General features: G+C 59.1%; 51 protein-coding genes and 1 tRNA gene (1 of these 52 running past the window's edge). 27 read left to right on the top strand and 25 right to left on the bottom strand.

Going from position 1 to position 57,671, the window contains the following annotated elements:
- The 3 genes in view from BV034_RS31245 to BV034_RS31235 are tightly spaced (at most 25 nt apart) and all read left to right on the top strand, a layout consistent with a single transcriptional unit that may run on beyond the window.
- Positions 1-402: the 3' portion of an MFS transporter gene (locus tag BV034_RS31245; RefSeq protein WP_050030863.1), read on the top strand. 882 nt of this gene lie to the left of the window's left edge; 402 of the gene's 1,284 nt are visible here — the last part of the coding sequence; its start codon lies beyond the left edge, outside the window; its stop codon occupies positions 400-402.
- 25 nt (positions 403-427) lie between these two features.
- The gene (locus tag BV034_RS31240; protein ID WP_050030862.1) at positions 428-1,552 is read left to right on the top strand and encodes a zinc-binding dehydrogenase; all 1,125 of its coding nucleotides are present in this window, start codon (positions 428-430) and stop codon (positions 1,550-1,552) included.
- Between the two features lie 24 nt (positions 1,553-1,576).
- Positions 1,577-2,995 carry an aldehyde dehydrogenase family protein gene (locus BV034_RS31235; RefSeq protein ID WP_050030861.1) on the top strand — a complete coding sequence of 473 codons (1,419 nt, stop codon included), beginning with the start codon at positions 1,577-1,579 and terminating at the stop codon, positions 2,993-2,995.
- Positions 2,996-3,148: 153 nt separating this feature from the next.
- On the opposite strand, the gene BV034_RS36605 is transcribed toward BV034_RS31235, so the two are convergent.
- Positions 3,149-5,047, bottom strand: a complete 1,899-nt coding sequence (locus BV034_RS36605; RefSeq protein WP_050030860.1) for an ice-binding family protein — start codon at positions 5,045-5,047, stop codon at positions 3,149-3,151.
- Between the two features lie 783 nt (positions 5,048-5,830).
- Between BV034_RS36605 and BV034_RS31225 the strand changes: the two genes are divergently transcribed.
- The gene (locus BV034_RS31225) at positions 5,831-6,136 is read left to right on the top strand and encodes a response regulator (protein ID WP_050030859.1); all 306 of its coding nucleotides are present in this window, start codon (positions 5,831-5,833) and stop codon (positions 6,134-6,136) included.
- A 467-nt stretch (positions 6,137-6,603) separates the two neighbouring features.
- Positions 6,604-8,190 (top strand): PAS domain S-box protein, encoded by a 1,587-nt coding sequence (locus BV034_RS31215; RefSeq protein WP_050030857.1) that lies wholly within the window; start codon positions 6,604-6,606, stop codon positions 8,188-8,190.
- A 46-nt stretch (positions 8,191-8,236) separates the two neighbouring features.
- Here BV034_RS31215 and BV034_RS31210 read toward each other — a convergent pair whose 3' ends face one another.
- From BV034_RS31210 to BV034_RS31190, 5 genes are all read right to left on the bottom strand, one after another.
- On the bottom strand, positions 8,237-9,430 hold the full coding sequence (locus BV034_RS31210; RefSeq protein WP_265593676.1) for a sensor histidine kinase: 1,194 nt from the start codon (positions 9,428-9,430) through the stop codon (positions 8,237-8,239).
- Between the two features lie 383 nt (positions 9,431-9,813).
- Positions 9,814-10,020 carry a hypothetical protein gene (locus BV034_RS31205; RefSeq protein ID WP_265593675.1) on the bottom strand — a complete coding sequence of 69 codons (207 nt, stop codon included), beginning with the start codon at positions 10,018-10,020 and terminating at the stop codon, positions 9,814-9,816.
- A gap of 806 nt (positions 10,021-10,826) precedes the next feature.
- Positions 10,827-10,899 (bottom strand) — tRNA-Arg (locus BV034_RS31200).
- 54 nt (positions 10,900-10,953) lie between these two features.
- A complete protein-coding gene (rsmH, locus tag BV034_RS31195; RefSeq protein WP_050030854.1) occupies positions 10,954-12,012 on the bottom strand; it encodes a 16S rRNA (cytosine(1402)-N(4))-methyltransferase RsmH in 1,059 nt (352 codons plus the stop codon).
- Between the two features lie 208 nt (positions 12,013-12,220).
- Positions 12,221-13,033, bottom strand: coding sequence for a DUF2334 domain-containing protein (locus tag BV034_RS31190; protein WP_050030853.1), 813 nt, complete (start codon positions 13,031-13,033; stop codon positions 12,221-12,223).
- 123 nt (positions 13,034-13,156) lie between these two features.
- On the opposite strand from BV034_RS31190, the gene BV034_RS31185 reads away from it, so the two are divergent.
- The 3 genes from BV034_RS31185 (at position 13,157) to BV034_RS31175 (ending at position 15,016) form a co-directional block, all read left to right on the top strand.
- Positions 13,157-13,558, top strand: a complete 402-nt coding sequence (locus BV034_RS31185; protein ID WP_050030852.1) for a hypothetical protein — start codon at positions 13,157-13,159, stop codon at positions 13,556-13,558.
- Positions 13,559-13,623: 65 nt separating this feature from the next.
- Positions 13,624-13,914, top strand: a complete 291-nt coding sequence (locus BV034_RS31180; protein ID WP_265593674.1) for a hypothetical protein — start codon at positions 13,624-13,626, stop codon at positions 13,912-13,914.
- An 85-nt stretch (positions 13,915-13,999) separates the two neighbouring features.
- Complete coding sequence (locus tag BV034_RS31175; RefSeq protein ID WP_050030850.1) at positions 14,000-15,016, top strand: hypothetical protein; 1,017 nt, start codon at positions 14,000-14,002, stop codon at positions 15,014-15,016.
- 8 nt (positions 15,017-15,024) lie between these two features.
- On the opposite strand, the gene BV034_RS31170 is transcribed toward BV034_RS31175, so the two are convergent.
- The gene (locus BV034_RS31170) at positions 15,025-16,719 is read right to left on the bottom strand and encodes a right-handed parallel beta-helix repeat-containing protein (protein WP_265593673.1); all 1,695 of its coding nucleotides are present in this window, start codon (positions 16,717-16,719) and stop codon (positions 15,025-15,027) included.
- The gene (locus tag BV034_RS31165; protein WP_265593672.1) at positions 16,712-17,239 is read right to left on the bottom strand and encodes a thermonuclease family protein; all 528 of its coding nucleotides are present in this window, start codon (positions 17,237-17,239) and stop codon (positions 16,712-16,714) included. The genes BV034_RS31170 and BV034_RS31165 overlap by 8 nt, the downstream gene beginning before the upstream one ends.
- Before the next feature lie 149 nt (positions 17,240-17,388).
- Between BV034_RS31165 and BV034_RS31160 the strand changes: the two genes are divergently transcribed.
- Positions 17,389-17,838 (top strand): hypothetical protein, encoded by a 450-nt coding sequence (locus BV034_RS31160; RefSeq protein ID WP_265593671.1) that lies wholly within the window; start codon positions 17,389-17,391, stop codon positions 17,836-17,838.
- A gap of 55 nt (positions 17,839-17,893) precedes the next feature.
- Positions 17,894-18,811: a hypothetical protein gene (locus BV034_RS31155; RefSeq protein ID WP_050030847.1), complete on the top strand. Its 918-nt coding sequence runs from the start codon at positions 17,894-17,896 to the stop codon at positions 18,809-18,811.
- 123 nt (positions 18,812-18,934) lie between these two features.
- On the opposite strand, the gene BV034_RS31150 is transcribed toward BV034_RS31155, so the two are convergent.
- Positions 18,935-20,380 (bottom strand): hypothetical protein, encoded by a 1,446-nt coding sequence (locus tag BV034_RS31150; RefSeq protein WP_050030846.1) that lies wholly within the window; start codon positions 20,378-20,380, stop codon positions 18,935-18,937.
- A 125-nt stretch (positions 20,381-20,505) separates the two neighbouring features.
- Here BV034_RS31150 and BV034_RS31145 point away from each other — a divergent pair, with 125 nt between their 5' ends.
- From BV034_RS31145 to BV034_RS31135, 3 genes are all read left to right on the top strand, one after another.
- The gene (locus tag BV034_RS31145; protein WP_050030845.1) at positions 20,506-21,369 is read left to right on the top strand and encodes a helix-turn-helix domain-containing protein; all 864 of its coding nucleotides are present in this window, start codon (positions 20,506-20,508) and stop codon (positions 21,367-21,369) included.
- Positions 21,370-21,515: 146 nt separating this feature from the next.
- On the top strand, positions 21,516-21,953 hold the full coding sequence (locus BV034_RS31140; RefSeq protein ID WP_050030844.1) for a hypothetical protein: 438 nt from the start codon (positions 21,516-21,518) through the stop codon (positions 21,951-21,953).
- 165 nt (positions 21,954-22,118) lie between these two features.
- Positions 22,119-22,721 carry an NUDIX hydrolase N-terminal domain-containing protein gene (locus BV034_RS31135; RefSeq protein ID WP_050030843.1) on the top strand — a complete coding sequence of 201 codons (603 nt, stop codon included), beginning with the start codon at positions 22,119-22,121 and terminating at the stop codon, positions 22,719-22,721.
- 74 nt (positions 22,722-22,795) lie between these two features.
- Here BV034_RS31135 and BV034_RS31130 read toward each other — a convergent pair whose 3' ends face one another.
- From BV034_RS31130 to BV034_RS31080, 11 genes are all read right to left on the bottom strand, one after another.
- The gene (locus BV034_RS31130) at positions 22,796-23,416 is read right to left on the bottom strand and encodes a class I SAM-dependent methyltransferase (protein WP_050030842.1); all 621 of its coding nucleotides are present in this window, start codon (positions 23,414-23,416) and stop codon (positions 22,796-22,798) included.
- Between the two features lie 43 nt (positions 23,417-23,459).
- Positions 23,460-24,509, bottom strand: coding sequence for an FAD-dependent oxidoreductase (locus BV034_RS31125; protein WP_050030841.1), 1,050 nt, complete (start codon positions 24,507-24,509; stop codon positions 23,460-23,462).
- Positions 24,510-24,518: 9 nt separating this feature from the next.
- Positions 24,519-25,790 carry an NAD(P)/FAD-dependent oxidoreductase gene (locus BV034_RS31120; protein ID WP_050030840.1) on the bottom strand — a complete coding sequence of 424 codons (1,272 nt, stop codon included), beginning with the start codon at positions 25,788-25,790 and terminating at the stop codon, positions 24,519-24,521.
- A gap of 145 nt (positions 25,791-25,935) precedes the next feature.
- The gene (locus BV034_RS31115) at positions 25,936-26,814 is read right to left on the bottom strand and encodes a glycerophosphodiester phosphodiesterase family protein (protein ID WP_050030839.1); all 879 of its coding nucleotides are present in this window, start codon (positions 26,812-26,814) and stop codon (positions 25,936-25,938) included.
- Between the two features lie 89 nt (positions 26,815-26,903).
- Entirely contained in the window at positions 26,904-27,476 is a 573-nt protein-coding gene (locus BV034_RS31110; protein ID WP_265593670.1) for a redoxin family protein, read from the bottom strand.
- 59 nt (positions 27,477-27,535) lie between these two features.
- On the bottom strand, positions 27,536-28,399 hold the full coding sequence (locus tag BV034_RS31105; protein ID WP_050030837.1) for a DKNYY domain-containing protein: 864 nt from the start codon (positions 28,397-28,399) through the stop codon (positions 27,536-27,538).
- Between the two features lie 18 nt (positions 28,400-28,417).
- Positions 28,418-29,479: a PIN domain-containing protein gene (locus BV034_RS31100; RefSeq protein ID WP_050030836.1), complete on the bottom strand. Its 1,062-nt coding sequence runs from the start codon at positions 29,477-29,479 to the stop codon at positions 28,418-28,420.
- Positions 29,480-29,666: 187 nt separating this feature from the next.
- Positions 29,667-30,743 (bottom strand): MlaD family protein, encoded by a 1,077-nt coding sequence (locus BV034_RS31095; protein WP_050030835.1) that lies wholly within the window; start codon positions 30,741-30,743, stop codon positions 29,667-29,669.
- A 73-nt stretch (positions 30,744-30,816) separates the two neighbouring features.
- Complete coding sequence (locus tag BV034_RS31090) at positions 30,817-31,587, bottom strand: ABC transporter ATP-binding protein (protein WP_050030834.1); 771 nt, start codon at positions 31,585-31,587, stop codon at positions 30,817-30,819.
- A gap of 28 nt (positions 31,588-31,615) precedes the next feature.
- Positions 31,616-32,410 (bottom strand): ABC transporter permease, encoded by a 795-nt coding sequence (locus BV034_RS31085; RefSeq protein ID WP_050030873.1) that lies wholly within the window; start codon positions 32,408-32,410, stop codon positions 31,616-31,618.
- A 118-nt stretch (positions 32,411-32,528) separates the two neighbouring features.
- The gene (locus tag BV034_RS31080) at positions 32,529-32,789 is read right to left on the bottom strand and encodes a hypothetical protein (protein WP_009965210.1); all 261 of its coding nucleotides are present in this window, start codon (positions 32,787-32,789) and stop codon (positions 32,529-32,531) included.
- A 292-nt stretch (positions 32,790-33,081) separates the two neighbouring features.
- On the opposite strand from BV034_RS31080, the gene carB reads away from it, so the two are divergent.
- Positions 33,082-36,351 (top strand): carbamoyl-phosphate synthase large subunit, encoded by a 3,270-nt coding sequence (carB, locus tag BV034_RS31075; protein ID WP_050030833.1) that lies wholly within the window; start codon positions 33,082-33,084, stop codon positions 36,349-36,351.
- Positions 36,352-37,580: 1,229 nt separating this feature from the next.
- Here carB and BV034_RS31070 read toward each other — a convergent pair.
- The 4 genes from BV034_RS31070 to BV034_RS31055 all read right to left on the bottom strand — a co-directional run bounded on the left by BV034_RS31070 (position 37,581) and on the right by BV034_RS31055 (position 41,984).
- The gene (locus tag BV034_RS31070) at positions 37,581-40,109 is read right to left on the bottom strand and encodes a helicase-related protein (protein WP_265593669.1); all 2,529 of its coding nucleotides are present in this window, start codon (positions 40,107-40,109) and stop codon (positions 37,581-37,583) included.
- 80 nt (positions 40,110-40,189) lie between these two features.
- Positions 40,190-40,591: a biopolymer transporter ExbD gene (locus BV034_RS31065; RefSeq protein ID WP_050030831.1), complete on the bottom strand. Its 402-nt coding sequence runs from the start codon at positions 40,589-40,591 to the stop codon at positions 40,190-40,192.
- 44 nt (positions 40,592-40,635) lie between these two features.
- Positions 40,636-41,331 carry a MotA/TolQ/ExbB proton channel family protein gene (locus BV034_RS31060; RefSeq protein ID WP_050030830.1) on the bottom strand — a complete coding sequence of 232 codons (696 nt, stop codon included), beginning with the start codon at positions 41,329-41,331 and terminating at the stop codon, positions 40,636-40,638.
- Between the two features lie 215 nt (positions 41,332-41,546).
- Positions 41,547-41,984, bottom strand: coding sequence for a hypothetical protein (locus tag BV034_RS31055; RefSeq protein WP_265593668.1), 438 nt, complete (start codon positions 41,982-41,984; stop codon positions 41,547-41,549).
- A 419-nt stretch (positions 41,985-42,403) separates the two neighbouring features.
- Here BV034_RS31055 and BV034_RS31050 point away from each other — a divergent pair, with 419 nt between their 5' ends.
- From BV034_RS31050 to BV034_RS31030, 5 genes are read left to right on the top strand one after another with little or no spacing between them, the layout of a single operon-like run.
- Positions 42,404-44,137: a methyltransferase domain-containing protein gene (locus BV034_RS31050; RefSeq protein ID WP_050030828.1), complete on the top strand. Its 1,734-nt coding sequence runs from the start codon at positions 42,404-42,406 to the stop codon at positions 44,135-44,137.
- A 55-nt stretch (positions 44,138-44,192) separates the two neighbouring features.
- Entirely contained in the window at positions 44,193-45,239 is a 1,047-nt protein-coding gene (locus BV034_RS31045) for a polysaccharide biosynthesis protein (protein WP_050030827.1), read from the top strand.
- Between the two features lie 33 nt (positions 45,240-45,272).
- The gene (locus BV034_RS31040; RefSeq protein ID WP_081888258.1) at positions 45,273-46,100 is read left to right on the top strand and encodes a sugar nucleotide-binding protein; all 828 of its coding nucleotides are present in this window, start codon (positions 45,273-45,275) and stop codon (positions 46,098-46,100) included.
- Positions 46,101-46,108: 8 nt separating this feature from the next.
- Positions 46,109-47,233 (top strand): UDP-N-acetylglucosamine 2-epimerase (non-hydrolyzing), encoded by a 1,125-nt coding sequence (wecB, locus tag BV034_RS31035; protein WP_050030872.1) that lies wholly within the window; start codon positions 46,109-46,111, stop codon positions 47,231-47,233.
- Between the two features lie 48 nt (positions 47,234-47,281).
- Positions 47,282-48,577 (top strand): glycosyltransferase, encoded by a 1,296-nt coding sequence (locus BV034_RS31030; protein ID WP_050030825.1) that lies wholly within the window; start codon positions 47,282-47,284, stop codon positions 48,575-48,577.
- Positions 48,578-48,664: 87 nt separating this feature from the next.
- On the opposite strand, the gene BV034_RS31025 is transcribed toward BV034_RS31030, so the two are convergent.
- A complete protein-coding gene (locus tag BV034_RS31025) occupies positions 48,665-49,480 on the bottom strand; it encodes a hypothetical protein (RefSeq protein WP_050030824.1) in 816 nt (271 codons plus the stop codon).
- Between the two features lie 292 nt (positions 49,481-49,772).
- Here BV034_RS31025 and BV034_RS31020 point away from each other — a divergent pair, with 292 nt between their 5' ends.
- The 8 genes from BV034_RS31020 (at position 49,773) to BV034_RS30980 (ending at position 57,288) form a co-directional block, all read left to right on the top strand.
- A complete protein-coding gene (locus BV034_RS31020) occupies positions 49,773-50,348 on the top strand; it encodes an aminodeoxychorismate/anthranilate synthase component II (RefSeq protein WP_050030823.1) in 576 nt (191 codons plus the stop codon).
- Positions 50,349-50,391: 43 nt separating this feature from the next.
- Entirely contained in the window at positions 50,392-51,831 is a 1,440-nt protein-coding gene (locus tag BV034_RS31015; protein WP_009965201.1) for an ATP-binding protein, read from the top strand.
- 548 nt (positions 51,832-52,379) lie between these two features.
- Entirely contained in the window at positions 52,380-53,021 is a 642-nt protein-coding gene (locus BV034_RS31010) for a hypothetical protein (protein ID WP_050030822.1), read from the top strand.
- 169 nt (positions 53,022-53,190) lie between these two features.
- Positions 53,191-54,039, top strand: coding sequence for a hypothetical protein (locus BV034_RS31005; protein ID WP_050030821.1), 849 nt, complete (start codon positions 53,191-53,193; stop codon positions 54,037-54,039).
- Between the two features lie 160 nt (positions 54,040-54,199).
- Complete coding sequence (locus BV034_RS31000) at positions 54,200-54,424, top strand: hypothetical protein (protein ID WP_050030820.1); 225 nt, start codon at positions 54,200-54,202, stop codon at positions 54,422-54,424.
- A 487-nt stretch (positions 54,425-54,911) separates the two neighbouring features.
- Positions 54,912-55,457 (top strand): hypothetical protein, encoded by a 546-nt coding sequence (locus BV034_RS30990; RefSeq protein WP_050030818.1) that lies wholly within the window; start codon positions 54,912-54,914, stop codon positions 55,455-55,457.
- Positions 55,458-55,534: 77 nt separating this feature from the next.
- Entirely contained in the window at positions 55,535-56,176 is a 642-nt protein-coding gene (locus tag BV034_RS30985; protein ID WP_050030817.1) for a hypothetical protein, read from the top strand.
- A gap of 377 nt (positions 56,177-56,553) precedes the next feature.
- Positions 56,554-57,288, top strand: a complete 735-nt coding sequence (locus BV034_RS30980; protein WP_265593667.1) for an HNH endonuclease — start codon at positions 56,554-56,556, stop codon at positions 57,286-57,288.
- Positions 57,289-57,671 lie beyond the last annotated feature (383 nt).

The following is a 57,671-nucleotide window of genomic DNA, read 5'->3' as shown; positions in this document are numbered from 1 at the left end:
TGGATCTCCGACCGGTTCTGCGGCTCCCGTCGCTCCGGCATCATCGCCACCTTCATGGGCCTGGCCGCCGTCACCGCCATGGGCATGTACCTGCTCCCCAAGGGGCACTGGCTGGGGCTGCCTATCCTGTTTCTGTGCGGTTTCTTTGCCTATGGACCCCAGGCAGCCTTCTGGGCTCTGGCTCCCGACCTGCTGGGCCGCGCCCGTGCCGGCACAGCCGTGGGAGTGATCAACTGTTTTGCCTACGCCATGGCCGGTCTGGGTGAGCCCTTCATCGGCTGGATGGTCCAGCACAACCCCTTTGCCACCATCCCCGGGGTCGAAAACACCACCCTCGTCTTCCCGATTGTCTCCGTCTTCGCGGTTTGCAGCGCGCTGCTGGCCCTGCTTATCCGCCGCTGACCTGTCTGACATCCTTTTGCAACCTATGAGTGCCACCCTTCATCCCACCCGTTCTCCGGCCCCGGCCGGCTCAAGAAAGTCTCGCCGCGCATCGAAGGCCCGCGTTCAGTTGTTTCATGGTCCCTCCCGCAGTTTCGAGCTTCACGAGCAGGCTCTGCCCAAGCATCTGGGCGAGGGGGAGGTGCTGGTGGAGATCTCGCTGGCCACCATCTGCGGCTCTGACCTCCATACCATCGACGGCCGCCGCTCCGCCCCGGTCCCCTGCGTCCTGGGTCACGAGGCGGTGGGGGTGGTGGTGGAAAGCAGTCGTCAGGGCATCGTGCCCGGTGCCCGGGTGACCTGGAGCCTGGCAGATAGCTGCGGCCATTGCCAGGCCTGTGCGTCGTGGCACCTGCCCCAGAAGTGCGATCACCTCTTCAAATATGGTCACGCCGCATTGAGTGATGGCACGGGCCTCAACGGCTGCTATGCGACCCACATCCTGCTGCGCCCCGGCACGGCCGTGTTGGAGGTGCCGGACACGCTGCCGGATGCCGTCGTCGCCCCGGCCAACTGTGCCCTGGCCACTGTGGTCAGCGCACTCGCTCAGTTGCCCTTTCCCTGTCGCTCCGCTTGGGTGCAGGGCGGTGGATTGCTCGGACTCTATGCCTGTGCATGGCTGCGTCACCAGGGTGTGCAGCAGGTCTATTGCTCAGACATCCAACCCCAACGGCTGGATCTCGTCGCCGACTTCGGCGGTATCCCAGTTCTCGGCGATGACGCAAACTGGGGCCGATCCCGAGAGCGCATGCAACAGGAATGCCCCGGTGGGGTGGACTTGGTCGTGGAGGTGACCGGCTCGGCATTCGTGGTCCCACCGGGGGTGCAGATGCTCCGCCCCGGCGGCATGTATGTGTGGGCGGGCATGGTCCACCCGGAGACGGTGCTCCAGCTTACCGGTGAGGCCGTCATTCGCAAATGCCTCACCATCCGTGGTATGCACAACTACTCCCCGCTGCACCTGGCGGAGGGGCTCAATTTCCTCGAATCGACCCTGCACCAGTTGCCCTACGACAAGCTGGTCAGCCCGGCCCAGCCGCTTGCCTCCCTGGAGGAGGCGGTCTCCCTCACGCGATCCCGGGGCTGGCAGCGTGTCGCTGTGAGACCCTGAACCTGATCCTACCAACAATCTCCCTTGAATCTCGAACTCCCCTCTTATCTGGCGGGCGTCGCCACGCAGTCGGACGACCGTCTTGAAGTCTTCAACCCCTGGGACGGCAGCCGGGTCGGCAGCGTGGCCCGGATCACGCGCAGCCAGCTCGATGAAGTCATTGCCACGCATCTGGCTCCACATGTGCCGCTCACCCGGTATGAACGCGCGACCATCCTGAACCGCACCCATGATCTGCTCAACGGCCGCCGCGAAGAGCTTGCGCAGATCATCACCCGGGAAGCGGGTCTCTGCCTGAAGGAAACTCGGTATGAGGTGGGCCGTGCGTGCGACGTCTTCTCATTCGCCGCCATGGAGGCACTTCGCGATGACGGGCAGACATTCTCTTGCGACATCTCGCCCACGGGCAAGGCGCGGAAGATCTTCACGCACCGTGAACCGTTGTCTTTGGTGGCCGCGATCACCCCCTTCAACCATCCTCTCAATCAAGTAGCGCACAAGCTGGCCCCAGCCATTGCAGCGGGAGCCCCCATCATCCTCAAACCTTCAGAGAAGACGCCGCTCACGGCCGCCCGTCTGGCTGAAGTGCTCTACGACGCAGGGTTGCCAGGGTGGATGCTCAGCGTCGTGCATGGCTCGCTGGAAGAGGTCACCACGCCGCTCATTCAAGATGAGCGCGTGGAGCTGGTCACCTTCACCGGCAGCGCGGCGGTGGGCAAAAAGATCGCCGCCACGGCCGGATACAAGAAGCTCTGCCTGGAATTGGGAGGGCATTCTCCGATGATCATCCTGGAGGATGCAGATCTTGATCTCGCTGCGAAGCTGGCCTGTGAAGGCAGCTTCCGCAACAGCGGCCAGCGCTGCACGGCCGTGCGCCGGCTGCTGGTGCATGAGAAGGTGATTCAGGAGTTTACGGACCGGTTCGTAAAGTTGGCCGCGACCTATGTTCACGGGGATCCAGCGGAGGAGTCAACCGTCGTGGGCACCGTCATCGACGAGCCTGCAGCCATCGCTTTGGAGCGGGCCGTGCAGGAGGCCGTGGGCAAGGGGGCAGCTGTGCTTCTCGGCGGGAGCCGCCAGGGTGCCCAGATGGCGCCGACCATCCTCGCGAATGTGCCAAGATCAGCCTACCTTGCTACCAATGAGTGTTTTGGTCCTCTGGCACCCATCTTTGCCATAAAGGACCTGGATGACGCCCTGGAGTTCTCCAACGCCACTCCGTACGGGCTCTCAAGCGCCATCGTTACGAACTCCATGGATGCGGTGATCAAAACGGTCAAGACGCTGAAAGTCGGCACGGTGAATGTGAACGAGATTCCGGGTTATCGCCTTGAACTCTCCCCGTTTGGCGGCGTGAAAGACAGCGGCCTGGGGATCAAGGAGGGGGTGATCGAGGCGATGAAGTTCATGACAACGGTGAAGACCTTTTCACTGCCGTGGTGAAGCGCTGCCATTGACCATTCCAACGCAGGAGCTAGCTAGCCTTTGATTCAGCGTCGATAATTCGTTTCTCCATGGACGCCCGTGATCTGGACTTGAAGCTCCAGCCCGCCTTTACCCACCCATAACAGCGAAGAGCCGGAAAAATACAGAACGTTACCAGCTTACGCGCAGTCCGACCAGTCCGCTGTGATTTTCGTAGTTCTCGCGACCCAAACTGGCCTGATAGGCAATGTAGGCGGCATAGCGTTTCCATGAGACATTGAGCGCTGCTGTCAGCAGAAGACTGTCGCGTCCCATCTCGGGCCCATACACGGTGAAGAGGCTGCCGCTGTCATTGGCGAAGCGGGCCTGAAAGGGGAGGCTGTCATCCTCAAACTCATGCTGCCATTGAATGCCCACCGAGGGAGTCACCAGTGCAGAACCCATTTTGGTGGTGTAGGCGATCCGGGGTCCAATGCGAGTGCGCAAGGAGCTTGCGTCCTGGGACTCAATGATGAGGGGCAAGAGCGAGCCGACTTCGTCGTAGCCATCAATGCTGACCAGGGTGTAGAGTACGGAGGCCATGGGAGTAATGGTCCAAGCGCCCAGCTTGATATCGTAACCCACGCCCAAATAAGCGTCAAACTGGGTTCCTTCGGTCTCACCGCGAGCGGTGCCCAGGAATGCGCTTCTCTCGATGTCATACGAGTTGTAGCCTCCGCCCACAATGCCCTCTGCGAAGAAACCACCTTCGTGGTACATGGCGTAGACCGCAGCTTTGCCACCATCGGCTTCCACGTTACTCGTGCCCGTAAGGTCGCCTTCTGTATGGGAATAGCCCACACTGACGCCTACGACGAACTGTTCACTGAGACGGTAGTCCACACCCATGGCCGTGCCCACCGTTGTACCGTCGTAGCTGTTGGCTCCACCGGCAGTGAGGTAGTCCCCGGTGCCCACGATGAAGAAGCCCCAACGCAGGTCCTCATCCACCTGCACTTCTTTAGGTTGTACGCCCTCGCCTCTTTTGCCGCCCCAAGTGTTCTTGCCTCCCGTGGGATTTTTTCCGCTCCACGGATTTTTCTCACTCGGCACAGACTCCGGACTGTAAACATCGGGAGCCCGGTTGGACCAGGCATAGGATTGGGCACGAAGGTCAGCGAATCGCTGCTGAACGCTGAACACCTCGGTGTCGAACTGGGAAAAGCCCTGGGTGTAGATGGAGGTAAGGCCTGGCAGGGAGGCGATGTCCACCACTTGGGCTGCCAGCAGAAGCGTCTTCCGCAGTTCAGCAGCCTTTTCTGCATCGCTCCCTCCAGAGGAATCCCCTTCACCTTCCCCCTCATCATCAGGGGTGGTATCAACCACCTCCGCACAGATCGCTTTGATGATTTCGTTCGTGTCCAGGGTCACCGCCCCGTTTCGTGCCAAAAGCCGACCAACGACGGACGCGCCCGTTGTGGCAGTTATTGACGTGAGGGCCAGGACATTTCCCTGGAAAGTGGAGTTGGTGCCCAGCGTGGCCGAGCTGCCCACCTGCCAGAAAATATGACACGCCTGCCCCCCGTTGATAATGACCACGGAGCTATTGGAAGCTGTGATCAGGGTGGATCCGGTCTGGAAAACCCACACCGCGTCAGGATTGCCCTGCGCATCCAGAGTGAGCGTACCTGTTAGCCCCAGAGAAAAACCGCCATCGTTATAAACGCCTGCAACGAGCGTCAACCCACCGAGTGTACCTGCGGTGATGGTGCCTGTAGGGGCCAGACCAGCGGCATTGTTATACGCAGTCACCAGATCAATTTTGGCCTGCTGCGTGACCGCGTCGTCGGCATGATTCGTTCCTGTAAGGGTGATGCTGCCACCGCCTGTGATGGAGGGGTTTGGATGGGTGCCGATGTCCCCGACGATGGTGGTGGGACCGGTATTACTGATCCCCGACCCCGCCAGCACCGCAAAACTGTCCGCCGTGCCGAGATCGACCGATTGTGCATGACTTGTCTGATGAAGACACACCGCCAGCAATGTGGAAATAACGTGCAGCATGACCTGCTTGCATTTGGTGGCGCTCATATGGGTGTGGATTTGGGTTCATGGTGAGACGCAACGGGCTTGAAAATATCGTGGCAATTGTGCCAGTTAAATTTGCGCCATATATTTATATGGCGCCACTCTTTCAGATTGCCCCCATGGACGCAATGAATAGTTTGCTCTATTTTTATGCTAAATAGTTTCCCTATTTTACAATCTTATTTTGCAAGCAGATAGGGGCGCCAGCTTGCGGCACACTCTGTGATTGAGGGCCAATTCCCTTGGAGACATCTCAATCTCAGCACTTCACGTGAGTGAAATTGCGACCTGGGCAAGTTCTCGAAGCCTTCACGAAGATCTCATCTATCACAGAAGAGCGCTCGGAGCTTCCATGCCTGCTGCAACTCAGGGGAGTCGGCGTCAGACGCCCTTGACCTAGACTCAAGCTCTGCAACTCGGAAAATTGATGCAACATCTGAAAGTCCAGAGTTGGGCTCGGCATAATCTGATCGTGGCCCGCTTTAGAAGTAAGTCACCCCTTGGAGTGGGGGAGTAGATCATCGAAGTAAAGGGAGGCAAAGTCGAAAGGTTCTCAATGAAGCCTCCCCGCTCCGGCAGACCGTGCTGGAATTGGCCTTGAAAACGCATCGGGGCACTCGCGACTGTGTGTGAGTCCATGGGTGACGGTGCTCAGCCGCTATCACCTGGAACACGTGGAGCCCGTCGTTTCAAATCCCGGCCACAAAGCAGCTGCTCTGAATTTGCTCCAATGTGGCATGGACATCGTTACAGCAGTAGAAGGGGGCCGCTCAGAGTGATGCCGAGATGCCGCTGAGTGAAAACACCACGGCAGATTTTCCAACGGGAAACGGGGAGCTCGTACTAGTGGTGGACGATGAGACCTCGGTTCGGGATATCACTCACCAGACCCTCGAAGCATTCGGCTACAAGGTTTTGCTCGCATGTGATGGTGCCGAGGCCACCGCGACCTATGCTCTGCGTCGCCATGAAATCGATGTCGTGCTCACTGATGTGATGATGCCTTTGATGGACCGACCAACCATGATTCATGGTCCTTGTACACATCAATCCAAAAGTCAAGGTACTTGCTGCCAGCGCACTCAACGCTAATGGCATGGTAGCATGTTCGTCGAATGCAGGGGCTCGTAATTTTCTACCCAAGCCGCAAATCGCGGGATCGTTGCTTCGAGCGCTCCGACGGATTGTCGATGGCACTCCCTCAGAATAGGAAGGCCGGATGGGAGATCAGGACCAAAGTGGCGAGGGCTGGCTTGTATCCCAGCCAGATGTGGAAGAGCGCAGCATTCCGCGAACCCTTTTGTGAGGGCGGGTTGTTGCCCGCACTCACGCAGTGTTGGATTATGTACTTCGGTTATCGGCAATAATTATGGAAGTCGACCGGAATTCTTCGGTGGGGTGCATACACTGACATGGCTTGACGGAAGCCACGTTTGCACACGCATCGCCCATGCATCCAGCATTACCTTCATCCGCGATCTCGTTATGAACGCTCGCTCGTAGGTTGGACTGTAGACTGTACTTGCAACGGGTTTGTTGGCAACCTCAAGTGGATTTTTATGAGCGACGATACGGGATCATTTTCGAGAGGGTTTGGCAGCCCGGAGCACCTGCTACAGGCGATTGTGGATTCATCCGACGATGCCATCGTTTCAAAGGACCTCAACGGTATTGTGACCAGCTGGAACCGGGGCGCGGAGCGCATTTTTGGTTACTCAGCCCCCGAAATCATCGGCAAACACATCTCGCTGTTGATTCCCAAGGAAAGGCTTGAAGAAGAGCCCCTGATACTTGAACAGCTGCGCCGGGGTGAGCGGGTGGACCATTTCGAAACCCAACGGGTTCGCAAGGATGGAGAGATTCGTGAAATCTCCCTGACAATTTCACCGGTCAGAGATATCACGGGGCAGGTTGTTGGTGCGTCCAAAATTGCACGAGACATCACCGCTCAGAAAAAGGCCGCGCTAGCCATTGCTGAGGCCAACGAGGAGACGGCGCGTCAAGGCCGGATGAAAGATGAGTTCCTTGCAACACTTTCCCATGAACTGCGAACACCTTTGCAATCGATCTTGGGGTGGATGCAGCTCCTGCTCGCAGGCGACATGGATCCAGAGGAGTTGAAAGAGGGGCTGCACGTGATCAAGCGAAACGCTCAATCTCAGCAGCGAATCATTGAAGACCTTCTGGATATGAACCGAATCCTTTCGGGCAAGATCCGCATTGAGGTGGAACGGGTCGAGCTTGGCCCCATCCTCGAAGCTGCCATGGAAACAGTGAAGCCGGCCGCTGATGCGAAAAGCATCCGCATGCATGCTGTCCTTGATGGGCTCCCGAAACTGGTACATGGAGATCCCCAGCGCCTCCATCAGGTATTCTGGAATCTGCTTAACAATGCCATCAAGTTCACACCACGTGCAGGCCGGATTGAGGTCCTGCTCCAGAGGGTGAATTCACATTTCGAAGTCTCCGTGGCTGATAGCGGCGTGGGCATCACGGAGGACTTTTTACCCTATGTTTTTGACAGGTTTCGTCAGGCAGACGCTTCTTCCACCAGGACCCACGGTGGCCTGGGCTTGGGATTGGCCATCGTAAAACACCTAGTTGAGCTTCATGGTGGATCGGTAGTTGCTAAAAGTGCCGGGCCGGGGCGAGGGGCCACATTCGCAGTGATGCTGCCGGTTGCCGCCCTGAAGGAGGGGGAAGTTCCGCTTGGGCGTGCCTCAGCCCCATCAACGGAGCTTCCCAACAAGTCGTTGCCTCAACTCGCGGGACTATCCGTACGGGTGGTAGAGGACGACGAAGACTCGCGGGACCTTCTCGCACGGACTCTGGAAAACGCTGGAGCAACGGTGACGACGGCGTGCTCTGCAGATGAAGGGCTTCTGAAGTTTGAGACGTTGGCAACCGATGTGATAGTCAGCGACATCGGCATGCCCGAAAAGAACGGCTATATGTTCATCGAAGCCATCCGTTCCAAGCCTGCCCAGGACGGGGGAAAGGTGCCCGCGGTGGCGCTCACCGCCTACAGCCGTGTGGAAGACCGGGTCCGAGCACTTTGTGCAGGATTCCAAATTCTGTTGCCGAAGCCCGCGGATTCGTCAGAACTTGTGGTTACCGTTGCGGCCCTGGCCAAGCAGTTTAGGTAACCTGACCGAAGGTCTAGTGGTCCTCGCCCCGCGCAGAGGGCAATTGTTAGGCAAGGACCTCGACCGATCCATGAATGCGGGGAAGTACTACCCTGAAAACACTGCCTCGGTTCGGTTCAGATTCGAGGGAAATGGATCCCTTGAGCAGATCTACAAGTCCCGAAACAATGAATAGCCCCAAGCCGGAGCCGCGGAGCGGCGAGGCTGGGGATACCTGGTAATATTCAGAAAAGATGTGTTGGCGGTCCCCTTCAGAAATGCCCAGGCCCGTGTCCTCCACGACAATGGCCCAGTCGTTGGTGCTCACGCCTTCGAAGCGGAGATGCACCTCCCCTGTTGGAGTGTACTTGATGGCATTGGACACGAGATTCTCCGCGATCTGCCTTACACGAAGCTCGTCCGTGTAGATTGAACCGAGCTCTCCTTTGATGGAGGATGTAAAGATCAGCCCATTAGCCTCGGCCACAGGGCGGTGTGCAGCTTCAAGGAGCTTGAGCAGCAGCCCAGGATCGAACCACGCAGGCTTGGCCACGTTCTGACGCGAAAAGATGAGAGACAAATCAAGCAAGTCGTCAAGAACCTGCTTCATGTGGCCGCAGTTGCGGTCGAGGTTTCCTCTCATCAGCTCAATCGACTCCGGGTCGTCGCTCGACAGGAGCGCTGATGCCAGACCTACCGAGTTTAACAGATTGCGAAGCTCATGCGACACAGTGCGGATGAGACGAAGTCGGGCCTCATTGGACAGCCGGACAGTGGCCTCGCTCTCTTCGGCATACTTTTCCACCGAACGACATTCCAGTTCGTTGAGAAAAGAGTCTGCCGAACTGCATGCGAGAGAAAACACAGCCAGTTCGTTTGGTCTGCCACACGCAAACTCCATGACATTTTCAAACAGAACTCTGCGGAGCCTGTAGATTTCCCAAACGAGTTCTTTGTAGCTGTATCCTTGGCCCCATCTTTCCGCACCGTGCTTAACGGCATTCCACCTTGCGCCCATCTCAATCTCCTCTTCCCCCGAACGAAGGACTATAATGAAGTCCTCCAGTAGGAGTGGAATGTGATCTTCCAGAAGGTGTTCAGAGAGCCGGTCAGCCGTCGTGAGGCGGGGATCTTTTTTAACCTGATTCACCCAGGAGCGGACAATGTCGCCCGTCCTTTCCGCCAAAAAGTCTCCCAGCTGGGATCGTAGTTGAACTGCATCTATCGTCTCCATGCTGTTTATGCGGAGAATCGTGGGCAAGTGCTGATATGGCTGTTTCGCGATTTTCTGGGCCTGACGGAGGCCGGGCTATACTTGTGATATGCCATTTACGAGCAAGGTACTTGTTGGGAAACCTGTAGTGGTGCGATCTCAATTTGGCGTGTTCGCAGTCCTTGGAGCGGAAAACCTCAAGAAGCTTGGTCTGTGAAGCGACATTGCTCGTAGTGATGGGATGCCTTGCAGGATATTGGGCCGGAGGACCGGGGCTTGCCGTTCAGCCGAACGAACCCTGGCACACTTTAACACATGGAGGCCACCCCAACCGCCCGGAGGACGGAACAGGGGGCTGCCTGTATGAAAGACTTACCCTATCGCTTGCTGGGCTGAGCCGCCTTCCTAGAAGTGTTGCCGACTTTTCGGATTCAAACTTCGGACAAAGCTCGTCGAACCTCGCGCTGCCGATAGTCGTGTGCATCCAGAGCTCTGGCCAATATGCCACTGAGCGGCAGGGACACGACAAGGAATTCCAAACCCAACAGAGAACCGAGAATCGTCACCAGAAGGGCCATCAGCGACAGCTTCACTGCTCGCTTCCTGTTCAAAGGCGCTTCGAAGAAGAGGTCGCGCATGTACATGCGCTCCACTAAAGTCCAAGGCGGGACGTTTTCAAGGATGCTGAGCCAACTTCTCAACGCTCCACTACCTAACACATGGAATTAACCCCGGGATAGTTTTCTCCCCCGGGGCATGACACGGCGGGGAGCCTGACGATCATCGAGAACTGCTGCCGGTGCGGGGTGAGGGGGAGGTGGTGGCCATTTCCCGGACATGGGAGAAGGCGCGAGAAGTATATCGTAGCCTTCGAGGAGTGAACAGCCCCCTGCTTCAAACCAATTGGAGCCTCGAAAGCCCATTGCGATCAATATGCATAGGGCACTGGGCATGAGGCTTACTTTTATTGCTGAAGGCCCTGCCAACAGATCTGCTACTGGAGTCCCTCTGCTCGGTGGTGACCGTCCAGGACTTTCCCGCCCGATCTAGGTGAATAAGCAAATGGTACGGCTCGACAACTCGAACCTAATGTGCCACCGAACTTGCGCAAACAAGTGAGAATATGGGAAGACATATTCTTACGGGCATTCTTACTTTTGAGTTCAAAGTGCGTGAATCCGCCTAAGAATAGGAGTGCGCACGGAGGGGGAATCGAACCCCCGACCAACACATCCCTGATCTATTTCCCGAGAATCGCTGGCAGAGGTTTCTTGTCTGTACAGCCCCTTTTACATCGCTTTCAAAGGTGAGCGTCGATTGATTTTAGCGTTCGACCGCCAAGAAGAACCGGGGCGAAGGTGACCACATGCAACGTATCGCAAAGTGTCCAAACGACCAGTAAATCCGAATCCAGAAGCATCTGCAAGGCGTTCAGTCTCAGGTGCGCACCCGGAAGGGATCGAACCTTCGACCTACGGATTAGAAATCCGCTGCTCTATCCACTGAGCTACGGGTGCAATGGGCAGGGCTGACCACCATAAACGGAAACCGCCAAGGAGCAAATGGGATTCCTAAGCACGCACTGCCCAACGGAGTTTGGCAGAGGCGGCGCGGGTGTTGAGGCGGATTTCTTCAGGGGAGGGGCGCTGCACTTCATCGCTGATCGCGCTGAAGACGCCGTCACGGGAGCCGGAGAGGAAGGCCTTTTTCACACGGCGGTCCTCTCCAGAGTGAAAGGTGAGCACGGCTACCCGGCCACCGGGGCGGAGGGCGGTGGGCAGAATCCGCAGGAAGGAGTCAAGGGCTCCGAACTCGTCATTCACGGCGATGCGGAGGGCCTGGAAGACCCGGCGGGTGGTGGCTGTGACTTCCTCCTCATCCAGGTGCTTCGGCAGGGCTCGCTTCACGGCGGCGGCCAGGGTGGGAGTCTTGGCGAAGTCTTGGCCAGCGAGCGCCTCGGCGAGCAGGCTGGAGTTGGTCTCATCCGCGTTCTCCTCAAGGAGAGCAGTGAGTTTGGGCACCGAGATCTTGCGCAAGATTTCCCGGGCGGGCACGCCGCGCAGTGGATTCATGCGCATGTCGAGCGGGCCGTCTGACTTGAAGCTGAACCCCCGGGCGGGATTGTCGATCTGCATGGAGGAGACGCCGAGATCAGCCAGGATGACGTCTGCGCCATCGCTCCAGGCAGCTTCATCGAGGGCTTTGCGCAGGCCGGCGAAGTTCATGCGGACCACGCGCAGGGTGTCTTCAGGAAAACCGAGAGCCTTTAATCTGGCACCGGTCTTTTCAATTTCGATGGCGTCCTGGTCGAGGCCCATGAGGCAGCCATCTGGCTGCACGGCGCGGAGGAGGGCTTCAGCGTGGCCGCCGTAGCCGAGGGTGCAGTCGAGGGCACGTTCACCAGGCTGGGGAGCGAGGATCTCCATGATCTCCGGCAGCATGATGGGAATGTGCTGGCCTGCGGGGGTCTTCCCTGAGGCGCGCACTTTGGCGACGGTGTCCGCATACCGCTCCGGCTGGAGCTCCTTGTACTTGTCCTCGAATCGACGTGGGTTCTTGCCGCTGTACCTCTGGCGGCGCTTATGCACCGGTGGAGGAGACGGGACTTCATCGAACGGACTGCTGGACATGATGGTGCTACATCGACGCAGATGGCTCTCTCTGCCTCCTTATTCGTACTTTTGTGTCCTGAGCGGAGGGGCGGGGGCCGTCCCGCTCCACAAAATCCCCCCAAGGCCCCTCCTTGAACTGACGGGTCTGGCGATAGCTGAAGAGGCAGGTTGACGCCCACGCACCTTGCAGAACACGTCCTTGGGGAATTCCCCTTCAGATTGAACACTAAGGCTTGGCCGCAGGAGTTGCCTGCGCCTGGAGTTCGAGGTATTTCGTTGGCAGGATGAAGGTCCAGCCTTCGGCCTTCAGAAAGTCCAGGATGTCTGTGTAGTGCTTGAACCCTTCCTCGCTGAAGCCCAGCGGATGGAACTGGATGGCGGCGAGGTTGAGGGCAGGGCCGTCCTTCTTCTGGTAGTCTTCCTTGAACTTGGGGAAGTTTGGCTTGCTGGTGCCGTCATGTTCGCCGCGCAGGCTCATGGGCAGCAGCACCTTGCCCTTAAGCTGGGCGTTCACCACCGATCCGGGATAGCAGTAGATCAGCTTGAGTTCAGGAATCTCGTTGAGCGCCCGCGCGGTGTCGCCGTCCATGGCGTTGTAGGGGCTGCCAAAGATCGTGTAGGGACTGCCCGTGGCGGTTTTGAATGCGGCCTGCGCCTTCAGTAAATGATCTTTCTGGTGCTCCAGTCCGGAGCCGCCAAACTCGGAGAGCTTCTTGCCCGCTGCATCGGTCCAGCTCTTGTGATCCCAGCCGTGGTTCCAGAACTCCACCTTGCCGGAGTCCGCCCACTTTTTGATCCAGGCCACGTATTTTGGGTCCTGTGTGGCCAGCGACTCGGTGATGATGCCCAAAGAGACGACAATATCTCGCTCCTGGGACAGGGTGATGAAGCGGTCCCACTTGCCGTTCACACCCTTCACGTCGTCCGCCTTGACGATGGCGAGGCGCTGGCGGGCGGCGGGTTCGGCGGCAGAGACTGGCCGGGAAATGCCCAGCGTGGCCAAGAGGAGAAGGGCGGCGGAGAGAGGGCGAAGAAGCATGAGCCCTATGCGACGAAATTCCCCGCGATCTTTCAAGGTCAAAACGTTCTACCCCCTCTTCCGGGTGATTGAGTGGGGAACAGTTGTCACAAACTCCGCGAGCCCCACATACACTCTGTAGATATGAAAAAGTTCAAATTCGCAGCTCTCCTGGGCCTTCTGACCACCTTCACCGGTTTGTCTTCCCTGCACGCTGAAGGCTCCCTTCCCTTCGCCGTGAACGTGGGCGGCCAGGCCGCCACCTACAAGGCCGGTGAACCTTTTGCCAAATTGGAGAAACCCGTGGCTGCCAACGCCCCGCTCAGCGTTGCCGCCAAGGCGGACATGACCATCATCAACGTGCACAAACTGAAGGCTGACGGCACCACGGATGAAACGGCCCAGCCTGCCATCATCCTCCTCCAGGGCACAGACAAGGGTTCACTTGACCAAACCATGGACAAACAGAAGTTGCCAGCGGGCAAATACCTGCTCAGCATCACTGCGGGTGAGGCCACGGCGACCATCCAGTTTGAAATCCAGTAAAGCAAGATTTCCCCCAAACACCCATTGAATCAGTAATCCCATTCACACCCGCCAAAATCAAAATCATGAAAGCCATTGCTCTTATTGCCCTTATGACCACCCTTGCCACCGCTGCCGTGTCCGCTGACGACAAAGTGGGCTTCAAGAAAGACGACGTCGCCGGCACCGTGCTGGAGCGCCAGATCGGTCAGAAAGTGGAAATCCGCCTCAAGTCCGGCGACAAGATCTCCGGCAAAATCGAAGCGGTGGGCGGCCAAGCCCTGCACCTGTCCTCCATCACCGGCCAGGAGTTCTATGATGCCGTGGTCATCCTGGATGACATCAGCGCCATCGTGATCCGCACCGACCGCAAATAAGCGGAGCGCATCCCTTCTGACGGGCGGCGATCTGCAAAGGTTGCCGCCCGTTTTTCTACCAGCCCGCATCTCACCTTTGGTTGCCATGTTTCACCTCGATTTGTCCTTCTCTTCACGCCGCCAGTGGTGTGCGGCAGCCCTGTTCGCTCTTGCGGGTGGTGGCTTGCTGACCCCGGCGGGTGCCGCAGAAACGGCCGTGCCAGATGTGAAGACCGTGTTCACCGAACTGCTCGTCTGGGCGGACCGCGTGGCGGGGAAGGAGATGCAGTTCGACCATCCCCGGGATTCGCAGGCAGAGGCCTTCAAGGCCCTGGGGCGTGACGCCGCCGTAGTGTTGAAAGTTGCAGGAAATAAAGAAGGCCATCTGCTGGAGCTCGATGAGAAGCGCCGGGTCCTCACCCTGCGCACCGTTGCTCCATCCAATGAAGACCGCGGGATCGACGTTCATTTGTCCATTCATCCCTTTGCCGACCGCCAGCAGAAGTGGATGTACCCGCCCTCTGCCGGCGGGGAGGTGCCCACGCACCCGTTGGCTCTGGTGGCCGTGAGCACGTCGGACGCCGAGGGCGATGTGGAGACGCGCAGCTTCCAGCTCTATCAATACGGACGCATCGGGCGAAGGGTCGTGTTCTCGGCCGTGAAGGGGCTGGGCCCGTTCATGGACCAGGTGCCGGAGGCCGCCCTCTGCCTGCCCAAAGGAGAGTCAACGAAGCCGCTCATCGCGGCGGCGGATGCCGCGCGAAAACACGCGCTCGCCGAGGCGGGGCAGAGCTGGGATGAAGATTCGACTTTTAGCTCGCTGCGCAAGCGGCTGGCTCAAGAGGACCACGACCCGCAGTGGTCCCTGCATCGTGCACCCAAGGGGGACGGCATCCTCGTGCAGCCTTATTGGATCAATGACGGTGGCACGGACATGGCCCTGGAATGGGCCTCTCTGGGCGGAACCGCCACCCCGGCCCTCTTCAAGCCACTGACGGGGCTGGTTCGAGCCCTCTACTACGAGTGGGATACGGCCAAGGGCCAGTTCCTGCTCAAAGGCACCGCCCCACGGCCGGATGACGTGGAATTCCTCTTCATGGAGACCGGAGAGAAAGTGGAGTAGGCGCGGGACTATCGCACCTCCACCGCTCCGGCATCTGGCGCGGCTCCTTTGGAGGTGCCTTTCTCCGCACCGGGGAGGGGTTTCCCTTTCCAGTAGGTGCTCAGGTCCATGCCAGCATCCACGGCGGCACTGTCTGGAGCCGGAGTTTCTTGTTCATTCAGAGTGATGGGCACGCCGTAGCGGCTGCCCTTGTCCTTGGTGGTATCTCCTGGCCAGGGGCTGGCGTCTTTGCGAAGAGCCACATTGTGGGCACTGGTGAAGTCCACTGCGTTCCCCTTGTCAGGTTCATCCAGATAACCTTCCTTGGTCGCAAAAAGGTTGTTGAGGACGTGCCACTTGGGGATGCTGAAATCCCGCTTTCCCTTCTCCACATGCAGCGCCAGAGCCGGCTTCCGTCCTACAATGGTGTTGTGATAGATGTAGCCCTCCGCGGGGGAGGAATCCATGCTGAACCAGAAGTTAAAGGGAGAGCCGTCGATGAGTCGGTTGTGGTGAATGAACACAGGGCCAATGCGTGGGGCCTTGAAGCGGAATCCGCCGTGTGTGCGGCGCAGGGTGTTGTCCTTCACCTCCACCTCCACGCAGCCCACCCCGAGTTCGATGCCAGAGTCGCGGGTGTTTTCGATCACGTTGCCTGCGATCAAAGTGCCCTGTCCATGGGTTGCATCTGGCAGCGGATCATCCAGGGATTCCGCCTTGTAGTCGCCCAGGCAGATGCCGTCGAAGACACGGTCCAGACGATTGTTCAGGATGCGGTTGCCCACGCCGGCGCGGAACAGGTTGATACCCACGCGGTCATATTTGCCTACATCTTTGTGAATGCGCCAGATCTCATAGTTGGCGCGGTTGTGCTCCATACTGGGAGCCCACTCCTCCATCGCCCCGCGGGTGATTTCACATTGCTCCACCGTGCATTGACCCGCCGTGCCGGAGATGCCAATGCCAGTGTCTTCATACGAGCGGATACGGCAGCCTCTCACCACCGTGCGGTCTGCGCCTTCGCCAATGCTGATGCCGGTGGCACCGCCGATGAGTTCCAGGCTCTCGATGACCACTCCGGCCGCCCCTTTCACGGCAATGAGCGGTTTATCCTGGGCGACCATTGTCAACTGGGCCGTGGCGGGAGAGATGCCGTCCGGCAGACGCAGGTAGGCGCGCTTCTCTTTGGGATGCCAGATCCACAGTGCCTTGATTTCATTGAACCCACTTAGCGGGGGCCCTTTCTTCAGCAAGGTTTTCCAGTGCCAGTCCCCCGACTTTTGGGCCCGGTCAAAACGCAACTCGGCGATGAACTTGCCATCCAGCAGCAGTCCAGCCGGCTGGGTGGAGAGGGGGGCAGTCAGCACTCCAGGCAACTCCGCCCCGGCTGGCTGCCAGTCGGCCACCAGAGGCACCGTCCCCTCCAGAATTACCCCAGGTCCGCCTTTGATCGTGATGCGCTTGTCAATCACCAGCGTCTCCCGGTAGATCCCGGGCTTCAACATCAGGACATCCCCTTCCGCTGCTGAAGCCAGCGCCGCCTTGAGCAGTTGTGGGGTGCCAGTCGCGTCCGGTTTCACGGAGATCTCCGCCGCCTGCAGCGTCAGGCTGGCCAGGCTCAAGAGCAAACCCAAGGGGAGAACGGGATGAGTGGTGAGCTGGCGGAGCTGTGGTGACTGCATGGGGGAGCAATACGTCACCCGCAGCCCTGGCTCATCAGCCATTCTTCTTGTGCGGCTGCCTCCGCCACAGCCATGGCGGAACGGGTTTGGCGTCCTGCCAGATGCCTCGACGTGCTTTCCGGGCATCCGCCTCTGCAAGAGCCAGTTGGGCATCCTGACTGTACTGCACGTAGTGCCAGGCCATGCCTCGGAGGATCTGCTCATGATTCACCCAGAGATCCCCCACGTGAAGCTGACCCAGGGTGCGGCCGTACTTGTCCGTACCTGTGGCGTGGAGATGGGCCTCGCGCCCAAAGACGAGGGAGGACAGCGACTTCTTGGCGGCAGATCCATAGGGCTGACCGGCCTCTGGGGCGTCGATTCCCAGCAGCCGGATCTTCACTTCCGTTTTGTCAGGTGTCAGGATAGTGACCGTATCGCCATCGTGCACACGTACGACTGTTCCCCGTACACCCGCACCCGCCTGAGGCGTCTGGGCCGGGAGCAAGGTCAGCGGAAGCCACCACGCCAGAGCCACCGAGATGGCGACCGCGAAACAGCCAGAAGAAGAGAAGACGCGCACTCTCGCCCCGTGCCCTTGTTTGACAGAATCGTCAACTCCCTGATGGCTGAAGCCGATCCTCATGCGTGCCTGCGGGCATTCTCAGGGCGGATCCTGCGCCTCTCTCCTTTCCCGTTGCGGCGACCGCGGGGCTCGCTTACGGCAGGGGCATGTGGCCGCGCATCCGTCGAGTTCTCAAGCATCCCATCATGGTGATGGTGGTGCTCACCTTGCTGTGTCGTGGGGTGAAGAACGCCTACCCCTTCAACAGCTTCCCCATGTATGCGGACCCCAGTGAGTACCCCTCCAACTATCTGGTCGTGGCGGATGGGGCAGGGAATGCGCTGGACATCAAGAAGCACACCGGCCTGAGCTCGGCCAAGGTGAAAAAGATCTACACCGAGCGCCTCAACCGCACCTGCAAGAAAAAGGGGCTGGAGCCCGAGGAGGCCACGCCGGAGATTCGCAAGGAAGCCTTCGCAGAGACGATGCGCCAGCTCCGTGAGGCGGCGACCAAGCGGAAGCGCCCGCTGCCAGAAATGGTGCGCATCACAGACATGCTCATCTACCAGGAGGAAACCACCTTCCGGGAGGAGCCCCAGGTGCTGGGCGAGGGCTGATCCCTCCCTGCGTTGTCTGCCAATACCGTGTCTTTGACCTGATCCGATTCGTTCTATGGAGTCTAAAGCCTTCAGTCCAGTGCCAGTGTGTGCGAGGGAGTGGTTCCTCCTCCGTCTCTTCTTTGCCATGGCCGTCGTCTGGGGCCTCTGGGAGGCGCTGCCGTTTGCCCGGCAGGAGATGCCCAATGGCATCGCCTACTTCGTGGACCTTTCGTTCCTGGGTGGCCCGGAGGCCATGACCTGGTTCCGCCCCCTCGTGATCGTGGCGGCGGTGCTGTATGTGACCGGCTTTCTCAATCCGCTGGGAGTGGTCGTCCTGACCCTGGCGCACCTGGGGTACAACACGCTGCACAACTCCCAGGGCTTCACGTTTCATGGAAATAACATGATAGGTCTCATCCTCATCACCCAGTCTGTGGCAGAGCTGTTCTGGCTCGGTTGGCGGCTGGTGAAGGGGCGTCCGTTCACCTTTGCAGCGGGGCTCAGTGCGGCCTCCTACCAGCTCTATTTTTCCCAGTGCGCGGTGGCGGCGGTCTATGTCACCTCCGCCATCACGAAGCTGAGCAAGACCGAGGGGCTCTGGCTTTTCAAGAGCCACTACCTGGCCAAGGCCGTGGTGAAGACCCATCGTCAGCTCTACTATGACAATCCCAGCAAGGGCGTGTATGAGCCGGTCATTGGCATCGCCCAGTGGCTCGCGGAGCATCACATCATCACCCGGCTGGCATTTGGGGCCGGTTTCTTCCTCGAACTGTTCGCGTTTGTGGCGTTGTGGAACCGTGCCTGGGCGCTGTTCATCGGCACCAGTTTCATCGCCTTCCATTTTGGGGTGGAGCTGATCATGAAGCTGGACTTCCGGGTGAACCAGGTCATGTGCTTCATCTTCCTGGTGAATCTGCCCTTCTGGATCTCATGGATGACCGGCCTGGGGTCGAAATCCGGAAAAGGGTTGCCGCAGACGGCGGGCCGGTGAGCGAGCGCGTCCGGCGTCCCTCCGGGACGCGATGCTTCAACAACACTCGTTATCCGGTGGTTGCGGTCGCTACGCTCCCGTCACCACCGGCTACTTTCCTACGTCCCTCCGGGACGGAGTTGCTCACGCTGACGCCGCCAGCTTCTCAAGATCCGCGCGGGACGTCTCATACGTGGTGTGGTAGGCAAGGGCCGCGGGATCTGGTACCACGCCCTGGACTGCGCAGTATTCCTGATACAGCTCTGGCCACCAGTTCCGGTGCTCTGTCAGGCCCTGTTGCTGCCACTCACGCCAGCCGATGAGCACCTTGCTCCAGCAGTTGCTGCCGTATTCAATGGCCTGCTTCTGGTCGCCAAAAGCGCTCACATACCACTGCTTGCCAATCTGGGCATGGAGCACCTCATCTGCCCAGTCAAAATCCTGGAACGTCTCCGCCAGTGGATCGCCAGATTCCGATCCCACCTCCCACTCGAAGCGTTTGCCTGTCTTGGTCATGAGCCCCTGTTCGATGAAATAAAGCACTGCATGCCGCTCCCACGGCTGGAGCTGGGTGTTCAGCCCCAGGGACCACGTGAAGTTCACCATCACGCGGTGGGGCCAGTCGATGCCACGGGCGACAAAGCCGATCTCGCCCAGCATGGCGTGGCGCGCCTCGTCCCAGAGCTGACGCGTCATGTCACGGTAGTAACCCCAGGGCTTGTCCGGCGTCTCGGTGAGGATGCTGGCCATCATCTCCGGCACATCGATCTCACGCAGCCGCTTGTAGTACATCATGAGCGTCTTGTCCCGGGCAGAGTACTGGGGATCATAGAGGAACTCTTCCGCGTGCACGCCCATGTTGTAGGGATCGGGGAATCGCTCGTCCCGCTTCGGCGTCTTGTCGTAGGCCAGCTGCTTGTCGCTGTAGAGGGGAGGAATGGTGCACGGCTCTGGTGTCGCGGCTCCATCCAGACCGCCGGCCGCTGCCAGCAGCCCCTCCAGCAGGCGCTCCCAGTCCTTCATCTTTGCCTTGTCATCGGCAGACACCAGGCAGGGAAGCGCCTCCCGGCCCCAGTGGGTCATTTCCTCGATCTCCAGCAGGGCAAACCTCAGGATGCGCACGGTGGGGTGATCGGCCATGGGGTGAGTCTCCTCCCGGTGTCGCTGCATGGCCTTTTGCAGGGCTGGCAGGGCATGGTCGTAGAGGCCGGTGAGCATCTCCGCCGTCGTGGGTGCGTTCTGAATCTCGTCGAAGAAGGTCTTCAGAGCCGCATTCGGCACCTTCTCCAGACCCAGAGGTGGGGTGCGCATCTCGGCCACCCGTTCCCGCATGGCGGTGCAGTGCTCCGCACAGTAATGGGAGTGCAGGCTGTAGGTCATCTTCAGTTCGTACACCGGCTCAGCCGTCAACCGGGACTGCAGGATCTGCATGAGCCGTTTCAGCGTGTAATGATGGCGTTTGAGCCGATCCACCCCGGCCTCCACCGCGAGACCCGGCTCCACGGCCTTGGTGAAGTCGGTCACGCCCGCCAGCGGCGGCAGGTTGCGATAGGGGAGGTAGGAGGAGGCGAAATCGGCAGCCGGTTTCATGAGGCCATCCTACCGACACGGTCGAGTTCCCGCCACCCGCTGCTTGTCCGGTGCTCCCAGAATTTTGACCAATCAATGGCGCTTGAATTGACTTGTGGGGTAAATGGCTGGCAATGTGAATCGTTATGCGCGCCCGCCTGGAAGATGTGCAGTGGGGGCCGGACGAGTCTTTCCTCGTGCGGCGCTACGATCTTCCTCGCTTTGAGGTCCCCTGGCACTTTCACCCTGAGATCGAGCTCACCTGTATTGTGGAAGGGGAGGGCGACCGCTGTGTGGGCGATCACTTGGGGGCCTTCACGGCCGGTGATCTGGTCCTCCTGGGGCCTAATCTTCCTCACTACTGGCGCAGTGTGGAGGCGGGCGGGCGGGCTCAACGCGCCCAGGCCCTAGTGATCCACATGCGGTCCCATTCGCTGGGGCAGGGATTTCTGGACCTGCCTGAATGCCGGGATTGGAAACGCCTGTTGGAGACCTCTTCCCAGGGGCTCTGTTTTGATTCAGCTACATCACACCTGGTGCGGCCACTGCTGGACTCACTCTTGTCTGCCAGCGGCGCTCACCGCCTGCTGGCGCTACTGGAGGTCTTACAGGCTCTGGTGGCAGGAGAGGGTGACGCGGTACGTCTGGCAGGAGTAGGCTATCTGCCTGGCAATGACTCCCTGGCGGCTGACCGCATGCGCAAGGTGTACGATCATCTGTATGCGCACCTGGAAGAACCGCTGAGCCTTCCGGAGATCGCCCATGTGGCCGGGATGAGTGATGCCGCCTTCAGCCGATACTGCAAGAAAGTGACCGGTCGAACGCTCACTTGCCTGATCAACGAACTACGGGTGGCGAGAGCTTGTAAGGAACTGGTGGAGACTGCGCAGTCCGTTAGCGAAATCGCGTTTTTGACCGGTTTTCAGTCGCTCTCCAACTTCAATCGCGTTTTTGCGGATGCCAAACGCATGTCTCCCAGTCAATATCGTTCACGGCATCATCGGAACTAATATCAGCATAAAGTGTTGATTTTAAGCGTGTTAACCGATGAAAGGTGAAGGGCGCGGGTTCAGGGATCTCTCATTCGCGGCAATTCGGTGGCTGTGGAATGTCATTTTTAATTGTGTAATTATGGAAATTGTATATAATTTCCATCATGTCCTCCTCGTTGGCCATTGCCTCTCAACTATCCCATCCGGTGAACAGCCTGCTTCAGGAAAAGCTGGCCCGGATCGAGGCCACCTTGGTGGAAGCACGGTTGAGGGTCGTATCCACCTTTGACCGGGAGTTGTCCTCCGTACGCGGCTGGCTGCAGGCGCTGCAATCCTTTGACCCCACCCTGAACATGGAAACCAAGGTGAACCAGGACTCATCGGAGGAAGGCGCAGTGGATTTGCAGCATCTCATGGAAGCCGCTCCCGAACCTGCCACGAGCAACATTGTGGCCTTCAACAAAGGAGACTTCGCCACCCAGACGAACCCGGTGCCGGAGCCAGAGGTGGACCCAGGCCTTGCCAGGGCGACAGTCGAGGAACTGAATGAGGCACTCGAAGAGGCCTTTCGGGAAATGGAAGAAGAAGAGAAAGGGAAGTAGCAGGTTCAGGTCGCACCAAGGCGGAGCGCGAGCCCTCCGTCGCACCTGTGAAGGGATTCCCAATGGCGCTGCCATGCCTTTTGCCAGCGTCATCGTGGCCGCGATTCGCGAAGAATTCGTAGAGCGTTCACCTTTCCTTCACCGGGTGGTGCTTAATCCTTGGGCATGACGGATCTTTTGGAAATCTCCCGTGAACTGGCTGCCATTGCCCAGGCTGGCCTGACCTACACCAAGGATGCTTTCGATAGAGAGCGCTTTCTGCGGCTCCGACAGATAGCGGGTGAACTCCTCCAATCTCCTCTCCGACAACCGCAGTTCACATGGCCCGATGAGATCGGCTATCCCACTCCAAAACTCGACGTGCGGGGAGCCATCTTCCAGGGGGATCAGGTGCTCCTTATCAAGGAGATCGCGTCCAACTTGTGGACCTTGCCCGGCGGGTGGGCCGATGTGAATGAGAGCCCGGGTGAAAGTGTGGAACGTGAGTGTCTGGAAGAGACCGGCTATGTGGTGAAGGCCACTGCCCTGGTCTCCGTCATCGATCGGGATCGCGCCGGATATCCCAGGCACGCCAACACGATCTACAAGATGTTTTTCCTCTGCGAGATCATCGGCGGGAAGCCGGTTCCCAACCTGGAGAGCAGCCAGATTGAGTTCTTCAACATGGCTTCGCTTCCTGAGTTGGATCCACACCGTGCGGCGCGTCAGGACATTGAGCGGGCCTATTCATTCTACCGCCAGGGCGGAGGACCGGCCTATTTCAACTAGGCAGGAGAAACCGGCGTGGCGTGATTATTGCCTGAATCCCTCCCTGCTCATCCGATCTGTGATGCATGAGACAATCACGCTGGCCGGGCCGCAGTGCGGCGGCGTGCCACCAGGCAGAAGGGCGTGGTGGGGCGGAAGTTCAAATAGCCGATGCGCTGCACCTCCCAGGTGTCCGGCGATGCTGCCTCCAGCAAGGCCGTGACGCGCCCTGCTTCCTGCATGCCCCCATCGTGGCCGGGATACACCACCACGGTGAGCAGACCGTCTTCCGCCAGCAGATCCATCGCCTGCTGAATGGCGGAGAGTGTGGTCTCCACCAGGGTGATGCGGGCCTTGTCGCCTCCGGGCAGGTAGCCGAGGTTGAACATGCAAAGCCGCAACCTCTGATGCACCTCGGTCGGGAGGGCGGCAGTCAGAGTCTCGTGACCGGCCACATGCAGGGCGACGCGACTCATGTCCACGCCAGCTTCCCGCAGCCGGATTTCCGTCTGCTGGATCGCGTCAGCCTGAATATCGAAGGCAAAGACCTGTCCCTCTGGCAGCACCCGTTGCGCGAGGAAGAGCGTGTCATGGCCATTGCCCGCTGTCGCATCCACCACCAGATCGCCCGGCAGCAGACGTGTTTCCAGGATCGCATGCACCCAGCGCACGGCGGTGAGCAGGGGAGTGGAGTGGGGACGTTGGACGTTGGCCATGGACGTCCTCATGGGACACACAGTGGCGGGCGGTGTCAACCTGTCAGGGATGACTGCGCACATCCACTTCCGCGTCCAGTTCGCTGCCATCCAGCAGATGCTCCACCAGCAGCCGGGCCATGGTGGGCGAACGCAGCACCCCTTTGGACCCCAGCCCATTGAGCACGCAGACGCGTTCATGGGAAGGGTGGCGTCCCACCACGGCAGGGAGGCGTTTGATGATGGGGCGCACGCCGGCCTGGGCGGCTGTTATTTCATAGGGAGCCTTTAGCAGGCCCTCCAGCTTGCGCCTCACCTCGGCCACCGAGTCCTCGAGCGGACGGTTGAAATCAAACTCATACGTTGACCCTGCCCGCCAGGCTCCATCCGGGCGTCGCAGCATCCAGGCACCGCGATTGAGGATGCGGTGTTCCACCACGTCGGTACGCAGGGTTGCGATTACTCCGCGGGCGGCATCGAACTCGAGCCACGGGAAGAATCTCGATGAGCCTGACTCCTGCCAGCCCCGGCAGAAGACCACGTGGGAGAAATCCAGGCCCTGCCAGGTCACCCCTTCGGCAGTCACGGCCAGATCCTGGTCATCCACCTCGCCCGTCTGCACCCGTTGCTGCGCGGCAAAGAACGTGCGGCTGGTCTCCAGATACGCGGCCGTGTCCAGCCAGCCGGAGTGGCGTTGCTGGAAGCCGCCCAGTTCGCCGTGAAAGCTGGTCTCGTCCACCAGAGGAGCTGGCGGAGCCGGTTCCAGCCACGGCTGGAGTTCCGGCGCGGTGGACCGTGTCTCCCAGATCTTCAGTTCCCGCTCGTTCTTGAACAGCCGGACATGCGGGGCGGGATGATAGAACTTCAGGCCAAGGCGGGTCTCAATGTTTTCATAGAACCCGACCGCCTCCGGAGCCAGGGTGGCCATTCGCCAGCTCAGGTTCAGCCGCATGCCGGTGATGGGCGTCACCAGGCCGGCTGCCACCTTGGAACTCGTCTGCTCCGCCTGCGGATCCACGATGAGGAAGGGCACCTGCCGCTCCCAGAGACGCCAGGCCACAGCCGTGCCCGCCAGCCCCTGGCCGGCGATGAGAACGGGGCGCAGATCACTCACTCCCGGTGGCTACTTGATGGTAATTTCCTCGGCGAAGGAGAATTTCTTCTGCAGCCATACCAGGCCGAAGAAGAGCTTCAACCGCAGGCGCACATGCAGAGGCAGCTGGGTGCAGCCCGCCAGCACGGCATTGATCGAGCACATCATCTTGAACCGGTTGGACGGCTGGAAGAACAACTGGGCGAAGTGCTTGGTGTAGAACTTCTCAATGAACTGCCAGTACTGTCCGATGCGGGCGCGGGTGTCGCTCTCATACGCCTGCATGGCCGGAGTCAGAGTCTTGCCCAGGGTGATGGCTTCATCTGCCACCAGCCCCGCCTGACGTCCGCTGGTGGTGGCCAGGAGCACGCCGCTGGAGAAGACGGGATCGATAAAGCCGGAGGCATCGCCGGCGCGAATGACGCGATCCGACACGAGGCTGTTGTTGCGATAGGAGAAGTCTGTTGCGACATGCACGGAAGCGGGCGGTGCCACCTTCGTGAAGCGCTGCTGCACGGCGGCGGTGTTGCGCACCGCGTCTTCGAAGACTTGCTTGGGCTCCTGGCCCAGCGCCTGGAAGTCGCCCCGGTCCATCACCAGTCCCACACTCACCTTGTCGTCTTCCAGGGGGATCATCCAGAACCAGGAATTCTCCCGCCGGATCACGAGGATGTCGCCGTACTCTTCACCCTGCGGCATGTCCACACCGGCAAAGTGGCTGAAGATCGCTATCTTCTTGTGTTCAGGGTAGTAGGTGCGGCGGTTCTCGCGGTTGGCCGTGAAGTTGGACAGGCCGCTGGCATCAATGAGGAACTTGGCCTTCACCTCGTGGGACGAGCCTTCTTTGTCCCGATACCTCACCACGACTCCGTCCGCGTTTACTTGAAGCTCTTGCACCAGTGATTCCTGGCGGACTTCCGCGCCAGTTTCCTGCGCATGAGTGAGGAGGATGTTGTCGAGTTTGGCGCGCTCCACCTGCACGGCCTCGGAGAATTCCGTGAAGGAGCCTTTGGAGAAGTCCAGTCGGACTTTGCGGGTGCCATCCCCCAGCAGGAACTGGGCGCCCTTCTTGCGCATGAAGCCAGCTTTGGAGATCTTGTCCCAGACCCCGAGCTGCTCAAACACCTCACGGTTGTAGGGCAGGAGTGACTCTCCGATGTGGAAACGAGGAAACTTCTCTTTCTCGAGCAGCAGCACTTTGCGCCCGGCTTGGGCCAGCGTGGTGGCGGCAGAAGATCCCGCAGGACCTCCGCCAATGATGACAACATCCCAGGGGTTCTCGGAGGATTCAGATGGATTCATGGACAATCGGAAGAGCGATTCTGACGCAGGAACATCATGGGTGCAACGACGCATGCGCCCTCTCCCTGCCGTCAGGGCATGCGGGGTCTCCGCTAGATTGTCGAAAGTAGGCCCGGCGTGACCAGGAAACTGCGGCGGAGAGCCATCAGGGCTTCCAGTGCTCTCGCATCACTTTCATCGTCACTTCTGGGTGGTCCGTCGCAAACGACTGAACTCCCAGATCCAGCAACTGACGGTACACCGCCTCATCACTGCCACCCCACGGCAGGGATTGGAAGAGGATCTTGCGAGCCTTGAGCTCCTGACCGGTTTCCCTGAGAAAGGCCTCGGAAGGCTGGATGCTGCTGCCGCCCTCGGGCTGCTTCACCTGCTTGGTGTGGATCTGCAACTGCGTCACTCCGGCGAAGTCGGACTGGCGCAGCTCGACAAAGCGCTCGCGCAACTTTTCCTCGGTGCCACCCATCCACAGGAGGGTGGAGGAGTCTGGGAGGAGGGATTTCCATTCCCGAATGATTTTGAGATCGGTGGAAGCCAGGATCACCTGGGGGCCCACGCCCTTCTCCTTCACCAACTCCGCCAGTTGGGAGAGGTTCACCTGTTTGATATCCAGGTACAGGCGGCGCTCGGGATGGGGGCGCATGACGTCAAAGATCTCAGCCATCCTGGAGACCTTGCGGGTCTGGAATCCCGTTCCCATCTCCGCGCCGACTTCGAGCTTGGACAGCTCGCCAAAGGACACATCCTTCACCCCTTTGTTCTTGAGTTCCGGGCTCACGTCTTTTACCACGCGGGCAAAGGTCGCATCGTGGAACGCCACCAACACCCCATCAGTTGTGGTGCGCAAATCCGCCTCAGGGATGGTGCCGAGCTTCCAGCCCAGTTCGAAGGCCTCCAACGTGTTTTCCGGAGCCAGTACGCCGGCGCCACGATGGCTCTGGACGATGAAGGGAGGCGGGGCTTCTGCACTGGCAACCACAGGGGTCAAAAGACAGAGCAAGGGAAGGATCAGGCTGAAAGGGCGCATGAGGAAGGGGTTCAGGATGAACGATCAGCATGAGGCAGAGCCAGCCGGCGGGGCAAGCGTCTTCTGCTTGTCTCAAAGTGACATTCTCCTCATGGAGCCAGTCCGCCGATCTTGCAGCCTACCGCCTCCGTCTGCGGAGTGGCCACTGGTTTGCCAGCGGCAATAGCTTCCAGCGCATCGCTGAGTTCCTTGGTGGTGGCCTGACGCTGGCGTTTGGTTGGGGCCAGGTAGAGATCGTTCATGCGCCCCTGATAGACCACCTCGCCCGCAGGGTTCAGCACCACGCACTCCGGGGTGATGCGGGCCTTCAGCTTCTTCGCGAGGGCCTGGTCCTTGTCGATCAGCACCGTGGACTTCACCTCGCTCAGCACCGCCTGCTTGTAGGCATCAGTCACTTTGGTCTCCGGATCGGAGTGCACCAGATAGAAGGAAAAGGACTGGGCTTGCTCCGCAGCGATGCGGTTGAACTCGGGCAGAAACTTTCCGGCAGTCGGGCAATAGGGAGAAACAAAGAGCAGCACCACGGCTTTCTTCCCTTGCTCCACCTTCAGTGGCTGGTGGGAATTGCCTTCCACATCGGCAAGCTCAAGCGGCTTGTCCTGGGCAAGGCTGAGGCTGACCGGGAGGAAAAGGCAGAAGAGGGCACTCAGGAGGGCTTTCATGGTGGGGAGGCGGCTATTCATACGGTGCGCCCTGCTGCGATGTACCAGAAATCGGCGCCCTATTGGCCTCCTGGAGATGGCTGATCAGAGGATTCGGGCTTCGGTTTGCGTTTGCCCTGCTCGTATTCCTGACGGGCATCTTTGGCCCGTTGGAACTTGTCATCAGTGACGACGAACGTTGCCGGATCTGCCCCCTCGACCACATGGCCCAGATGATAGACGCGGGCAGCATCCTTCGCATAGGCGCCCTCCAGCATCTCCAAAGAGTCGATCTTCGTCCCCTCCGGCATGGGCTTGTCAAAGTAATAGCTTTGCCCCGCATCCCGGGTGTAGCCGCCGCGCAAGATGCGAAAAGTCGCCGGATCAGCCCCCGGGATGGCGTTGCCATTCACATACACATGGCGAAGGTCCGCGCAAAAGCTGTAGCCATCCTGGGCGGCGATCTCGCGAAAGTTGGCGGGGTCATCGGATACCGGCGTGGTGGCCGGATAGAGCTGATAAACCGTGTGGCTATTCTTGATGAAGTTTCCGCTCACCATCTCGAAGTGGGCGGCGTCATCGCAGATCAGGGTCCCGCTGCGATACACATTTCGGGCATCGCGTACATAGCCGGAGTCCAGGATCTCAAAGGTCTTGGGATCCACCCCGTCCACCTTGTTTCCCCGCCAATACACGGATTGCTTGTCTTTCGCATAGTCGGCATCAGTGCCTTTGGGCAGGGGGAATTCAAAGGTGGCGCGATCCACTCCGTCGATTTCCCAAGCGCGACTGGTCCAGTTGGGCAGGAAGTAAACCTTGCTGCCGCGCACATGGTAGCCGGAGCGATCCAGCGCCCCGGGAGGTTTTTCCTTGTTACACTGCGTCAGGGCCAGTAGCACCGCCAACGTCAGGCCACGGAACCAGTAGCATCGAAGGGAGTGCATGGGGCGATCAGGGATCGATCAACGTTCCGCTGGGGTATCAGCGGATCGAAGCTCTGCAAAGATCAGCCTGCCGGCGGAGGTCTGAAGGGTGCCGCTTACCACGATGGGCACTGTCTCCCCAAGGAACTGGGAGGCGTGGTTGACCACGATCATGGCCCCATCGGGCAGATAACCCACCGCCTGATGCTTGTCCTTGCCTGGTTTGACGAGGCTGAGGTCAAACTCATCTCCTGTGGCGACTTCCGGCTGCAGGGCGCGAGCGAGGTCGTTGAAGTTCAGCACGGTCACGCTCCGGACGGAGGCCACCTTGCCCAGATTCACGTCGTTGGTGAGGAGACGGGCATTCAGCTCGCGGGCCAGGGTGACCAACCGGGTGTCCACTGGCTGGCTTTCGTGAAGCGGGTCTTCGTGGATCGTGAGTTCGATGCCGTGCACCTCACGCATGACCTGCACGCAGTCCAGCCCACGCTTTCCTCGTGCACTCTTGAGCGGTTCGCGGGAGTCGGCCAGGCGCTGCAGTTCATCCAACACAAAACGGGGAATCACGAAGCGCCCGCTGAGGAAGCCGGTGGCGAAGACCTTGGGGATGCGCCCGTCGATGATGACGTTGCTGTCCAGCAGCATCGGCTCGCCCTCTGAGGCGTCGCGGCGGAAGCGGACGTAGGGAATGATGAAGGAGAACTGGTCCCGGTCACTGCGGAGGGCCAGGCTCATGCCCAGGAATCCGAAGACACTGTAGAGGCAGATTTCCACGATGCTGCGGATGGAGTCGATACTCCGGAAGGGGTCCGTTGAAGCATCGAGGTTGCGGAACCACGGCAGGTCAAAGAGGCCGATCTTGGTGATCAAGAAGGCGCAGAACATGCCCACCAGCAGGCCGAAGACACTGAACGAGAACTCCCGAAAGCTGAACTGGGCCAGCAGGGAATCCACCAGCACAAAGAACCCGCCTGCGATGAGCCCACATACAATACCAAGCCAGGCGGGCTGCTGAAAGCCCAGTGCGATGGTGGCGCCGATGAGCACCGCTACCGTAAGAAACAGGGTCCGGACAAGCCGGATGGACCAAGGGACAGGCATCCAGGGAGAAAAGGGAAAGAGGTGGAGCAATCTTCGTCCACCCTGCCGCTGGCGCAAGAGAATGGGAGGGTGACAGCGGTTATTCGTTATTTGTTATTCGAAATGCAAATGCAATTTCGCCAACCGCATTACCCCAGATAACAAACAACGCATGACTGATCACCGGCCCTCGCAACCCGTTTTGCCCCTATCGACCCCGGCCGCCCAGTGGCGGATTGGGGCGCGATGAGCCTGAGCGGGACTTTTGAGTGGGGGGTGTTGCTGGTGCCATGGGCGGAGCGACAGCGGGAGGGGACTTGTCCTTGTAGAACAAGATGCCGCGCTGGCGCATGTTGGCGATCAGGTTTTTGAAGTCGGTCTTGAGCGCTGAATCATTGATCAAAGCTGGCAACAGGCCTTCGCCCCGGCGGAGATCCGTGGCGACTTTGCCAATGGCGTCGGCACTTTCGTCGATGGACTTCATAGCCCCATCGGCACTGCCCATCACGGTATCCGCCTTCGTGACCACTCCGTCGATCTTGGTGACCACACCATCCAGTTTCGCAAAGGCGGGCTGGAGCTTCTTCACGGCATCTTCCAGGGCTTTTGCCGCTTCCTTGAAGCTGTGCACCGCGTCTTTCACATTCTGGCTGGTCTCTTCGTTCAACGTCTTCTCATCCAGGCGGGTCACGATGTTGTTGAACTTAGCGAATGAGTCCTTCACGTCCGACATCCCTTTCTCGGAGAGCGCGCCCTCATTGACGCGCTTCAGCGAGGTCCTCAGGTCGGCCACGGCAAGCCGGATGTCCTCAATGGCCACATCCACCTTGTTCGCGATCTGTTCGGCGGAGTTCTGAAGGCCGGCGAGTCCGGCGGAAACCTCCCCTTTGATGTGGGCCCCGGGTTCGATGAAGCTCGCGGGCTCCTTCCCGCTCGGCTTGATCTCGATGAACGAGTCACCCAGCAGGCCGGAGGTGCCAATGCCGAACTTGGCGTCCGAGCCAATCCTTGTGTCCTGGTACACCTGCAGGGAGATGATCACCCCGTTCTGGGCGGCATTGAGAGTGGGCTTCTGCGTCACCTTGCCCACGCGGGAGCCTCCCAGCATCACCGGCGTGGCTTCCCGGATGCCTGTGCCATCGGCCAGCTCCACCGTCAGCGGGTAGGTGGGCTTGAAGAGCTCACGCACACTGCCAAACTGTAGGATGAGATAGGCCAGCAACAGCAGGCCGACGAACAGGAACAGCCCGACGAGCAATTCAGATTTTCTATCGCGTTCTTCCATGGTGGGGCAAAGGCAGGTGGGTCGGGGAAAGGAGGAAAGGGGAGGTTGTTGGGCTGGACAGGTGGCGGAGGGGTCAGCCCTTCACTCCGGAGCGGCCCTCGATGAAGTCTTGAACTTCGGGATCCGGAGAGTTGCGCAGTTCCTCAGGTGTTCCGAGGAAGTGAATCACCCCGCGCTTCAACATCGCGACACGGTCGGCGATCTTGAAGACGCTCTTCATGTCGTGAGTCACCACGATGGAGGTCACGCCATAGCGCTTCTGGAGGCGCAGGATCATCTGGTCGATCACGTCCGAGACGATCGGATCCAGGCCGGCCGTGGGCTCATCATACAGCACGCATTGCGGTCGGGGGACGATGGCCCGGGCGATGCCCACCCGTTTGCGCATGCCGCCGGAGAGGTTCACGGGCATCTTGTCCTTGTGCTGGGCCAGCTCTACGACTTCCAGGGCCTCGTGCACTCGCTGCTCGATCTCTTTGCGATCACGGATGCCGCCTTCCACCAGGGGGAAGCCTACATTCTGCTCCACCGTGAGGCTGTCGAAGAGGGCGGCGTTCTGGAAAAGGATGCCGATCTGTTTGCGAATGGGGGCCATCTGACGCTCCCTCAGGCCCGTCATGTTCGTCCCGTTCACGACAATGGTCCCGCTGTCGGGTTTCATCAGCCCGATCAGGTGTTTCAGCAGCACGCTCTTCCCCTCGCCGCTGGGGCCGATGAGCATCAAGGTCTCCCCTTTCTGGACATCCAGGTCCAGCCCACGCAGGATCTCCTGCCAGCCGATCTTGCGAGTCAGGCCGCGAACGGAGATGAAGGGGGTGCTGGAGCTAGGGGGAGGTTGGGCCATGGGGCGGCTGTGGAAAGAAGGCGCTTGCTTACATCGCAGTGCCGAGCGGGAAGAAGTAGTTCAGAAGGATGGAGAGGAAGAAGTTGCAGATGAGCAGGGCCAATGAGGAGTAAACGACCGCACGCGTCGTGCCGATGCCCACACCTACTGCACCGTCGCTCGCCATGAGCCCCTGATGACAGGAGATGACCGTGATCAGGATGCCGAAAATCAGGCCCTTGATCATGCCATAGATGATGTCCTGCTCATTCGTGTGCTCTACCACATGCTGCCAAAACCAGGCACTGGGCACGCCGAAGCCGAACACCACGACGCAGTATGAGGCGGCCAGACCGAAGGTGATGCTCTCAGCGATGAGGAGCGGCATGCTGATCAGCATGGCGAAGAACCGCGGCAGCATCAGGTAATCCACCGGATGCACCCCGAGGGCCCGCAGGGCATCGATCTGCTCGGTCACCTTCATGGTGCCAATCTCCGCCGCCATTGCCGCACCCACGCGCCCAGTCACCATCAGTCCTGCCAGCACGGGGCCGAGCTCACGGCACATGGCCACTGAGACGATGGCCCCGACTCCGGTTTCCACCCCGAAGTCTTTGAACTTAAAGTAGGTCTGAGCCGTGAACACCGCGCCGGTGAAGGCTCCGGTCACGATCACCACCACCTGGGAGCCGTAGCCGATGGAGACGATCTGCTGGGCGACCAGCCGCATTCGCCAGACCCCAGACTTGATGGCAAAGCCCAACTCCCGCAGAAGTGCGGCAAGCTGACCCATATAGATCAGGAAGTTGAGGAAGAGACGTCCGGGTAGGCAAAGGAGGTCCATGAGACAGGTTCGCACCATGCACCGTCATGGGCGCAGCGCAATGAACGTTCTCTGTCTGTCTGAGGCAGTGGGCGGCCTCAAGATGGTCTTTCCTAACCTTTTGGTGAGTCCGTGGCTCTCAAACCAGCCGATCCGTGACATCGCCACGGCGCAGGTTCGTGGGAATCTGGCCGACGAAGCGGGCCTGGAGGCCAATGTTTTCGAAAAGGTCGCTGAACTGCTTCAGCGTGACCCGGTTGGGGTCATCAATCTCGAAGTACACCATGTCATGCGGCGCATCGAGCTTGTAGCGGGCGGGCAGCATGTCCATCTGGTGGCCCAGTTGGAGGACTTTTTCCTCATCACGGAGACCTGGGGCATACACAAGAAGTTCAGTCATAGAGGCAGCGGTTAATTTGGAGTCTAGGGGAGGGCGGGGGATTTTGTCCAGCCCGCTGGCGGGAATCTGTGAAAAAGCGATGGGGCATTCACCCCTTGCGGCATCGCTGTCCGCCCCCATGTGATTTTATCGTCACCGCCGGGGTGACGGGGCCTCTTCTTCCCGTTCTGTTGCGGCCTGTGGAGCCCGAGCGAGGGAGCTTGTGGCCTCTTGCCTCGTCTCTCCCCTTTACACCACCCCTCGGGCGTGCCATGTAAACCACCATTTTTGCCCGCGTCCCGTCCTCCTTCCCATGCCCAAAGACACTAGTATCCACAAGATTCTCCTGATCGGCTCCGGCCCTATCGTCATTGGTCAGGGTTGTGAGTTTGACTATTCCGGCGTCCAGGCCTGCAAGGCGCTGAGGGAGGAGGGGTACGAGGTGGTGCTCGTAAACTCCAACCCGGCCACGATCATGACCGACCCGGAGTTCGCGGCCCGCACCTACGTGGAGCCGATCACCCCAGAGGTGGTGGAGAAGATCATCGCCAAGGAGCGTCCCGATGCGCTGCTGCCCACCCTGGGTGGGCAGACGGCTCTGAACACGGCCATGTCCCTTTTCAAAAGCGGCGTGCTGGAGAAGTACAACGTGCGCATGATCGGGGCGAAGGCTGACGCCATTGAGAAGGGCGAAGACCGTCTGCTCTTCAAGAACGCGATGCTCAAGATCGGACTGGACCTGCCCCAGTCAGGCGTGGCCCACAAGATGGAGGAGGCCGCTATCATCGCCGAAGAGATTGGCACCTACCCGCTCATCATCCGCCCCGCTTTCACGCTCGGCGGCAGCGGCGGCGGCATCGCGTACAACCGCGAGGAGTTTGAGACCATTGTGGCCCGCGGCATCGACATGTCTCCGGTCAACGAGGTGCTGATCGAGGAATCGCTCCTCGGTTGGAAGGAGTTCGAAATGGAAGTGATGCGTGACCGCGCGGACAACTGCGTGGTCATCTGCTCCATTGAGAACCTGGACCCCATGGGCGTGCACACGGGTGACTCCATCACGGTGGCTCCCATCCAGACCCTCACGGACCGTGAGTACCAGATCATGCGGGATGCCAGCTTTGCCTGCATTCGCGAGATCGGTGTGGAGACGGGTGGTTCCAACATCCAGTTCGCCGTGCACCCCACCACGGGCCGCATGATCGTGATTGAGATGAACCCGCGCGTGAGCCGCAGCTCCGCCCTGGCCTCCAAGGCGACCGGATTCCCGATCGCCAAGATCGCCGCCAAGCTGGCCGTGGGCTACACGCTGGACGAGTTGAAGAATGACATCACCCGTGAGACCCCCGCCAGCTTCGAGCCCACCATCGACTACGTGGTGACCAAAGTGCCGCGGTTTACGTTTGAGAAATTCCCCGGTGCTGACACCACGCTGACCACACAGATGAAGTCTGTGGGTGAGGCGATGGCCATTGGCCGTACTTTCAAGGAAAGCCTCCAGAAGGCGTTGCGCTCCCTGGAGATCAAACGCTTCGGCCTGCTCGGTGACGGCGCGGACAGGGAAGTGGATGACGAAACGCTCACTACGAAGCTCACGGTTCCGAATGCGGAGCGCATCTTCTTCCTCGCCCAGGCCTTCGACCGCGGCTGGGATGTTGAGAAAGTGTTCTCGCTCACCCAGATCGACCGCTGGTTCCTCCGGCAGATTCAGGAAATTGTGCACGCGACGCAGCAGATCTCGGTGAATACCTCCGAGCATCTGTTCAGCCAGATTCCGGCAGCGGAACTCACTGAGGAGCGCAAGGCCGCCGTGCTGCGCGCCTCGATGTTGAAGATGAAGAAGCAGGGCTTCTCAGACAAGCAGCTCGCGACCCAGTATGGCATCACCGAGCAGCAGCTCCGTGCCGGTCGCATCAAGTACGGTGTGATCCCCACCTACCGTCTGGTGGATACCTGCGCTGCCGAGTTCGAGGCCTACACGCCGTATTACTACTCCACCTATGGCGTGGAGAACGAACGCCGCGACTCCGACAAGAAGAAGGTGCTCATCCTTGGTGGTGGGCCCAACCGCATCGGGCAGGGCATCGAGTTTGACTACTGTTGTGTGCATGCCGCCTTCGCTGCCCGTGAACTGGGTTTTGAGGCCATCATGGTCAACTCCAACCCAGAGACGGTTTCCACGGACTATGACACCAGCGACAAGCTCTACTTCGAGCCGCTGACTCTGGAAGATGTGCTGAACATCTGCGAGCAGGAGAAGCCTTGGGGCGTAATCGTGCAGTTCGGCGGTCAGACGCCGCTGAATCTCGCCGCCGGCCTTGCCGCTGCGGGCGTGCCGATCATCGGCACCAGCCCCAAGAGCATCGAGCTCGCTGAGGACCGCAAACTCTTCGCTGCCCTGCTGGATGAGCTGGGCTTGAACCAGGCCCCCAGCGGCACGGCGGTCTCTACAGAGGAAGCCCTCGCCATCACGGCCCGCATTGGTTACCCGAGCCTCGTCCGCCCCTCCTTCGTGCTGGGTGGTCGCGCCATGCAGATCGTGTACAGCGACGCGGAGCTCATTCACTACATGCAGAACGCCGTGGAGGCCAGCCCTGAGCGCCCGGTGCTCGTGGACCACTTCCTGGAAGACGCTACCGAAGTGGACGTGGACTGCATCAGCGATGGCGAGACCACCGTGGTGGGTGCTATCATGGAGCACATTGAAGAAGCGGGAATTCACAGCGGCGACAGTGCCTGCGTGATCCCGCCCTTCAGCCTCACCCAGGAGATGCAGGTTCGCATCACCGATGCCGCCAAGAAACTGGCCCGCGCTCTCGACGTGCGCGGTCTGATGAACATGCAGCTCGCTGTGAAAGGCGATGATTTGTATGTGATCGAAGTCAACCCGCGCGCCAGCCGCACGGTTCCCTTCGTGAGCAAGGCGATCGGCGTACCGCTTGCCAAGTACGCGGCCAAGATCATGATGGGTGAGAAGCTCAAGGACCTGGGCTTCACCACCGAGGTGACTCCTCCCCACTACAGCGTCAAAGAAGCGGTGTTCCCCTTCAGCAAATTCCCCGGTGTGGACATCACGCTTGGGCCTGAGATGAAGTCCACCGGCGAGGTGATGGGCATCGATCCGGACTTTGGCATGGCCTTCGCCAAGAGCCAGATGGCCGCCGGCGGCGCTCTGCCCAAGGGAGGTAACATCTTCGTCAGCGTGAAGGAGTCTGACAAAGCCAGCGTGGCTGCTGTTTCCAAGGGCTACTCGGATCTCGGATTCGTCCTCTATGCGACCCCCGGCACCGCCCAGCTTCTGGAAGCCGAAGGCATTCCGGTGAAGGTGCTTCCGAAACTGGCCAGCGGCCAGCGCCCGAACGTGCTGGACCTCATCAAGAACAAGCAGATCCAGTTCATCATCAACACGCCTTCTGGCAAGAGCCCACGTGCCGATGAAATCAAGATCCGCACCGCCGCTGTGGCCAACCGCATCCCCATCATGACCACCGTGCGTGCCGCCGATGCGAGCCTGCGGGCCATCAAGTCCCTCCAGGCGGCTGACATCGAAGTGCGCGCACTTCAGGATTATCACAAGGCTTGATCTGGTGACCTAATCGAGTTGCAACCGTCGCCCCGGGGAACCGGGGCGGCGGTTTTTTTGTGGGTGGGGTGAGGGTGTCAGGGGCGGGCGACGCAATGGGCCTACCGCTCCGCGGTAACAGCTGCGCCGGGACAACCATGGGTTGCACTCGCTCCGCTCGTTTCACCCATGGCTACGCATGGTGAACCCTCCGGGTTCGGAGGCAGGTTCGATGTAGCAAGCTCATCTCAGTTCTCTCTCCACCTGGATGCAAAGCATCTTTGGGATGCGCGCGGGAACCGCCGCTTTGGGGAGTCCTGTGTTGGGCTGTTGGCGTTGTGACATGACCGGGAAGTGGGCTTCGTTGGTGGCAGTCAGCAGGTTGAACATCACAAGGCGTAGCCAAAGCGGTGATTCTCACCGCAGTCCCAAAGCGGCTGCGCCGCCAGATGTTGGGGATGGTGCGGCCAAGGTGGTTCTGGGAGCTTCCAATGTCGGAGGTTGACTGAGGTGCAAGTAACTTTGGCACTCCCTGTGGTTGGATGGGAGGCATCTTTGGAAAGTGCACGATATGCTTGGTCGCATGTGGCGAACCCTGGAGGTTCGAGGAAAAGCGCATGTTCAGGGCGGCCATTGCGCCTTGCATCTCGTGTTTCTTCATATCGATGGTTTCGGTGAATGGGCGTAATGCTCAAACCCCGGAGCGCGATACTGGAGTGATAGTCAGGAACGGGCATGCGACCCAGGTGCACACTCCCTGCTTTGAAACTGAACCCGGAGGGTTCGCCACGAATAGCCATGGGTGAAGCGAGCGGAGCGAGTGCAACCCATGGACTACAAGTGGAGGCATTCTACCGCGGAGCGGTAGGCCTGAAGATCCAAGCATTCCCTGGCGTGAGATTGGGGAGGTGTGATGCGCAGGTCTCCGGCATCGGAGGGAGATCGAGGAAACAAGCAATCCATTGACGCCCCCCACCTGGATGCGAAGCATCTTTAGGAGTGCGGCGAGAATCGCCGCTTTAGGGGTCCTGTGTTGGGCTGTCAGTGGTGTGTGTGAACGGAGGATATGGGCTTCGTTGGTGGCCGCAAACAGGTTGCATATCACAAGGCGTAGCCAAAGCGGTGATTCTCACCGCAGTCCCAAAGCGGCTGCGCCGCCAGATGTTGAGAGCGATGCAGCGACGGGGTCCATCAAGCCCGCTTCCGATGTCGGAGGATGGTTCGCTCAAATAAGCAAGACCCACCCACCATCACGACCCCACGCCGCTCCCAAGGCTCATCAGCCTCGCCAACGCCGAGGCCATGGCGTTGACGCTTTCCTGGTTGGGCAGTTTCAGCGTCAGCGTCGGCTGGCCATCCTCGCCCAGCACCACATTCTCCAGCAGGGCTGCCTGGATGGCATTCACCGATTCCGCAGGAGGTGACACTTTCCCAGAGGGCAGAAGCTCACCCAGGAGGCTGAAGGCGCTGGCCACCAGAGTTCCTGTAGCCTCGGCGACGCGGGCTTTGCGTTCTGCGTCTGGAGGCGTTGTGCCTTCGCTGATCCCGGCCGCGACTTCGGCCTGATTCTGTGACGACACATCCAGATCTGCTTCGACTTTGGCACCCAGCAATATCTCCAAGCGTCTTCTGAGTTCCTCGATCCCGGAGGAAAGAGTCACCTCCTGCAGGGTCGAATCAGGATCCAGTACCGCCGCGGCCAGTTCATGTTTGGCACCCAGCGTGGCCAGAAGGTTCTCCTCAATGGTGCCTTCTGTCACCAGCAAGTGCACCTGGACTTTGCGTTTCTGGCCCATGCGATGGGCACGGGCGATGCGCTGCTCAAGCAAGGCGGGATTCCAGGGCAGGTCCACGTTGATCACGGTGTCGGCGGCCTGGAGGTTGAGACCGGTGGAGCCGGCGTTCGTGGTGAGGAACACCCGGCACTTCGGATTGCTCTGGAATTCTGACACCAGAGACTGCCTCTTCTTCTGGGCTACCTGGCCGTCCAGCCTCACAAAATCCATCTTGAGCTTCTGCAGGAGCGGTTCGATGAGATTAAGCATGGTCGTCCACTCCGTGAAGAGGATGATCTTCCGCTCGGGCTCGCCACTCAGTGCCTCCAGGAGCTCAGACAGGCGGTCGAGCTTGCTGGAGAATCCCGGCGATTGCTTGTCCACGAGATAGGTGCTGTTGGCGCTCATCCTTGCCATCAGCAGCGCCTTCTGGAGCCTCAGCAGATCCATCTCACTGAGGAACTTCTTCGAAGTGATGGCATTCACCGTCACCATGTGGCTATTGTGCAGATGCTGCTGTTCTTCCGTGGCGGGGATGCGGACGATTTCTGTCGTCCGCGGAGGCAGGTCCAGGGCGATGCTGGCCCGGGTGCGGCGGAGCAGCACGGGTTCCAGTTGTTGACGCAGTGCATCCAGATTCTTGTAGCCGGAGACGCGGCCGGTTTCGGTGGCCACCCGGTGGCTGTGGAAGAAGCGGTAGGCGGGCCCCAGTCTCCGGTCATCGACAAATTCCACCACAGAGAAGACGCCAGAGTAGAGGGCGTTGCGCTCGGAGGTTTTGCCGGAGACGATCTGCACGCTTCGGCCACAGAACCTTTCGATTTCCAGTTTCCACTGGGACTTGAGCGAAGCGGGACATACCACCAGCACACGGCGAACATCCGCGTGACGTGCCAGGAATTCGGCGACCCCGACGCCCTGAATGGTTTTGCCGAGGCCCATTTCATCAGCGAGCACGGCGCGTCCTTTTCCTGCGGCGAAGGCAATGCCATCCAGCTGGTAGGGCAGAAGCCCGGTCTTGAGGAGGGTGGTGCGCAGCGGGTGCTTTGCCGGGGCCTTGCGAATCTCCTCTACGAGACCAGCCAGCCGGTGTTCGTGCAGAGAGCGGGACAAGATCTCTTCCGCATCTGGGTAGATGACTGGATTCTGATCCAGTTGAATGAGCTGCCGGATCAGCTCGAAGAGGGCGAGCATATCCTGCGTGCTTTTCGCCTGCCGGTTTTCCCAGGGGGCGAGGAGCTCGGCGACCGATGGGGCCAGGTTCGAGGGGTGCTCCACGGCCAGGCGCAGATCTCCATCGTACAGCGCATGGATGTTGATGCTTTTGGGCTTCCAGGCCCGCTTGAGCGTGCGGCTGTCGAACTTCTTGCCCACCCAGGTGTGGACGGCGATGACGTGCTTGCAGGTGCCGAGCCGGTTCCTCCGGAAGTCGGGGCAGGCGCAGTAGCTTTGCCCCCGGCCCAGGCCGCGCAGGCCCACCCGGTAGGATTTGCCGGAGACGGGGTTGGTGACGGTGTAGTCGGTCCAAGGTTGGGCTTTGTCGGCCGTTTTGATCCGCATCTTCTCCTCGGCGGCGCGCTTCGTCCTTTCGGCCAGGGCTCTCGCCTCCAGCTGGTGGGCGGGCAGGAGCTCCCAAGGGATGTCAAGATCGGGAGGTGCCGCCGCAAGACCCAGCAACGTCTTTTCTTCCAGGATGAGGGCAAAGGTGGCAGCTTTATAAAAATCAGCTTCATCGCCATCATGACTGCAGGCGATTTGCAGCCGACGCCTGGCCCCAGGATGCAGGCTCAGCGTCACCACCAGAGGTTCTTTCTCGGGATGAGGAAACACCACCTGGAAGTGGTCTTCTGTGAAATGCACCTGCTCCGTGACCTCGATCGTGACGGAACCGCCCTTGATCAGCAGTTCCCGGCCGCCTGTTCCCAGCAGCTTGGCTGCGGCGATGTGGTCCAAATGGGAGAGGGTGTCCCGGAGGCTGAGCTGTGACGACGGCTTGACAGGCATGAGCCCGACCATCACGAGATCACTCGTTTTGTAAAGTCAGTGCGTGGGGTCGACGCGAGGTCTCGCCTTTCGCCCTGCGATCACCTCGCCGGTTGCGTCGCATAAGCGACTTCATAACCCAGGCTCAACGCGGAGTTGGCCACTTCCTGGACTCTGCCAAAGGGGGCCATCTCGTCGGCATGGATGATGAGTTGGCGGCTCTCCTTTTTCTTTTCCTCAAGACCTTTGCGCATCTCCAAGAGAGTGACGGGGCGGCCTTCCAGATAGAGGAACTGGTCGGAGTTGGCCGTGACGGTGGCGACGAGGGGATGGTGGAAGTCGCGGAGGGGGAAGCCGCTCTCAGGGAGCTTCACGCTGACGCCGCTCTGAATGACGAACGAAGAGCCCAGCAGGAAGAAAATGAGCAGGATGAGCAGCACATTCAGCACCGGCCCCAGGTAGAGCCAAAAGGTCTGTTTGGGCAGATGGCTCTCTAGCTTCATGGCAGGACGGGCGGACTGGCTTGCAGCGGACGACCGGAGGAGCCTCAGGCGTTCTTGCCAATCTTGCGCATGCCGGAGTCGCTCTGGCGGAACTCCACGATCTGGGCGCCCGTGTCGGCATTCTGGGCGGGTTCACGGTGGTCGTCCAGGATGTTGACCACCTCAATGCCCGCGCGCTCAAGATCATGCATCAGGTGACGGGCCTTGGCAGCGAGGAACGAATAGAAAAGGAAACTGGGGATAGCCACCACCAGACCCAAGGCGGAGGTGATGAGGCTCTGGTAAACGCCGCGGGCGACATCGGCCGGGGTGGCGTAGCCGTTCACGTTGTTGAGCTGCGTGAAGGTGTCCATGAGGCCGGCGATGGTGCCGAGCAGGCCGATCAAAGGAGCGGCGTGGGCGATGCCGTGGAGGACGCTGAGGTAGCGCTCCAGTCGGGGCACTTCCAGCTGGCCCGCTTCCTGGACGATCTCCTTGAGTTGCTCGCGGGGGACGTGGTGACGGAGCAAGGCGGCGTGCAGCACACGGCCCACTGGCACCCGCGTAGCGACGCACTCCTGGAGGGCTTCAGAGAAATTCTTGCGCCGGATGAGGCTGGCCAGACCTGCGAGAAACTCTCCTACGTTTAGCGATGCCCGGTGAAAGTACGCGAGACGCTCTGCAAAGATGGCCAGGGCGAGTCCGAAGCAGCAAAGCAGCAACCAGACGAGCGGGCCTCCTTTGGAAAGTAAGTCGGGCATGTGCGGCGGGGAAGGTGGTAGAAGAGTTGGAAGGTGGTTCGTTTACGTTGCGATGCCCGCCGAAGGACGAACAAATCACAGGGTCCCGTGATGTTCAGGATCGGGTTGGAGGCAACCCGGCCACGAGGGCCGACCTTAAAGCGTTTTTCATGCCGTGGCAATTCATGAATTCGCAATCTGGGGCTATTATTCCATGCGACATTGGACAATAGAAACTAGAAGGTTGCCAGCACCTCGTAACAGAGGGCGCCGGGGCCTGTTTCCCGCAGGTCCTGAGGGAGTTCCTCCTCCATGAAGAAGGTACCGTCCACCGGTAGTACCAACTCGCGCCGGGGCTCGGGGAAGGGTTCGTAGCGACCATTTTGCTGGGTGCCCAGCCACTCACTTAGGTGCAGCTGGCCGTCGTTGGGATGGTAGGTGGCGCGGCGGGAGAAGAAGACGTATTCCAGCCCCAGGGGCGCATGGTGGAGGTGAACTTCCACGTTCCCTTCTGCGAAGGCTCGTTGCAGATTCAGAGTGGTCCGATCCACCTCCAGCAAGAGGTGATCTGTGGTCAGATGAAAATGGTCATTCTGGAGCCGGCCTGTTACCGCAATCAGACGTGAAGTCTGGGGCAAGACCATCGGGCGTTGGGAAGATCGAGCAGGGGGCATGGGGGCTCTCCTGAAGTGGTTGATATTATGGATGAATTAAGTTTATGTGCAAGTGTCAAATGAGGGAGATCTTGCCACCAAAGGTTTACGCCATGGATGCAGCATGAAAATCGAGGCGGTTCCTGCGCAAGCTGTTCCCTGTGAGTTGTTCATGGGATCAAGTGGGCGAAGGGGATCACGAAAGTGTACACTTTCGTGTGTCGAAATGCCGCATGTTGGCACTTGAGTTCCGATAGTGTTTCCGCTTAAGACAAAGGCTTGGCAGGGCGGTGCAGGGGCCGGTCTTGGTTCCTTGGGCGAGCCCAAAAAAACAGGGTCGCTTGCGCTTCGCCATCTTGTGTCCCCGAAAATCCCCTGTGCGCCATTCTCCAGTGACTCATTTACCCAAGCATCTCTATCTTTACTGGGACCATGGACCCATGTCGTGGTTGCAGACCAGGACCGTCACCACCTTCCATGATCTGAATCCTGACTGGGAGATTACCATCTTCGTTCCTGCCGCGAAGAGTGGCTCGGCCGTCAAGTACATCCCTGACTACCTGGGATTCGATCATTTCCCGGCGGTGAAGGAACTGCCGTATGTGCAGATCGTGACCGTTGATCTGGCGGAATACGGCATCGGGGAACATCTGCCTGATATTTTGCGGTCCGATATCCTTCGCTATCAACTTCTCTACCGGAACGGCGGAGTGTGGTCGGACTTCGACGTGGTCTGGATCAAGCCGATGTCTGAGTTTGGCCAGGTGCAAGGCCTGGGCGGTGCCCTGGCCACGGCGGGAGCGACAGTTTGCCTCTCCCAAAACACGACGGGCTGGCACAACATCGGAGTGATGATGTCTTTGCCGGGTCATCCATTGTACGCAGAGTTGATCAAAATCTGCCAGGAGCGTTCAGACGGTTCAGCCGATGGAAGATCCTTGGACCACCAGGAGTTCGGCGTGACCCTGCTCAACCGTCTCTACCCGACCCTGGGTGCGGTTCAGCAGCGCTACCCTGATGTGGTGGGGGTGCCTTACGACATCTTCTATCCCTACCCAGTCTTCAACCTGGAGGCCCTCTGGTTGGAGACCAAACTGGAGAGCCTGCATGATCAGGTCATGTGCGTGCACTGGTTCAACGGCCACCCCTTGAGCAAGGATTTCGTGAATGGCCGAGGAAGAGAAGGTGCCTCCATGTCTGTCATCCTGAACCGGTATGTGCTGAAACAGCGGTCGCTCCACCCGGTGGCCGAGCACGGTGAGGCTGCAGGAGAGCTGCGATCAATCTGCCAACATCGTCGGGATATGTTTTTTCACGACGTGATGAAGTTCATCCAGCCCACCGCCAGGGTGCTGGACCTGGGGTGTGGCATCAGGCCCATGACCTTCTTCCGCCCACCCTTGCACGTCATGGTGGATGTGCATGACGAGTATGTGCAACTGCTGCGTCATCAGTATGCCCACCTGCCGAGTTGCCTGGTGATTCAGGGGGACGCCCTTCAAGTTCTGAAATCCTTCCCGGATGGAGGCTTTGATTCCATCTTCCTACTGGATGTCATCGAGCATCTTCCGAAAGAGGTTGGGCTGGAGCTGATCCGGGAAATGGAACGGGTGGCAGCTGTGCAGATCGTCATCTTCGCACCACTCGGATTCATCCCGCAAGAATGCGCGGAGGAGGCGCATGATGAATGGGGGCTTTCAGGGACCGCGGTGCACCGCCATCAGTCAGGCTGGATGCCGGAGGATTTTCCCGCTGACTGGCAGCACCATGTGTGCAGGGACTTTCACCGTTACAATTGGAAAGGTGAGCCCACACCATCCTTCGGAGCGTTTTTCGCCCTCAAGACGAAGTTGCGTAGTGCAACTATTTCCTCGTGTCTAACAGATCGTCAGAAGGCGGCCGTCCGATTCATGCCAGTATTGGATCCACCGGTGGAGGAAAAGTGGGAAGACAGAGTGCAGAAGGAGTTTTTGGAACTGCATCGCCGTCTGGACGGACTGACTCATTCCTTTAAAGGGAAGCTGACAAATGTATCCCACGGCCTGAAGAAGGTGGAAAAAGTGACTGGAAAACTGGAGAAAACAGTGCTCAAGCAACAGGCTCGCCCAGCGGGGCGTCGCCGCCTTTGGAAGAAACTTATGATGGCTCTCAAAGGCCGGAAGGACTCTCCTTGAGGGGCGCAACCTTGTTGTCTGTCGCTTCCCCATCATCTTCGCAATATTCTCATTCATGGCTGCTCCGTTCCTGCCTACCAAGTTCCCAGGAAAAACTGTTCTCATCACCGGCGGTACTGGCTCCTTCGGCAATGCCGTCGTGCGTCGGTTTCTGACTCAAGAGGTGGATGAGATCCGGATCTTCAGCCGGGATGAGAAGAAGCAGGAGGACATGCGGATGGAGTTCCGTGATTCCCGCTTGAAGTTCTACATTGGAGACGTGCGGGACATCCGGAGCATCAGTGACGCCATGCGTGGTGTGGACATGGTATTCAGTGCTGCGGCCCTCAAGCAGGTGCCGTCCTGCGAGTTCTATCCGATGGAGGCGGTCTATACCAATGTGCTCGGCACTGAAAACACTCTAAAGGCCGCCATCGCGAACAATGTGGGCAATGTCATCGTGCTGAGCACGGACAAGGCTGTCTATCCCATCAATGCCATGGGCATGACGAAGGCCCTGATGGAGAAGGTGGCCTCGGCGCAGTCTCGCAATCTTTCCCCCGGCAGCACAACGATCTGCGTGACCCGCTATGGGAATGTCATGGCGTCGCGGGGCTCGGTGATTCCGTTGTTCGTGCAGCAGATCAAGGCGGGGCGATCCTTGACGCTGACGGATCCCGGCATGACCCGGTTTATGATGTCCCTCGATGATGCGGTGGATCTGGTTCTCTACGCCTTCCAGTATGGAAACAGTGGGGACATCCTGGTGCATAAGGCGCCGGCAGCGACGATCGGCCAGCTGGCCCGGGTGTTGCAATCGATCTTCGAGTCGAAGGAAGAGATCCGCGTGATTGGCACGCGGCATGGCGAGAAGCGGCATGAGGCGCTGCTTTCCCGTGAGGAAATGGTCCGGGCGGATGATCGCGAAGGTTACTACTGCATCCCCTCGGACACCCGGGATCTCAACTATGCCAACTACGTGGATAAAGGGGAGCGGAAAGTCACCGAGGCGATCGACTACACCTCAGAGAACACGCGTCGGTTGACCGACGAGGAGTTGACGGAAGTGCTGCTCGGGCTGGACTACATCAAAGCTGAGTTAGGGGCCGCAGTTGCGGTTTGATCGAATGAGACCACCACCCGGCGTCACTGAAAGATGAAGCGCGTATTTGTATTGGGTCACGGTGGAATGCTGGGGCATGTCGTCGTGTCCCACCTGACTCACTGCGGGTATGAGGTGATAACCAGCGGCCTTCGGTATGAGGGCGGGCCGGGTGACCCTTTGCTGCGGGCGGTGCGAAACTCTGGATGTGAATGGGTGATCAATGCCCTGGGGGCCATCCCGCAGAAAAAAGGCGACGATGGCACGATGTATCGCGCCAATACCCTCTTCCCTCTGCATCTGCTGCAAACTCTGGGAGCAGAACAAAAGCTCATTCACGCCAGCAGCGACTGCGTGTTCTCCGGCAAGACGGGAGACTATGCGACCACCGCAGAACGAGATGCAGACAGCATCTACGGCCTCTCCAAAGCGCTGGGTGAGACGGTGGCACTGGATCCACGGGTGCTCTGCCTTCGTGTCTCCATCGTCGGTCCGGAATTGGGCGGCGGTGGCAAGGGGTTGCTCGCGTGGTTCCTGGGGCAGAGCGGGAGCGTGACTGGCTACACCAATCATCTCTGGAATGGGATTACCACGCTGGAATGGGCGAAGATCGTGGATGAAGTGATGCAGGGGACTGCCCCATGCCGCCAGGGACTCGTCCAGGTCGGTTCCCCTGAAGTCGTGAGCAAGTTTGAACTGCTACAGTGGTTCGCGGAAGCATGGGAAAGGCAGACGACGGTGGTTCCCGCCGACACCTCCACACGAGTGGACCGAACGTTGAAACCGGACTGGATACGCTCATCCCTGAAACAACAGCTGGTGGAACTGAAAGCCTGGCAGCAGGCTGGCCCTGCACTTGATCCCGAAGGAGGGCTGCGATGACGAAGAAAATGAAAGTGATGACCGTGGTGGGCACGAGACCGGAGATCATCCGGCTCAGTCGCGTGATCCCGGTCCTGGACCAGCTCACGGATCATGTGCTGGTGCATACCGGGCAAAACTACGACTATGAGCTGAACGGCATCTTCTTTGACCAGCTTGAGATTCGTCGTCCGGATGTCGTGCTGGAGGTGGCGGGACGGAATGCTGCAGAGTCCATTGCCAACGTCATTCGCGAGATTGACGCCGTGTATGAGCGGGAGCAGCCAGAGGCCCTCCTCGTTCTGGGGGACACGAACAGTGCGCTGTGCGTCATTCCGGCGAAGCGGCGGCGGATCCCCATCTTTCACATGGAGGCGGGCAATCGTTGCTTCGACTCGCGTGTCCCTGAGGAGATCAACCGTCGCATTGTGGATCACACCAGCGACATCAACCTCTGCTACACCGAGCATGCCCGCCGCAACCTGTTGAGAGAGGGCTTGCCGGAGGATCGGGTCATCAAAACGGGGTCGCCCATGAAAGAGGTGCTTGCCTTTCATGCGGCCAAGGTGGCTGTTTCTGACATCCTGCCCCGTCTGGGGTTGGAGGAAAGAAAGTACTTTGTGGTCAGCACCCACCGGGAAGAGAATGTGGACAATCCGGCGCACTTGCGATCCCTGGTGCAGGCTTTGGAGATGCTCACTGCGGAAACAGGCTTCCCGATGATTGTCTCGCTTCATCCCCGCACGCGCCGTCGATTGGAGACCGAGGGGATCATTCTTCCTCCATCGATCCGTTCGATGCCGCCGCTTGGGTTCCCTGACTACGTCGCCCTTCAGAAGGCCTCTTATTGCACGATCTCAGACAGCGGCACGATCACGGAAGAAGCGGCGCTGGCCGGATTCGCAGCCGTCACCGTCCGGGAAGCTCATGAGCGACCGGAGGGCGTGGATGGAGGGGTGCTGGTGATGAGTGGCCTGAACCCGGAGCGGATCCTCCAGGCTGTGGCGGTCGCGGTGGCTCAGCGGGAGGCGGGCATCGCCCCGATGGTGCCGCCGGACTACGATGTGGACCAGGTCTCCTGGAAGGTGGCAAAGGTCATCTGCGGCTATGCGGACTTTGTGAAGCGGGTGGTCTGGCAGGAAAAGCGTCTATGAAATAGTGAAGTGCCGGCGCGTTGATTTTGCCCGGCTGCGATTGCGAACATGATTTCCATTGTCACCGCCTACTACAACCGCAGGGCCCTCTTTCTGCGCACGCTGCAAAGCCTGGCCAGGTATGGCAGGGGGCATGATTTCGAGGTGGTGGCTGTGGATGACGGCAGCCGTGCGGAGGAGCGCATCGAAGATCTGAGCCAGGAGTTTCCTTTTCTCCGGGTGATCCGGCTGGAGCCGGACCGGAAGTGGTACAGCAATCCGTGCATGCCGTTCAACCTCGCCATCAAAGAGGCGAAGGGAGATGCCCTGGTGCTACAAAATCCGGAGTGCCTGCATGTGGGGGACATCCTCAGCCATGTGAGAGCCCATCTGACGGATGGGGTGTACCTCAGCTATGGGTGCTATGCCCTGAGCGCGGCTGACACGAATGCCTTGCAGCGTCTGGCGCCCGAGGCTGTGCCGCAATGGGCGGACTCCCTGCCGAGACTGGAGGTGGCACCTCATCTCGTGGCGGGGGAAGGCTGGTACAATCATTCCACGATCAATCCGCGGGGCTTTCATTTCTGCGGAGCTCTGACGCGGACGGATCTCGAAAGACTGGGCGGGTTCGATGAACGCTATGCCAAAGGCGTGGCCTACGATGACGATGACTTGGTTCACCGGATCCGGATGGCTGGCATCGCCTTCCAGTTTGTGGATGAGCCGCGCGTCTATCACCAGAACCACTATGTGAATCCCGGGAATGGCGCCCTCTGTGAGCGCAGCCTGAGGAATGAGAAAGTGTTCCGCCTGCTCACGCAACCGTCCACAGCCTGCCGGGCAAACCCCTCGGGCTGGGGGGATCCGTTTTCCGCTGAAGCGGAGCGTATCAATGATGCTCTGAATGAGCTGATCCTTGGGAAGGGCGGCCTGTACGCAAAGTTGGTCGAGAAGGAGAAAACCGAGGCCGAGGAGCGGCAACGCGCGCGTGAGGAAGCAAAAATCCGGCGTTCCGAAGAAGCTGCCGCGACCTTGGAAGTGCTTCAGGAAAGCCTAAAGGGGGCCAAGCAGTTGATTCAAGGGGTGAGGAACTCGCTGCTGGGCCGTTGGAAGTGGCGGAGCCCGCAGAAGCGTGCGTGGGAAAAGGTCGAAAGGAGCCTGGAGAAAACCAGCTCCTATCAGGAGCGGGGTCGCTATGAACGGGCGGTGGAGGAGTGTCTCAAAGCACTCTCTGGTGCCACCTTGATCGGACTGGAGGTCACACGCGGATTGCCCGGCTGGCGTGCCGTGGCCGAAAGTCACCACACGCAGGCCGAAAAACTGGCGGAGCTGTGGCGCCAGAAGACAGACACCGCCGTGACCTAGGGGAAGGAGCCCCTTCGCGCGAGTTTGTGGGTAGCTGCCAGGAGCACCGCCCGGCTTGTCAGCCCCAGAGTTGGTTGCCTGACAGGGTCAGATGTCCTCGATCCAGTTTTCCACCGCGGCGTTGATGGTGAGCCCCAGGCGATCCACCTCCAGCTTGGGTTGAACTCGCTCACAGAAGATCAGCTCCAGGGGCTCGTTGAAGTATGCGGGATCCGTTTTGAAGAGATCGTAGGAGGTCGAGACAGCCTTTTTGTACTCGGCGTAGTGTTCGCGGGAGATTTTGTAGAAGCTCGTCCAGTAGCAGGTGGTGTTTCGGGGTGCCGGCTGGGGCGGAGGAGGTGGTGGCCCCTTGAACCAACGCATGACGGTCTGGAAGGGAGTGGAGGGGGGCTGCGGTGGCAAGTCAACAGGCGCAGTGGCAGGTGCAGTGTCGGTTTTGTACTTGGTCAGCGGCTGGTTGACCTTGAAAATGTTGTGCGCGTTGTCGAACTGGGGGTACTCAAACGAGTCGTTGAGTACGTAGCGACCGCAGATCTTGAAGAGGTGTTTCCACTGGAAATCGAGCTGGTCGATGGCCTGCAAGCCCACCCGGACTTGCGCGAGCTCTCCCACCGCCTTCGTGGGGTTGGTATCGGTATCTGCGTTCAGGGTGCTGTCGTCGGTGGGATTGATCAGCAGATCCACGGAGGCGCGCAGCCCTTCGATCATGTCCGGAGGGAGCTCGGAGTTGTCCACAAAGATGACGTACGACTGGGGGATCTTGTCCCGCACCGACCGGATGGTCGCCAGGGTTTGCTCGTACCTCTGCTCGGTAGGGTAGATGCTGCGATTCGGCGTGTAGGAGAAGGGCCTCTCGGACACCTTGATTTTGGAGTTCACCAGCACCAGGGAAATGGGGGGCATTGGCTGTCTTTGCGTGGGAGTTGGGGAAAGTTGGGCTTGGTCCTGTCCCGGACACGATTCAGCCGATGTCAGGTTGCTCAACAAGGAAGGTGAGCGGCAGGTGAAAAAGTGGCAAGAAGGTGCAACGCATTACTGGAACAAAAGTCGGCACCACCCTCCTGGTAAGGTCGCTTGGGGAAAGGGTAAAATGGCGCATTCTGGGTTTGAGGACTCCCCCAAGACGCAGGGAAGCGTCCAAGCCGTTTGCCAGCGGCGTTACGTGCATTACATTGCTTCTCTAGAGGCTCCATCCATGCTGCTGATTATCGACAACTACGACTCCTTCACCTACAACTTGGTCCAGTACTTTGGCGAGATGGGGGCGACCATGGAGATCCGTCGCAATGACAAGGTCACGCTGGAGGAGATCGAGGGGCTGAACCCCGATCACATCTGCATTTCGCCCGGGCCCTGCACGCCCAAGGAGGCCGGGATCAGCAATGAGGTGATCCGCCGCTTTGGCAGCCGGACCCCTCTTTTGGGGGTATGCCTGGGCCACCAGTGCATCGGTGACGTTTTCGGTGGGAACGTGATTCGCGCCCCCCGGCTCATGCACGGGAAGACCTCCCGCATCCACCACACGAACCAGTCCGTATTTTCTGGGATGCCGGAGGACTTTGAAGCCACCCGCTACCATTCCTTGATCATTGAGCGTCAGAGCCTTCCTGATTGTCTGGAAGTGACGGCGGTGGCGTCTGATGACGACACGGAAATCATGGGGGTTCGCCACAAGGAACTGCCGATCCATGGGGTCCAGTTCCACCCGGAAAGCATCCTCACCCAGGATGGGAAACGACTCTTGAAGAATTTTCTGGAAATGCGCTCGTAGCGGCACTTTAGTTGCTAGTCCAGCCGCACACGGGCTTCTTGCCATGTCTCGACTCCAAACCCTTCGCGAAGCACTCACGCAAGCGCCGGACAACACGGCTCTCCTGCTGTTGTACGGTCACGCTTGCCTGGATGAGCTCCACCTGGAAGAGGCTCAGGAAATCCTGGGCCGGTTGCTGGCTTTGGAGCCAGACCATGCCGAGGCTCAGCTGAGCCTGGCCCGGGTGCTTGTCCTCCAGGGCGACACCAGCGGTGCCGCCGTCCGGGCGGAACGGGTGCTGCAAAAGCATCCGCAGAATGCGGGTGCCCACCTGCTCCTGTCCCGCATCCATCTCACGGAGAACCAGCGCTCCAAGGCGCTGGAGCATTACAAACGTGCCCAGGAAATCGACTCCTCAGCCGCGGATGCCGCGCTGGAGGCGGATCTGGGACGCGTGTCCAAGCCGACGCCCCAACTGGGCCGGGAGCGCAATTCCAGCCCGCTGGAATTGCCGGACGACGATGAGATTGGCAGCGAGCTGCCTCAGGAGTTCTTTGACGATCCCTTTGATGAGCCTGCCGGTTATGAATGGCGGCCCGAGACCTTCTTCGCCCCCGGCGACGGCGAGCGCTTCCGCGTGACCTTTGCCGATGTCGGCGGGATGGAAGCCCTCAAGGAGGAGATCCGTCTCAAAATCATCTACCCGCTCCAGCACCCGGACCTTTACAAGGCCTACGGCCGCAAGTCCGGCGGTGGCATCTTGCTCTACGGCCCTCCTGGCTGCGGCAAGACCACCATCCTCCGGGCCACGGCAGGGGAGGTCTCGTGCAACTACTTCGCCATTGGCCTGCACGAGGTCTTCGACCCGTACTACGGCAGCATCGAGCGCAACCTGCACCAGATCTTTGAGACCGCCCGGGCCAACACGCCCTGCGTGCTCGTGTTCGACGAACTGGACAGCCTGGCACCGGATCGCCGTCATGTCCGTGACACGCAGATGCGCAACGTGGTGAACCAGTTCCTGAGCGAGCTCGACGGCCTGCGCAGTGACAACCAGCGGATCCTGGTGATTGGTGCCACCAATTCACCCTGGCAGCTGGATCCCGCCCTGCGTCGCCCTGGCCGCTTTGACCAGGCCATTTTCGTGCCCCCGCCGGACGATGCCGCCCGGCATCAGATCATCCGCCTGCTCGCCAAGGACAAGCCCATTGCCAAGCTCGATCATGAACAGCTCGTGGCCACCACTGCCGGATTCTCCGGAGCGGACCTGCGCTGGGTCTTTGATCGTGCCGCTGAGCTGGCCCTGGCTGATGCTTTGCACGCTGGCAAGACGGTGCCCATCACCATGGAACTGCTCCAGCAGGTCTCCCAAGCCCACACCCCTACCACCCAGGCGTGGCTGGACGGCGTGAAGCAGCAGACCCCAGCCGCCCAGCAGGACGCCCTCTACCACGAGGTTCGGAAGTTCATGCAGGCGACTTCGGCGGCGAAGCAGCAGGGGTGATCCCAAGTGACACCGGCTTCCAGCCGGTGCGTGGTACCGGCGTCCCGCCGGTTCAGTGGTGGTGTCGTTCCACTTCGAAGGATTGTGTGTTTCCCAGTTTTGCGGCGAGTCGAACACGTTACGACTCGCAGTCAGATGCGTGAGGAACGCCTAAACTTCCGCTGCGCCCATGGTCTCTGGGTGCATGAGTTTATGATAACGAACGCGCTGCCGGTACCAGAGGACGTAAGCATCCTCAGTGCGGACGGAAGAGTGATGTTTTGGAATCTCTCCTCACAATTGCTCCTCTAGTTTCATGGGGTAAACTTTAAAAGGTGGCCCCGTGAGTACAAACTAATCTCGAGCTCTACCTCTACAGGATATCGCTCTCAAGTGAGCGATATTCATGCAGTTGAGCGGGATAATACACCATTTTGCACCTTTCCTTGCATGCAGAGCGTTGGCGATTCGGGACTAGGCTACAGATTTTTAGCCTATAGTGAAGTTGATTTTGCCTGTACTTTTGCAGACTATCTGTATGTTCGGCCAACTACGACGCCGCTCGCCCAATGCCGCCTTGGATCGCACCAGTTGTCGCCTTTCTCTCGCTGATCGTGTCAGGCTTGACTGCTTGGTTCACCTTTTTCCGCCGTGGTAGTCTTCGGATGACACAGCCGACATTGATTTTCATGGGGCCTGACGGCCCTCGGTTCGACGGTCGGAAGAATAAGATTTATCTTCGCACACTACTCTATTCCACCGCTAAACGCGGCATGGTGATCGAGAGTCTCCACATTGCACTGCACCGCAATGACACGAAGCAGAACTTCAACATATGGGTTTATGGAGAGAGATCCGAGTTGAAGCGGGGGAGTGGGCTATACGTGCCGCAGGAGGGAGTGGCCCTGGACCATCACTTTCTACAGCCGGAGGACGGAGCGAGTTTTGGTTTCTTGGCAGGGGCATACAGACTGACCTTGTTCGCTAAGCTCGTCGGTGATGGCGCTGCTACCGAGTTGATTACGATTCCACTAACGATCACCGAGACGCGAGCAGCCGAGCTGGCACAGCCACAAACTGGACTCTATTTTGACTGGAGTCCCGATCAGCAGAGCTACCATGCTCACGCAGACAGCCGCCCTGAGAGCGCGCAGCTCCTACAGCAGTTGCTCGGTGTAATCGCAGAAGGAGGCACGAAGCAACCATCATGAGCAGCCATCACACACAACTAAGGCTGAACAAGGTGCTGGTGCCAACCGCCGGGGCTGCTGTGTCGGATATGTCTTCCGTAATTTTAACCCGCCATCCCGTCTTGATGCGCCACCCCGCCCCGGCGGTCGGCACAGCTTAGACGTTCGTCCAACTTTGCAGCGCCACTTCATGCCAGAGAATAGTTCGATTCAACTAGCTGAGAACGAGCTCATGCGGAAGCTCGAAGCTCTTGAGCCTACTCGCAGGCAGCGAGTGGCGAGGAAACTGATTTCGGCTGCATTGAGTGCTATCCCTTGGATTGGCGGCTTCTTGGCAGCACGAATAGCCTATAACGAGGAGAGCGGCCAGCTAGAGGTAAATCGCCTCAATAAGGAGTGGATGGCCGAGCACGAGAAGCGGCTTCAGACGTTGGGTGAAGATTTGGCAGCATTGACTGCCCGATTGGAGACTCTTGGCGATTCAGTTGCAGATCGAGTGGAGAGTGATGGATACATGGCTCTCGTTCGGAAGGCGTTTAGAGTTTACGATCAGGCTGATACCGCCGAGAAGCGCAACTACGTATGCAAGCTGCTGGCAAACGCCGCAGCGACTAGCTTGACCGAGGATGACATCGTTCGTTTATTCCTCGACTGGCTCGACACATTTCACGAGGCCCATTTTCTCGTGATCCGCGAGATCTATCGGAGGCCGGGCTCCACCCGCTACGAAATTTGGACACAAGTCAGAGGCCCCATCCCGAGAGAGGACTCTGCTGAGGCCGACTTGTTTAAGTTACTCATCAGAGACTTGTCACAGGGAGGCATCATTCGACAGCACCGAGAGACAGACTACTACGGGAACTACATCAAGAAGACTCGTCCGAAGAAGGCGCCAGGCACTACGGCCAGCACCACCATGAAGTCGGCTTTCGATGACGAGGAGGCTTACGAGCTTACCGGACTTGGTAGCCAGTTTGTGCACTATGTATTCACCGAGTTGGTGCAGAGGCTCGACACAGAAACACAACCACGGCAATGACCAACCACAGCGAACCAAGAAGGACGAACAAAGCGCTGGTGCCAGCCGCCGGGGCTGCTCTGTCATCTACACTTTCCGAAACATTAACCCGCCATCCCGTCTCCACGCTTGCCCTCGCCCCGACGGTCGGCACAGCTTAGACCTTCGGAAGAAGATTCACATGAACAAGATCACCATCTTTACGTTGATACCGGCTGACACCACGGATAGGAATCGTTACACGGCAAGTTCGGTTCGTCTGAATGCTTCCACCATGAATCATTCCAACCTAGATCTGAATAGCGGAAACACACTGCCTCATGGTCGCTATAAGATTCCGGAGCTGGGGATTGAGATCCAAGTTGTTTCCAATGACGACAACCGCTACCAGTTTTGGACTCTCTGATCTTACGTCATGGAAACTACACCCGAAGATACCGTTGCATTTCGGTTCACCGAGATGGATTTGATCGCCTTGCTTTCGTTCATGGAATTTTGTGAAGGTGGTCCTCACAAGATGGAAGAAGTGCGTAGTGAATTTGAATATAGATTCCGGAAGGCTCTTGATGACCATTTTCCGTTATGGTGCGAGGAGCAATAGTCCAAGCCGAACAAGACGTTCCTCCTAACGCCTGACCCGCTTCCAGTTCCATCCGCCATGACCGCTACAACCTCAACTCGCAGTCGAAGCCTCGCCCCCGGTCAGGCGTAGGAGAGGGATACCACAAGACAGGCTATTGCGAATTCGCTACAGTTGGGCTATACGGAAAATGGCCGCTGCCGCCAAATTGCTGGGGGCGATGGTGTTCGTTTAGCGAAGGCATCGAAAATGAAAACTGAACCTGACAAAGTGCCTTATCTAACTCTTTGACGTTCGCCCAACTCAACACCCCATGCTCGCCGGGCCAGAAACCACCAAGATAGTCCGTGAGAAGCAGGAAGATGCTTGCCGACGGTTCGCGATGCGAATTGCCGCCTCGGGTTTCTCACGTTCGAAGAAGAGGTTCGGGACTCGGAGGCGCGAGCACACGGTGGATGTCATCCATCTTCATCGTAGCGGCAGCAGCTACGGAGGCCCCATCAACTTTAAGGTGTCTTTCAGGGTGCACTTTGCCATTCGAGTTCTGAACGACACTTTTGAGGGGGTTGCCCTGAACGGCCCGATGAGTGATCCGACACGGATGAGAGAGGGGCGTTATCATCACAGCTTCAACGCCAAGAGTGGGGATATGTTTGACCGGTGCATTGATGACCTTTTCCGCTTCGTTACCGAACAGGGCGAACCTTGGTTTTCAACTTATCGTGAGCCGAGTCGCTTGTTGACTGCGGATTCGCCGCTAGAAGGGACTGCTCGATTACTTTTGCAGTCAGGACTTGCCGGCGATGCCGATTCAAGTCACGTCACAGCGTCACTCAAGTTACTGGGGATCAGACCATGACCTCCAGGACCACTGAATCACCAAGGGCGAACAAAGCGCAGCTTAGACGTTAGGCGTCTGAACTCAAATTTCACCTCATGCCGAAGAAGCCAACAACCCCGTTCGGTCACATCGCGTTCGCCAAGGACGGCCGGATACGCCGCGAGATTTCTCAACTCTCGGACGACAAGGCCACTCAGGAGACCGAGGCCGCAACACGTTTCGTGCACAAGTTCAACGAAGCTTTCCCGTCGCGGCAAATCACGGAACTGACGCAATTGCCAGAGAACGACCACGATTTTTCTGCATTCGTAGCGGGATCACGTGTACATCTCCAACTGACCGAATTGGTTGATCGCACTTACACGTTTGCAATGTCCGAGCAAGAGTACAGAGCAGGTAAGTGGGCTTGCGCCGTCCATGACAAATCTGGCGGCATACCTAGGCGTATTGATGAGGAAGTCCGTGATCAAGCACTTGGGAACGTTATTAAAGCAAAGCTCGCAAAGCAGTACGCGAAGCCCAGTGGATCATCCCTTTGGCTCGTCGTCTTCACGACGGTGCAATACCTTACTGAGTACATGAGCGAAGGTAGGTTGCAGGTGTCCAATGGCCTCCAGCTAGCCCGACAATCGCTCAGTATGACGTCCGCACACCCCTTCGCCGAGATCTGGTTCACTGACCTGCAAACTCGGCCCGTTAGTGTCTGGCCACACCATGCCGCCGGAAGTGCGACATGACAGGCCGTTGCGGAGTTCCCCGCCCCGGCGATCGGTGCAGCTTAGCAGGTTGGGCCAAGAGAACACCTCCACACCCAAAATGGAAACGTCTCATCAAACTTCTCGAATAAAAGTGATCAGCCCAATGTTGGTAGTAGTGCGATAAGACCGGAGTGCGATAAGACAGGCTATTCCGGAGTTGCTGCAGCCTCTGCCAAAAGTTGCTCGCATTGACGTGCGGTTCCCGCATCGGCGCGCGATGCCTCGCCCCAATTGCATCTTTCCTGCATGCCCCAGTGCTTCCGAATTGGGACTAGGTTTCAATTTTCGATGCTATCATGCAGTTTTTTTCTGTGTAATTGCGGATGGTTTGTGTTTTTAGTATTAAACATTCCAACATGGCATTTTCCCAAATGGTCAGAGAGGAGGCGCTCGTCGCGTGCGGACGCCACTGCTGCTTGTGTCACCGATTTGTAGGAACCAAGATCGAATGTCACCATATCGAACCCGAATCAGGAGGTGGCGATGACTCTCTGGCCAATTGCATGCCGTTGTGCTTTGATTGCCATGCTGAAGTGCAGCACTACAACCATCGACATCCGAAAGGAACAAGCTTTCGCGCAAGCGAACTTCGATCGCATCGCGATCGTTGGTTCCGGCGTGTTTCTGACACCACTCTAGCGATATTTGACAATGAGCGGCGGGCTGTCGACAGAGACCTTTTCGAGAGGTTAAAGGAGGAGATCCCTGAGAGCCTGGCGCGCCAGCTCCTGAAAGAGCAGTGTTGGGGGCAGCCCATCAGCTCTGCAACCCTAGATAGGGTCTATTCGATTGATCGATTTCTCGAGAGGCTCGACTCAGAGTTCCTGGATCCAACCTGCGAAGGCTATCGCGCCGAGTTTTTTCATGCTTACAGGGCGTTCTGGAAAAATGATGACTTTGCTCAGATTTCGCCGCTCGATCATAACCCTGATTTTTACCCAATTCCGAAAGAATGGATGCAAAGTGGGAATCCTGAAATTCGCCAGCAATTCTTCGACTGCATGAATAAGTTGAATCATTTGTCTACCAAGGCATTTGAAGTCTATGAGCGAATGATTCGAGATCTCCGCCGCCTTTTGATAATCCGCTAGAGGAACAAGGCATTCATCATAACGCCTGACCGGACGTGCAACAAGGCAGGCTGTTGCGGCGGCGAAATTTTCACTAGTCCCTTCAATTTGAATCCCGAAAACTAACGGAGAACAAGCCGTGGATGGCAACCTCGCTAGACTTTCTGTTCTCGATACTGCCACTTAATTCCAACCTTAACCGCGCGTTCGACATTGCCCCCCGCTAGTGGGGGTCATCACCTGAGCGTTAGTCCACGAAGGGAATCACCATGATTGAGCAACGTTCGCTGCCGCATTGGCTGTGCATCGATATTCCAAACAAGACCATGAAGTTGCACTACGCTGAGGGTTGTGCGTGGTCACGCGAGATTAGAAACGGTCCGCTCGGACCTCTAAAACCAATG

It is taken from the genome of Verrucomicrobium sp. BvORR034 (assembly GCF_000739635.1).
In the GTDB taxonomy this organism is placed as follows: domain Bacteria; phylum Verrucomicrobiota; class Verrucomicrobiia; order Verrucomicrobiales; family Verrucomicrobiaceae; genus Verrucomicrobium.
This window is presented reverse-complemented; position numbering and strand designations above follow the sequence as displayed.

Bases quoted from the DNA above. Each gene is read 5' to 3' on its own strand.
- BV034_RS31130 (WP_050030842.1), bottom strand. From the start codon at position 23,416: ATGGCCAACGTCCAACGTCCCCACTCCACTCCCCTGCTCACCGCCGTG.
- BV034_RS31225 (WP_050030859.1), top strand. From the start codon at position 5,831: ATGCCGCTGAGTGAAAACACCACGGCAGATTTTCCAACGGGAAACGGG.
- BV034_RS31025 (WP_050030824.1), bottom strand. From the start codon at position 49,480: ATGCCCCCCATTTCCCTGGTGCTGGTGAACTCCAAAATCAAGGTGTCC.
- BV034_RS31000 (WP_050030820.1), top strand. From the start codon at position 54,200: ATGAACAAGATCACCATCTTTACGTTGATACCGGCTGACACCACGGAT.
- BV034_RS31020 (WP_050030823.1), top strand. From the start codon at position 49,773: ATGCTGCTGATTATCGACAACTACGACTCCTTCACCTACAACTTGGTC.
- BV034_RS31045 (WP_050030827.1), top strand. From the start codon at position 44,193: ATGGCTGCTCCGTTCCTGCCTACCAAGTTCCCAGGAAAAACTGTTCTC.
- BV034_RS31085 (WP_050030873.1), bottom strand. From the start codon at position 32,410: ATGGACCTCCTTTGCCTACCCGGACGTCTCTTCCTCAACTTCCTGATC.
- BV034_RS30980 (WP_265593667.1), top strand. From the start codon at position 56,554: ATGGCATTTTCCCAAATGGTCAGAGAGGAGGCGCTCGTCGCGTGCGGA.
- BV034_RS31175 (WP_050030850.1), top strand. From the start codon at position 14,000: ATGTTTCACCTCGATTTGTCCTTCTCTTCACGCCGCCAGTGGTGTGCG.
- BV034_RS31145 (WP_050030845.1), top strand. From the start codon at position 20,506: ATGCGCGCCCGCCTGGAAGATGTGCAGTGGGGGCCGGACGAGTCTTTC.
- BV034_RS31065 (WP_050030831.1), bottom strand. From the start codon at position 40,591: ATGAAGCTAGAGAGCCATCTGCCCAAACAGACCTTTTGGCTCTACCTG.
- BV034_RS31090 (WP_050030834.1), bottom strand. From the start codon at position 31,587: ATGGCCCAACCTCCCCCTAGCTCCAGCACCCCCTTCATCTCCGTTCGC.
- BV034_RS31170 (WP_265593673.1), bottom strand. From the start codon at position 16,719: ATGGCTGATGAGCCAGGGCTGCGGGTGACGTATTGCTCCCCCATGCAG.
- BV034_RS31120 (WP_050030840.1), bottom strand. From the start codon at position 25,790: ATGAATCCATCTGAATCCTCCGAGAACCCCTGGGATGTTGTCATCATT.
- BV034_RS31040 (WP_081888258.1), top strand. From the start codon at position 45,273: ATGAAGCGCGTATTTGTATTGGGTCACGGTGGAATGCTGGGGCATGTC.
- rsmH (WP_050030854.1), bottom strand. From the start codon at position 12,012: ATGTCCAGCAGTCCGTTCGATGAAGTCCCGTCTCCTCCACCGGTGCAT.
- BV034_RS31185 (WP_050030852.1), top strand. From the start codon at position 13,157: ATGAAAAAGTTCAAATTCGCAGCTCTCCTGGGCCTTCTGACCACCTTC.
- BV034_RS31010 (WP_050030822.1), top strand. From the start codon at position 52,380: ATGCCGCCTTGGATCGCACCAGTTGTCGCCTTTCTCTCGCTGATCGTG.
- carB (WP_050030833.1), top strand. From the start codon at position 33,082: ATGCCCAAAGACACTAGTATCCACAAGATTCTCCTGATCGGCTCCGGC.
- BV034_RS31060 (WP_050030830.1), bottom strand. From the start codon at position 41,331: ATGCCCGACTTACTTTCCAAAGGAGGCCCGCTCGTCTGGTTGCTGCTT.
- BV034_RS31190 (WP_050030853.1), bottom strand. From the start codon at position 13,033: ATGCTTCTTCGCCCTCTCTCCGCCGCCCTTCTCCTCTTGGCCACGCTG.
- BV034_RS31110 (WP_265593670.1), bottom strand. From the start codon at position 27,476: ATGAAAGCCCTCCTGAGTGCCCTCTTCTGCCTTTTCCTCCCGGTCAGC.
- BV034_RS31005 (WP_050030821.1), top strand. From the start codon at position 53,191: ATGCCAGAGAATAGTTCGATTCAACTAGCTGAGAACGAGCTCATGCGG.
- BV034_RS31150 (WP_050030846.1), bottom strand. From the start codon at position 20,380: ATGAAACCGGCTGCCGATTTCGCCTCCTCCTACCTCCCCTATCGCAAC.
- BV034_RS31050 (WP_050030828.1), top strand. From the start codon at position 42,404: ATGTCGTGGTTGCAGACCAGGACCGTCACCACCTTCCATGATCTGAAT.
- wecB (WP_050030872.1), top strand. From the start codon at position 46,109: ATGAAAGTGATGACCGTGGTGGGCACGAGACCGGAGATCATCCGGCTC.
- BV034_RS31030 (WP_050030825.1), top strand. From the start codon at position 47,282: ATGATTTCCATTGTCACCGCCTACTACAACCGCAGGGCCCTCTTTCTG.
- BV034_RS31140 (WP_050030844.1), top strand. From the start codon at position 21,516: ATGTCCTCCTCGTTGGCCATTGCCTCTCAACTATCCCATCCGGTGAAC.
- BV034_RS31155 (WP_050030847.1), top strand. From the start codon at position 17,894: ATGGAGTCTAAAGCCTTCAGTCCAGTGCCAGTGTGTGCGAGGGAGTGG.
- BV034_RS31215 (WP_050030857.1), top strand. From the start codon at position 6,604: ATGAGCGACGATACGGGATCATTTTCGAGAGGGTTTGGCAGCCCGGAG.
- BV034_RS31095 (WP_050030835.1), bottom strand. From the start codon at position 30,743: ATGGAAGAACGCGATAGAAAATCTGAATTGCTCGTCGGGCTGTTCCTG.
- BV034_RS31100 (WP_050030836.1), bottom strand. From the start codon at position 29,479: ATGCCTGTCCCTTGGTCCATCCGGCTTGTCCGGACCCTGTTTCTTACG.
- BV034_RS31180 (WP_265593674.1), top strand. From the start codon at position 13,624: ATGAAAGCCATTGCTCTTATTGCCCTTATGACCACCCTTGCCACCGCT.
- BV034_RS31070 (WP_265593669.1), bottom strand. From the start codon at position 40,109: ATGCCTGTCAAGCCGTCGTCACAGCTCAGCCTCCGGGACACCCTCTCC.
- BV034_RS31240 (WP_050030862.1), top strand. From the start codon at position 428: ATGAGTGCCACCCTTCATCCCACCCGTTCTCCGGCCCCGGCCGGCTCA.
- BV034_RS31205 (WP_265593675.1), bottom strand. From the start codon at position 10,020: ATGCGCGACCTCTTCTTCGAAGCGCCTTTGAACAGGAAGCGAGCAGTG.
- BV034_RS31015 (WP_009965201.1), top strand. From the start codon at position 50,392: ATGTCTCGACTCCAAACCCTTCGCGAAGCACTCACGCAAGCGCCGGAC.
- BV034_RS36605 (WP_050030860.1), bottom strand. From the start codon at position 5,047: ATGAGCGCCACCAAATGCAAGCAGGTCATGCTGCACGTTATTTCCACA.
- BV034_RS31105 (WP_050030837.1), bottom strand. From the start codon at position 28,399: ATGCACTCCCTTCGATGCTACTGGTTCCGTGGCCTGACGTTGGCGGTG.
- BV034_RS30985 (WP_050030817.1), top strand. From the start codon at position 55,535: ATGCCGAAGAAGCCAACAACCCCGTTCGGTCACATCGCGTTCGCCAAG.
- BV034_RS30990 (WP_050030818.1), top strand. From the start codon at position 54,912: ATGCTCGCCGGGCCAGAAACCACCAAGATAGTCCGTGAGAAGCAGGAA.
- BV034_RS31115 (WP_050030839.1), bottom strand. From the start codon at position 26,814: ATGCGCCCTTTCAGCCTGATCCTTCCCTTGCTCTGTCTTTTGACCCCT.
- BV034_RS31135 (WP_050030843.1), top strand. From the start codon at position 22,119: ATGACGGATCTTTTGGAAATCTCCCGTGAACTGGCTGCCATTGCCCAG.
- BV034_RS31080 (WP_009965210.1), bottom strand. From the start codon at position 32,789: ATGACTGAACTTCTTGTGTATGCCCCAGGTCTCCGTGATGAGGAAAAA.
- BV034_RS31160 (WP_265593671.1), top strand. From the start codon at position 17,389: ATGTGGCCGCGCATCCGTCGAGTTCTCAAGCATCCCATCATGGTGATG.
- BV034_RS31055 (WP_265593668.1), bottom strand. From the start codon at position 41,984: ATGCCCCCTGCTCGATCTTCCCAACGCCCGATGGTCTTGCCCCAGACT.